Origin of the sequence: Streptomyces hydrogenans (assembly GCF_014656075.1) — a bacterium.
Lineage (GTDB): Bacteria > Actinomycetota > Actinomycetes > Streptomycetales > Streptomycetaceae > Streptomyces > Streptomyces hydrogenans.
On record NZ_BNBS01000055.1, the window covers coordinates 1 to 50486 of the forward strand.

The window sequence follows — 50486 nt, forward strand, 5'->3', positions numbered from 1 at the left end:
GCTTGCTCACTCATCTGTTGGCGGCGCTTGAAGTCATTCCGATAGCAGTTCTTAGTGGTGTCCGGGGGGAGCGTCGCCACCGCTTCCGACAGCGCTCCGCCGCGCACCACGCACGGTCCCTGCCAGTACAGCCAGACCCCGGAGGAGCCGTCGGCGCGCCGTGTTCCGCTGCCGCCCGATCCACGGCGCACCCCTGTCCGTGGCACGGTCGACTTGGCTGTTCCGACCAGTCAGGGCCCGCTTCCACTGCGCTTGGAACGGGCCAAGGCGCCGTGCACGGTCCAGAGTTTCCTGCACCTGACACGGCACGGCTTCTACGACCGTACGGTGTGTCACCGCCTGACGGCGTACCCGACGCTGAAGGTCTTGCAGTGCGGCGACCCGACCGGCACCGGTGAGGGCGGGCCCGGGTACAAGTACAAGGACGAACTGCCGGTGGACCTGCCGCCCGCAGCCACCGATCCCACGGGCACGCGCCGGCTCTACGGACGCGGCCTGCTGGCGATGGCCAACGCCGGCCCGAACACGAACGGCTCACAGTTCTTCGTCGTCTACGGCGACTCCGCGCTGCGACCGAACTACACGGTGTTCGGCACGGTCGGCCCCGCCGGTCTGGCGACGCTCGACAAGGTCGCCGCCGGAGGCATCGAACCGACCGCGGAGAACCCGGCGCCGGTCGACGGCACACCCGTACTGCGGACCGAGCTGCTCCACGTCCGGCCGTCCTGCCGGCACTGACGCACCGCATTGTCGCCACGTCCACGACGAACATGCCTGGCGGCGTGCGGGGTCGGCTTGCGGCGACACCCGAATGCCCAGTGAGTCCCCGGCTCCTCCATGGAGTCGGATCGATCGCGTCGCCTTCAGGTCGCATCCGGGGTGACAGCGGGCTCTGGTCCTTGATCCGGTTCAGTTGCGTATGCCGCTCGGTTCCGTGTCCGCCTCCGTGGTCCGCAAAGGGCCACACCTGCGTGTTCTTCGTCCCGGTATCGGTTGTAGGTCGCGAACACCGTGGACGGGGGACAGGTCCGGTCTCCCCGCATCGGAGCCAGAGCGGCCGGCAGGCGGTGCCGAGGCCGCGGCGAGCCGCCTCGGTGTCCGGGCGGGCGTCGTCCACCTGAGGCGGCTTGCCGATGAGCTGCTGGCCGCCTCCGCGACGGGCCGGGCCGGCGGGCGTTGCCGGCTGCTGAGTTCTGTCGCCGCCCGTGACGTCGTCACTGTGCCCGTCCCGCCAGTGAAGTCCGGGAGTTTCGGTGCGGACGTGACCTCTTCCCACGTGGGGCGAGCGAGAGGCGCCCGACGGGTGGAAGACCAGGTCCGGCGCCTTCTTCGTGTCTCTGGAAGAACCCGAGCTTCTCGGGACTGTAACTCTGGAGGATGTCCTTCGTCTGCTGGCGGTACAAGCTCGGAAGCCTCCTGACCAGTACGAACGCCGATTTCTGCAGGGCGGTACCGGCGCGTGGACCGGATCTTGGAGCGGCGGTGGTGGGCGCCCCATGGTGTTGTTCACCCGTCCATGGTCCTGGCCTGTAAGCCAGTTGGCGCATGTGGCGTCCCTGGCCCGTGGGAACTCCCGGGTGCTTCCCACCGCGAGGCGCGTCTCGACCGCGATACGGGTGAGTGCTCATCCGCATCCGCCCTTCCGCCGACGGCAGGCCGATGCGGCCCGGGCCTCGAAGACGGTTCCTGCCGGCGATCCGTGCGTAGGAGGTTGCCGTCGCCTGCGGAGGAGAACCGCCGGCTACTGGTGCGCGACCTGCGCGGACGCGGCCTGGGATGCGGCACGATGGCCCTGTGAACGCACAAGAGGGAAGCGCGACAGAGGAATCCGTCGGGGAGCTCGCCCGGCGACTCCTCGCGGCAGATACGGACGGCTGGACGCCGGAGGGCGTGAGGGCCGTGGCGGCCGAGTGGGGATGGGCCTGGGGCGGCACGCCGGACGCCCCTGCACTGATCACCGGGCGGGCCTCGGGCGATGCTCGTCTGCGCCCGGTCGGCGACTACGAGAAGCGTCACGTCGACGGCGAGTCGTACGTGGAGCTCGCGGTCCCCGTGGCGGTTCCCGCGCCGGACGCCGCGGCGCAGGCGGCGGCCTTCCGCGCCGCGAAGGAGGAAGTGACCGCCGCACTGGGCAAGCCGTCCGTCATGGGCTCGCACGGTGACATGGGCCCCTTCTACGACAGCCAGCCGCTCTGGGGCGCTCCCTTCCTGCGCTGGCGCGGCAGGCCGGACACGCTGGAGCTGCGTGCCGGGAAGTCGGGGCCTGAGCTGGTCCTGCAGCCCACCGACCCTGCGGAGAACTGGTTCTGGCGTCAAGGCCACGGCGAGGAGCACGCGATCAGCGGCTTCTTCGGGAGCAACCGGGATCAGGCCAACGTCGGCCTCGGCTTCCCGGGTGGGTGGACCGCCCGTAGTTGGGAGACCGTCACCCGGTCGCTGGGGGAGTTCCTGGAAGCGCTGCCCGCCGAGACCACCGCCCTGGGGATCCGGCTCGGGATGCCGTTCTACGGGCGCGACGGACGAAGCGCTCCCCTCCTCTTCGACGTGGTGTGCGGCGACCGGCTCTCGATCGCCTGCTTCGCCCCGGACGCCGTCGATCCGGCCGCACTCGGCTGGGGCACGGTCGCCGAATTCCCGCACACGGCATCGGTCTTCGGCGACGATCCGGTGTGGCGTGTGGACGCGGGCGGGCCCGGCGAGCCGAAGGGCCACGCACTGGCCGAGATGCTCGTGGCCACGGCCAGGGCGGCGGGCGCGAGCGAGCCCACCGACCTGATCATCGGCGGCGAGGCGGGCTACGTGGACGGCTACCACGTGACCTACTACGGGCTGGGCCTGCCGACCGGCTGACGGCCTCCCCGGGGCGTGCCGCCACGACAGTCCGCCTCTGTTCCTGGCGCTCGCCGGCGAGCAGGACACGAGGAGGCTTCGGCCCGACCCGAGTCGCGGCGTCCGGGACGCCGATCGTCGGGCAGGGCGAACGGGGTTCCCCCGGGTGCCCTCCCGACTCGGATTCCCCCATGGGCTCGACCGTAGCCCAGGGACCCGCCGACCGCCCCTGTGGCCGGCCTCCGCTTCCACCGCGGTCCAAGCCCTTCGGAGCGGTGACGGACACGTCACCGGTCTCCCCGGACTTCCGCGGGACGGGAGCGTGCGACCCCCGCGGGGCCTTCCGCGCCTGGGGTGGGGGCAGACAGGGCCCCGGAGCACACAAGTGTGCACCGGGGGCGGTCTGCAGGGTCGGGCGTGCGCCGAAAGGCGCCGGTGCACGGCGGTGCACACCGCATCATGAGCGTGCCTTCACGCACCTCCCGTGAGCTCCGTGCGCCCTACCGCCGCCCGCGGGCGGCGGAAAGGATGGGTGCACCGCACGTGAACCAGGTGATCCGCATCCCTGTCCTCGGTCAGGTGGACATGCGGCGGAAGGAGCTCATGATGTTGCTTCTCATCTCCCCGGACGGTGTCGAGGAAGCCCTCGACTGTGCGAAGGCCGCGGAACACCTCGACATCGTGGACGTCAAGAAGCCCGACGAGGGCTCGCTGGGTGCCAACTTCCCCTGGGTCATCAGGGAGATCCGCGACGCGGTGCCGGCGGACAAACCGGTGTCCGCCACCGTGGGGGACGTACCGTACAAGCCCGGCACGGTGGCGCAGGCCGCGCTCGGTGCGGTCGTATCCGGCGCCACGTACATCAAGGTCGGCCTGTACGGCTGCACGACTCCCGAGCAGGGCGTCGAGGTCATGCGAGCGGTCGTCCGCGCGGTGAAGGACCACCGCCCCGAGGCGCTCGTCGTCGCCTCGGGCTACGCCGACGCCCACCGCATCGGCTGCGTCAACCCGCTCGCCCTGCCCGACATCGCCGCCCGCGCAGGTGCCGACGCGGCCATGCTGGACACCGCGATCAAGGACGGCACGCGGCTCTTCGACCACGTTCCGCCCGACTCCTGCGCCGAGTTCGTCCGGCGCGCCCACGCGTACGGTCTGCTCGCCGCCCTCGCGGGCAGCGTCAAGCAGGACGATCTCGGTCCACTGACCCGCATCGGTACGGACATCGTGGGCGTACGGGGCGCAGTCTGCGCGGGCGGCGACCGCAATGCCGGGAGGATCCAGCCGCATCTGGTCGCCGCCTTCCGCGCGGAGATGGACCGGCAGGCCCGGGAGCACGCCGTCGGCACCCCGGCCGTGAACTGACCACCGGGATGCCGACACCGGAAGCCGCTCCTGTCCCCGGGCTGCGTGCCGCACGCCTCGCCGTCGTCGACCCGGCCACCGGGGAGCCATTCGACGAGGCCCCCGACCAGAGGCCGGAGGAGCTGGACGAGGTGGTCGCCCGGGCCCGGCGGGCCTGGCACGGCTGGCGCTCCGACCCCGCCGCCCGTACCACTGCCCTGCGCGTCGCTGCCGACGCCGTGGAAACGGCCGGCGACGTCCTCGCCCGGCTGCTCACGCGCGAACAGGGCAAGCCCCTGACCGAGTCGTACGCCGAGATCGCCCGTACGGGAGCCCGGCTGCGCTACTTCGCCGACCTGGCCCCCAGGACCCACCGCATCGACGACGGCCGACCCGTGCACAGCGAGATCCGCTGGCGGCCCGTCGGGCCCGTCGCCGCGATCGTGCCGTGGAACTTCCCGATCCAGCTCGCGGCGGCGAAGTTCGCGCCCGCGCTCGCGGCCGGCAACACCGTGGTCCTCAAACCGTCCCCTCACACCCCGCTCGCCACCCGGCTGCTCGGCTCCGTCCTCGCCACCGTCCTGCCCGACGACGTCCTGACCGTCGTCACCGGCCGCGAACCCCTCGGCGCCCGTCTCGCCGGCCACCGGGGCATCCGCCACGTCACCTTCACCGGATCGGTGCCCACCGGTCGGGCCGTCGCCGAGGCCGCGGCGGCCTCGCTCGCCCGTGTCACCCTGGAACTGGGCGGCAATGACGCGGCCGTCCTCCTGGACGACGTCGACGTCGACCGGATCGCGGACCGGCTGTTCTGGGCGGCGTTCCGCAACTGCGGACAGGTCTGCATGGCGGTCAAGCGCGTTTACGCCCCCGCCCGGATCCACGCCGAGGTCGTCGAAGCCCTCGCCCAACGCGCGAAGACCGTCGCGGTCGGATCCGGACTCGACCCGGACACCCGGATCGGTCCGGTCAACAACGCTCCCCAGCTGGCCCGGGTCGAGCAGGTCACGCGGCAGGCCCTGGCGGCCGGCGCCCGGGCCGCGGCCGGCGGCCGTCGACTGGACGGAGCGGGCTACTTCTTCGCTCCCACGGTCCTCACCGACGTCCCGCCCGACAGCCCGGTGGTGACCGAGGAACAGTTCGGACCTGTCCTGCCGGTACTGCCGTACCGGAACCTCGACGAGGCGATCACCGCGGCCAACGGCACCGGCTTCGGCCTTGGCGGCTCCGTCTGGGGCACTGATCTCGACCGGGCCGAGGCGGTGGCCGACCGGTTGGAATGCGGCACGGCCTGGATCAACCACCACGCGGAGCTCTCCCTCGCCCAGCCCTTCGCGGGAGTCAAGGACAGTGGCGTCGGTGTCGCGGGCGGACCGTGGGGCCTCTACGGCAACCTTCGGCCGTTCGTGGTCCATCGCCCGTGGGAGGAGGAAACGTGACGAGGAGGTTCCAGGCGGCCGTACTGCGCTCGTACGAGGACCCGTTCACGGTCGAGGAAGTGGCCCTGTGCACGGAGCCCGGCCCCGGCGAGATCCTCGTCGAGATCGCGGGAGCCGGGATGTGCCGTACCGATCTCGCGGTACGCCGATCGGCGGGCCGCAGCCCGCTGCCGTCGGTCCTCGGCCACGAGGGCGCCGGGGTCGTGGTGGCGACGGGCGGCGGCCCCGGCAACGGGCTGGGCGTCGGCGACCACGCCGTACTGAGCTTCGACTCCTGCGGACACTGCGGGAACTGCCGGGCCGCCTCCCCCGCTTACTGCGATTCCTTCGCCTCCCTCAATCTCTTCGGCGGGCGCGAGGAGGAACCCCCTCGGCTCACCGACGCGGCCGGGAAAGCGCTGGCTCCCCGGTGGTTCGGCCAGTCCTCCTTCGCCGCGTACGGGCTCGTCCCGGCCCGCAACGCCGTCCGGGTCGACCCGGCCCTGCCACTCGAACTGCTCGGGCCGCTCGGCTGCGGCTTCCTCACCGGTGCCGGAGCCGTACTGAACACCTTCGCCGCAGGGCCCGGCGACACCCTCGTGGTCCTCGGCGCGGGAGCAGTGGGCCTGGCCGCCGTGATGGCGGCCACCGCCGCCGGCGCGCGGACGGTGGCCGTCGACCGGCATACCGAACGCCTCGACCTGGCCGAACGGTTCGGCGCGACCCCGCTGTCCGCCGGATCGTACGGACTGTCCGAGCGGATCCGCCGACTGACCGAGGGCGGAGCCCAGTACGCCCTGGACACCACGGCCTCGGCCCCGCTCATCAACGACGCGCTCCGAGCACTGCGCCCCACCGGCACCCTCGGCCTCGTGGCACGCCTCCACGCCCCGCTGCCGCTCGAACCGGGCACGCTCGACCGGGGCCGAAGCATCCGCCACATCTGCGAAGGCGACGCGGTACCCGGACTGCTGATACCCCGGCTGATCGGCCTGTGGCAGGCCGGCCGCTTCCCCTTCGACCAGCTGATCCGCACCTACCCGCTGGCCGACATCAACGAGGCCGAACGCGACTGCGACGGCGGCCGGGTGGTCAAACCCGTCCTGCTGCCGGAAAGACCGGAAAGAGGAGAGCGATGAGCGAGACCTCCACCACCGAGGAGTCCTCCCGTCCCGCCGCCGGAGGGGACGCGGCCGCCACAGCGGCTCGGCAGGCCGACGCGGAAGGCGTGGACGGCGGTGTGGGACTGACCGCGCTCCTGGTCGCCGCGGCCCGGGCGATCGAGACCCACCGCCGTGACAGCCTCGCCCAGGACGTCCACGCCGAACACTTCGTACGCGCCGCCGCGGCATGTGCGGACTGGCCGGTACGCATCGGGCAGGTTCCGGAGGGGGACGAGAACCCACTGTGGGGAAGGTTCGCCCGCTACTTCGGGCTGCGGACCCGGGTCCTCGACGACTTCGTCCTCGGGTCGGTACACGACGGCGCTCGACAAGTCGTCCTGTTGGGAGCCGGGTTGGACACGCGTGCCTTCCGCCTCGACCTGCCGTCCGACTGCGTGGTCTTCGAGATCGACAGGGCGGGTGTGCTGGCCTTCAAGCAGCAGGTGCTCACGGACCTGTCGGCCGCCCCGAGGGCGAAGCGCGTCCCCGTACCGGTCGACCTGCGCGCGGACTGGGCCACCGCGCTGACCTCCACCGGCTTCGACCCGGTCGTACCGAGCGTCTGGCTGGCCGAGGGGCTGCTCTTCTACCTGCCGGGGCCCGTCGAGACGCACCTCATCGACACGGTGGACCGGCTGACCACCGGGGGCAGCGCCCTGGCCTTCGAGGCCAAGCTGGAGAAGGACCTGCTGGCGTACCGCGACAGCGCGATCTACACGGCGACGCGGGAGCAGATCGGTATCGACCTGCTCGACCTCTTCGACCTGGGACCCCGCCCCGACTCGGCGGGTCACCTGACGGCCAGGGGATGGTCCACGTCGACGCACAGGCCCTTTGAGTTCACCCGCCGGCACGGACGCGGTCCCCTCCCGGAGGCGAACGACGCCTTGGAAGGGAACCGGTGGGTCTTCGCCCACAAGACCGGGCCGTGACGCCCGGCGATCCGACGCCGTCCCGGTCGCCCGACGCCGCCCCGGGACGCGCGCGTGACCGGGCAGTGTCAGACGGCCGGAGCGCCCACCAGCCGGTCACCGGGAATTCCGGCCAGGTCCGGTGCGTAGTAGTCCTCGATGCCGGTGGCCCACGAGGCCACGGTGACGCGGTCCTCGGCGTCGGGGCCGAAGGCGTCGAAGAGCGCGTGGATGTTCGCCTCCTCGAAGCCGATCGCCGTCATCAGCGACAGGAAGAGCGGGCGCTCGATCAGGCCGTCTCCGTCCGGGTCGCCGAGTGCGGAGAGCGCCTCGGCGAACTCGCTGACCGTGGGGCCGAAACGCGCGGGGTCGAGCACGAAGGGGCGGAACTCGTCGATGGTGACCACGCCGTCGCCGTCGGCGTCCAGCTCGGTGGCCAGAGTCGTCCACCAGCGGCGGAACGCCTTCCGGATGGCCTCCTTGGCACCGGCGTCCGATGCGACCGCCGCCTCCAGAACGCGTCCCGTCATGAGGTCGAAGTCGTCGGAGTCGATGACTCCGTTGCCGTTGGCGTCGAAGAGGGAGAAGACCAACTCGACCCGCTTGGCGGCCTCAGCGCGCATGTTCGTCACCTGTCTCGTGATGTGGCCCGTCGGTCCGGACCCGGCTCAGTGAGTGCTCCTGCACAACCGTGCTGGGAAAGAGCCGTGACGGTGAGGCGGTCGCCGCTACCGGAAGGAGTGAGTTCTCCGACCATCAGTCCGATCTGCTCGGACCGGGCACCGCCGACAACCGAGTGGACCCAGCGGTCGGGGCATGCGCGGGGCTCGGGACGCGCCTCTGGCGCCCGAGGGCCCGTCAGCCGCCCAGGAGCTCGTCGTTCCACGACTCCGCCGCCGGCACCCCACTCCTGGCCGAAGTCCCCCAGCGACACCCCACCATCACCAAAGCCTGGGCCGACAACGGCCACAAGACCACGCTGTGGAACAAGCCGCCCACCTCGGCATCGACCTCGAAATCGTCCAGCGCGCCCCGACCTCCGCGGCTTCCACGTCCAGCCTCGCCGCTGGGCCATCGAACGCACCCTCGGCCGGCTCATGCACCACCGCCGCCTGGCCCGCGACTACGAAACCCACCCACACCGATCAGCAGCCGTGGTTCAACTCGCCGCCGTCAACCTCGTGACCCGCCACCTCACCCACGAGACCACCACCAACTGGCGCGGCGGCTAAGAAAACGAACGGACAACAGAGGACCAGACGTCCACTTGGTGCCGCCGCCCCCGAACCGGCGAACGCCCGCAAGAGTCGACTCGGCGGCGTGGCGCGCCCGGGTCGCGGCAGGCTGCCCCGTACCACCGCCGTCAGGCGTCGATGGGCGCTCCCGGCCGGGGGGAGCCACGGGCGGTTCGGGGTCAGCCGCTGCCCGAGCCGACCGAGGCCGAACCACCAGAATTCCAGCCGGAGTTGGGCTGAGGTCGATCACGCGTGCTGCGCTCGGTGCGCAGCACCACCATGACCTCCGCCGGGCCGAGCAGGGCCTTCAACGCGGCGGTGAGCCGCTGAGGGTCGCCGCCGAACGGGAGCGTGAGGCGCTCCCGGGTGCCCTGTAGGGCGAGTTCCAGCGTGAGGGTGGAGACGGCCGGCTTGTGGTCCCCCTCGTACGGCTCCACCACTTTGTGCGTCAGCCGCACCTGGCGCAGGGCCTGGACGGGCAGCCAGGCGTCCGGCCCGGTGGCCCGGACCAGCCGCAGGGACGCGGGCACCCCGGCCGGCGTGAACTCCACCCGCAGGATGTCCCGGGCCCGGGACAGGGCCAGCACCGGCCAGCCGATCAGGTACTCCAGCCCGACGATGACCCCCACCACCACGAACACGGTCGACGCCCGTGCCCCGGCCAGCGCCATCCAGAAGGCGACGACCAGGGTCGGCCCGCCCAAGGCGAGGGGAACGAGCAGCGCCGGCCCCGCCAAGGTCAGCGCGTTCCACACCGGCCCGGTCGGGCCGGCACGCAGGACCAGATCCGTCGAGTCGGGGCCTTGTCTCAGCACGGGATCGGTGGCCATGCCTCCAGCGTAGGACCGGTCCGCAAGAAGGCACCGACCATATCCGGCCGATGGGGCACGGCTTCTGACGGCCCCGTAGCCGGCCGCCGCCGGGCGCTGGGGGCTCCCAGGGGTCGAACCACGGGGCGAGCCGGGATTTTGGTCCGTGACTGGTCCTGAAGAGGCGGTCAGGAGCGGGATACCGGCCGGATGAACCAGGAGTTTCAGTACGAACGCAACCCCTCCCTCGGTAAGGGGATCGAGAGGCGTCTGACGGATAAAAGCCCAGGTCAGGCGCCTCTTCGGTCTGGCTTGGGCCCCTTGAAGGCAACGCAGGTGAGCCAGGACAGGGTGTCGTCGTCGAGGAGGTCGGGGTGCGTGGCGACCTCTTCGAGCGTGTGGCCGTCCCATGGCGCAGCCGGCCGGGGCGGAGCTCCTCGCCGACCCGATGAGCCCGAGGGCCCGGGTGGTCTCCTGGCAACCCCAGGGAACTGCGGGTCACGGGCGGACGGTGAACCGCCCGTCGGGACGCTTGCAGCCAGCCGCGATCGGCCAGTTTCCTCAGCTTCCCGCGCAGCGGTTCCAGCTTGCCCCGCACCCCGGTGTCCAGCCCGTCCGTCCTGCCCACCGGCAGCGCGGACGGAAGAGAGAATGCGCTGGTACTCCGGCGGGAGCGCGGTCTCGGCCGTTTCCGGGGCGCGGTGCGGGATCAGCAGCACCCCCCTTCCCGCCCACCTGCGCGACAGCCGGCGCCGTCGCGGCCCGTTCGGCGGCGACCTGCTCGCCCATCCGGGCCAGGACCCGTTCCGCCGCCGCCAGGTCCTCGCGTTCGGCCCGTACCTTGGCCAACTGCTTGACCAGCTGTTCTTCCAGATCGTCCAACTTCGCGCGGCGTACCGCGATCCGCTCCTGTACCTCGGGATCCATCATGCGCCGGATCGTAGGGAGGAGAACGAGGCGGCGGACCGGAACAGGCGAACCGCCCTGCCCGACGATCTACATGCCGGACACTGCCCCACCACCAGCCCGAGCAGCCTCACCCGCCCTCACACCAGAGGCCCTGACCAGCCAGAATCAAGATGGCGGAGCTTCAGAGCCACCGCCCTGTCCATCGACGGCAAGCAGTGCTTCCACAAGATCCCCATCCTCAACGGCCACGCCTGCCTCGTCGGCATCTTCCCCGCAGTCCGGCAGGCCGTCGGCATCGCCTTGCTCCTGGACCGGAACTGACGGGCATACATACCGGCTGCCAGTCGCCCCAGCCCCGCTCCGTCCCTCCCCGCGAGCCCAGAGCCGATGGCGTCTGGCAGCTCACGCCCGCTTCAGGCCTTGAAGGACCCCACGAGCCGGGCAGGACCGAGACCCGGCTCCCGGGGTGGGAAGGACGCCTGTCGGCATCACTGATCCGCTGCCTCGGAGGCCGACCGCATCCTCGGACACAGCGCCTCCTTTCGGGGCGCTGCGCTGAGTCCCCGCCGTACCTGGCACATGGGTCCGGTTTCGGCTGCTTCCGTCCGCTCGGCTGATTCTGCGACTCCTGATTCCCTTATGCACTAGCTCAGGTGGCGGCCCGTCATGTCAGAGCTGACGGTGGACCATGTCGCTGCGTATGAAAGCAGACAACGGTCAGCTGACGCAGCGGATGGAAGGAAGTCATTGATGCGTTCTGCCCGCATTCTCTTCGCCGCCACCGCCACCGCCGCCGCCCTGGCCCTCACCACGCCCGGCGCCTACGCGCTCGCGGCCGGCGACTGGGACAAGGACGACTCCGCCCACAGCCAGAAGCGTGACCACGACAAGCCGCACGGCGGCATGCACACCGGCTCCGGTGCCCTGTCCCTGATCGGCGGCGACGACTGGTCCAAGGACAAGAGCGACAAGAGCGACAAGAGCGATAAGAAGGAGCACGGCAAGCCGCACGGCGGGATGCACACCGGCGGCGGTGCGCTCACCGCGGTGAGTGGTGACGACTGGTCGAAGGAGCACGAGAAGGGCGGCAAGTACGAGAAGGAGCACGAGAAGGGCGGCAAGTACGAGAAGGAGCACGACAAGCCGTACGGCGGGATGCGCACGGGTTCGGGCGCTCTGTCCGCGGTCAACGCTGACGACTGGGGCAAGCCCGAGCAGCAGAAGCAGGAGAGCGACAAGTACCAGAAGCAGGAGAGCGACAAGTACCAGAAGCCCAAGGGCGGCATGCACACCGGTGGCGGCGGCCTCGCAGGGCCCGGGGTGAGCCTGACGGGCGCGCTGGTGCTGGCGGGCGGGGCGGCTGCGTTCGTCCTTTACCGCCGCAAGAACACCGCCGGCGCGACCGCGTGATAGCCCACCCGGCTCAGGGGCTGCCGCCCTGAGGCAGCCCCTGAGCCGCGGCCGTAGTCTCTGCTCGCCACGCGACCCCGGACCTGCCATGCCCGTTGAGAAGACGTCTGTGACGGAACCCCCACCCGACCCCGCGAACGAAGAAGTACGCCGTCCGGCACGATGGGTCGCGCCCACTGTGTTCTGGACGACGGCGCTCGCCGCGATCCTGGTCCTTGCCGGACCGGGAATGTTCACGCAGGACGAGACCGATGCCCCCCGCCCCGCATCCTCCAGGGCCGTGTCGGACCCGGCGGCCGGCGCCTCGGCATCCCCCCGCACACCCCACCGGGCCTCGCCGAAAGCTGAACCCAGGTCCGATCTCGCGATGCCCAGAGCGATTCCCACCCGCCTGAGGATCGCCAAGATCGGTGTCGACGCCCCGTTCACCGGCCTGAAGATCGGGCCTTCCGGAGCTTTGGAGCCGCCGCCGGCCGACGACACCAATCTCGTCGGATGGCACGCCGCCGGTATTGCTCCCGGCCAGCGGGGAACCGCGCTCATCGCCGGACATCTGGACACGGTCACCGCACCGGCCGTCTTCGCCCGGCTCGGCGAACTCGAGGCCGGGGACTCCTTCGAGGTCGCGCGTGCCGACGGCACCGTCGCGGTCTTCCTCATCGACTCCGTGGAAAGCTTCCGCAAGGACGACTTCCCGAACCAGCGCGTCTACGACGACACCCCCGACGCCCTCGTCCGGCTCATCACCTGCGCAGGCCCCTATGACCGCGCGGCCAAGGACTACACCGAGAACCTCGTCGTCTTCGCCCACCTGCAACCCAGGTGACACCCCCATCGCGACCACCGACTCCGCATGCCCCGCCGCCGCGTTCGCGCTGACGCCCGCACGCAAAGAGGCCGATCGATCCACAAGAGCGTGCCGGGATCCAGCCGGTCGGGGCTCCACCGGATCACTCTCTTCGAGACGTCGGCCGGGAGCGACGTCTCACGCCATGCGCGCCCGGCGCTACAGGGCGGCGTCCGCTCGCGGCTCCTGTCCGCCCGGGATCGCGCCCGCTTCCGGCTGCTGTCGGGCGTCGGCCTTGGGGACGCGTACCAGCGCGACCGTGATCAGTGAGGCCGCCGCCCCCAGGGCCGCCGCCACGACCAGCACCGTGTTCAGGCCGGACGTGAACGCCTCGCGCACCAGGTGCGTCATCTCGGCGCGTTCGTCCTCCGGCCAGCCGGCGACGAACGGCCGGGCTTGTCCGCCGCTCAGAACGGCGGCCGCCTCGTGCGGGTCGGGGATGCGGCCGTCGGTCTTCAGCACGCCCTCGATCCGCGACTGGAAGATGACGCCGAACACGGCGATCCCCAAGGCGAAGCCCAACTGGCGGAAGGTGTTGACCGCACCGCCCACCATGCCCCCGCGCTCCGGCGGCACCGTGGCCAGGGCAGCCGCCGGCAGACTGGGTGTCACGAGCCCGACGCCCAGGCCGGCGACGACGAGCCCCGCCACGAGGCTGCTGCCCGAGGATCCGGCGTCGAGGTTGGCCTGCATGCCGGAGCCTAGCGCGATGAGTGCCAGCCCTCCCGCGATGGCCGCCCGTGGCGGCCAGGGGCCGAAGCGGCCCGCGAGCACGGACGCGAGGAACGCGGCGGCACACATGGGCAGGATGTAGAGGCCTGCTTCGACGGGCTCGTACCCCAGGACGGACTGCATCCACAAGGACTCGTACAACAGGTAGGCGAACGCGGCTCCTTGCAGGAACAGGGCGCTGATCATGATGCCGGTGAACGACGGTCTGCGGAACAGGGACAGGTCGAGCACGGGGTGCTCGTGCCGCGTCTCGGCCGCGATGAACAGGGCGAGGGCGACGGCCGCGGTGGTGAACAGGCCGAGGGTGAGGGGTGTCGTCCAGCCCTCGGAATGGGCACGGATCAGCCCGAACGTGAGGGTGCCGCTCGCCACCGTGAAGGCGACGGTGCCGAGGACGTCCGCACGCCGGCGGCCCCGGCCCCTGGCCTCTCGTACGGAGCGCAGGGTCATCACGACCGCGGCCAGACAGACGGGCAGGTTGACGAGGAAGATCCACCGCCAGTCCAGGTACTGGGTGAGGAGTCCGCCGACCACCGGGCCGGCCGCTGCGGCGACCGAGTTCGTGGCGCCCCACACGGCGAAGGCCACAGCCCGATCCCGGCCCTTGTAGTGCATGCCGAGCAGGGCGATCGTCGTACCGAACATCCCGGCGGCGCCCGCTCCTTGTACCGCGCGGGCGCCGATCAGCACACCCGCGTTCGGGGCGACCGCGCACGCCACCGATGCCGCGGTGAAGACGATCAGCCCGACCAGGTACACCTTCCTGCGGCCGATCCGGTCGGCGTGGGAACCGACACCGAGCAGCAGCGACGCCAAGGCCAGTGCGTACGCGTCGACGACCCATTCCAGGTCGGAGAGCGTGGCGCCGAGATCCATGGCCATGGCGGGCAGCGCCACGGTCACGATCGTGACGTCCAGCAGGAGCATCAACGTGCCCAGACAGATCGCGGCCAAGGGCCACCACTTGCGCATCCGAACCCCTTCGCTGCCCGCCGCACCGAAGACGTGCCCCCGGCGGCCCCCTCATGATTCACGGAGGAGCAGCGATTCCCGTGAGGACCCGCCCGCCACGCCCGAGCGTGGGCCACAGGGAGGTATGCCTAGGTCCGCCTGGGGGATCACCGGTGGCAGGCCGGAATACGCGCTCTTAGCTTCGGCACATGACCAAACGACAGATCGCTCTGCTGGCCTGCACCGTGGCCCTCGCGGGCTCGGGACTGGGTGCGGCCGCACCCGGTGCCGTGAGCCGGCCGGTGCACCTGGTGAAGCCCGGCGAATCGATCCAGAAGGCCGTGGACGCCGCGAAGCCGGGGGACACCATCGTCCTGACGCCCGGCACCTACCGCGAGAGCGTCCGCATCACCACCTCGCGCCTGACCCTGCTCGGCTCGGGCTCCGCCTCCACCGTCCTCGTGCCCGGTGACGGCACCGCCACCGACGTGTGCGCCAAGGCGGGTCACGGCATCTGCGTGACCGGGACGGACAGCGACCCCGTCGAGGGCGTCACCGTGCGCTCGCTCGCGCTCAGGGGCTTCACAGCCAACGGCCTGTGGGCCTCCCGCACCGACCGGCTGACGGTCCGCGAGGTGCTCGCCGAGAAGAACGGGAAGTGGGGCATCGCCCAGGAAAGATCCACGCGTGGTGTCTTCAGCCACAACACCGCCAGGAACAACGCCGACGCCGGGCTGTTCCTGGCCAACACCACCGACACGGAGGCAGGCGCCACGGACGCCGAGGGGACGCTGGTCACCCGCAACAGCCTGACCGGCAACCGGATCGGCCTCACCGTGCGGCGCCTGCGGAACGTGAACGTCGACCACAACGAGGCGACCGGCAACTGCGCTGCGGTGTTCGTGGTGGGCGACGAGTCCACGCCGCGTGCCGGAGCCATGACACTGCGCCGGAACAACATCCACACCAACAACAAGTACTGCCCGAAGACCCCCCGTCTGCCCTTCCTGCAAGGCTCGGGCATCGTCCTCACCGGCGCCGAGGAGACGGTGGTGGAGAAGAACAGGGTCGTCGGCAACGTGGGCGCCTCGCCGCTCTCGGGCGGCATCGTGCTGTTCAAGAGCTTCGTGGGCGTTCCGAACGCGCAGAACGCGATCCGCGACAACGTGGTGGTGCGCAACAGCCCCGCCGATCTGGCCGACCGGGACACCGGTCGGGGAAACACCTTCACCCGCAACACCTGCACCCTCTCGGAGCCCGCCGGAATGTGCTGACCCACCGGGTTCTCCACATCTCCCACGGCACGCACCAAGGACAAGGCGAAACACATGACAACGGTTGATCCGGCTCCCGCCCCGCCGATGCGGCTGAGGGAACTCGTCTTCGGGGCGGCATGCGCCGCCGCCGTACGCGCGGCCGCCCGCCTGGGCGTGGCCGACGCACTGGGCGACACGCCCATGACCGTGGAAGACCTCGCGGCAGCGGTGAAGACCCAGCCGCGGACCCTGCGCAGGCTGCTGCGCGCGCTGTCCTGTCAAGGGGTCTTCACCGAGCAGCCCGACGGCACCTTCGCCCACACGGAGATGTCCCGGCTGTTGCGCGAGGACGATCCGCACAGCCTGCGGTACATCGCACTGTGGTGCACTGAACCGTGGACGTGGGACGTCTGGCCGAAGCTCGACGAGGCGGTGCGCTCCGGACGGAACGTCTTCGAGGACGTGTACGAGAGGGAGTTCTTCACGTACCTCAACGAAGACGCGCCCGAGTCCGCCCACGTCTTCAACCGGGCCATGACGACGTCGAGCAAGCAGTCGGCACAGGACGTCGCGGACCTCCTCGACCTGGGCGACGTGTCCTCCGTCGCGGATATCGGCGGCGGACAGGGACACGTCCTGGCGAGTCTGCTGGAGAAGCATCCCTCCCTGAACGGCGCACTGCTCGACCTGCCGGGAGTGGTCGAGAACGCCGACCCGCGCCTGCGGGACGGCGGGGCGCTCAGCTCCCGGGTCCGTGTGGTGGCCGGCGACTGCCGCGAGGACATCCCGGTCCAGGCGGACGTGTACATCATCAAGAACATCCTGGAGTGGGACGACGACAGCACCCGCAGGGCGCTCGCCAACGTGCGCAAGGCGGCGCGCCCCGGCGCACGGGTCGTCGTGATCGAGAACCTCGTTGACGACACGCCCTCGATGAAGTTCACCACCGCCATGGACCTGCTGCTGCTCCTCAACGTCGGGGGTGCGAAGCACACCCGGCAGAGCATGGTCGACCGGCTGACGGACGCGGGGCTCGTCATCGGCGACGTCCGCCCCGTCAACGCGTACCTCCACGCCTTCGAGTGCACCGTGCCCGCCTGACGGGAGGAAGGAGGAGAACCCGAGGCCGCCCGCTCCGCGTCGTTCGCGGGGCGGGCGGCCTCGGGTTTCCCTGCCGTGCGTATCTCGGGGGGATCAGGAACCTGCGTCGCGCTCCCAGCTGTAGAAGCACTGCGCCATGGCGTCCTTGGGGCTGCGCCACGTCAGCGGGTCGTACGCGCTGACGTACGCCGACAGCTTCTCGCTGGCGTCGCGGAACTCGGGGTGTCCGGTCAGCTTCGCGATGGCCGGCCCCGGGTCCTGTTCCGACTCGATGAGGTGCAGGTACACGTCGCCGAACTGGAACAGGCGACGCCGCGTGACGCCGACCAGGTGGGGAAGCTCCCCACGGTCGGAGGCGGCGAACACGTCGGCGATCGCCGGGGCCGAGCCGGGCGCCATGCGAGCGACGATCAGGGCGTGGTGCATCGAGCGTCCTTTCAGGGTGCAGGTGTGCGAGTGTCCGCGGCAGGCGGTCAGCCGGGCAGGACCGGGGCGCTCCGGCGGTCGCGGGCGACCTGCTCGATGCGGTCCCGGATGAGGGCCATCTGCGTGCGGGAGTTGCGGTTGATGTTGTCGGTCATCCAGGCGTCGTCGACCGGAGCGTCGGGCTTCATCGCGAAGTCCTGCACCCAGCGCATGCGGATGCCGGCCGGGGTCTCCTCGTACTCCCACCGGATGTTCATGTGGTCGAACGGACCGGTCTCCACGCGGCGGGCGCGAACGGTCCGCCCGGGGCGGTCCACGGTGCGCTCCGACACCCAGCTCCAGACCTTCCCGGACTCGTCCGGATGCATGGTCAGGCGGAAGGTGGTGGAGTCGCCCTCGCGGGAGAGCACTTCGAGGGAGGCGTACTCGCTGAAGAGGCCGGGCCACTTCTCGATGTCGTTGGTGATGTCCCAGACGAGGTCGAGCGGGGCGTCGATCGTGATGCTGTTGTCGGTGTGACCGGCCACGTCAGACTCCAGTCCTGAGGGTGTGGTTCACCAGGTCGACGAACTCGCCCGGCGTCTTGCAGCGCTCCGCGTCGGTGGGCAGCGCCACGCCGTACCGGTTCTCCAGCTCGCCGACGATGCCGAGCAGGCCGAGCGAGTCGAGACCGAGGGTGGTGAACGGCGCGTCCGGCGCCTTCTCCAGCTCCCGGGCGTCGACGGTGACGCCGGCTGCCTGCTTCATCAGCGTGGAGAGTTCGTCGAAGGTCAGTGCGGTGGTGATCATGTGTGCTCTCCTTCCCGCCCGGTCCTACCGGGCGGACTCGTCGCCGCGGCGCACGACCAGCGCCGCGTTGGATCCCATGAGTCCCCGGCTGAGGACGAGGGCCGTGCGCAGCTCGGCGGGCCGAGCGCGGGACATCACCAGGTCGAGGTCGTGGCAGATGTCGAACACGTTGGGAGTGGGCGGCACCACGCCGTGCTCCATCGCGAACACCGCGGCAGCGGTGTCCAGGACGGGCGCTCCGCAGTAGGCGCGGCCGATGCCCGCCTTCGGCGCGGTGACGGCGACGCGGGTGGCGTGCGCTCCGAGGGCGTCGGCGATCGCCAGCGCCTCGGCACGGTCCGCCTCCGGTACGCCCAGGGCGTCGGCGAAAACGACGTCGACTTCCTCGGGGGCGCACCCGGCCTCGTCGAGGGCGACACGGATGGCGCGGGCGAGTCCCTCCCGGGACTCCTCCCAGCGGGAGGCGCCGGTGAACGTGGCGCCGTGGCCGGCCACCACGGCCCGGACGGCCGCTCCCCGGTCGCGGGCGCGGGACTCCTCCTCCACGACGAGCATCGCGCCGCCCTCCGCCGGGACGAAGCCGCAGGCGGCCGAGGTGAAGGGCCGGTAGGCGCGGTCCGGGTCCTCGACGGTGCTGAGCTCGGGGTAGCCGAGCTGGCACACCATCGAGTACGGGGCGAGGGGTGCCTCCGCGGCGCCGACGAGCACCGCCCCCGTACCGCGTCGTACGCCCCGAGCGGCGTGGGCGATGGCGTCCAGGCCGCCCGCCTCGTCGCTCGCGACCACGCCGCACGGCCCCTTGAGGCCGCTCCGGATGGAGATCTGGCCGGTGCTCGCGGCGTAGAACCAGGCGATCGACTGGTACGGGCCGACGAACTTGGATCCCTGGCCCCAGAGCTTCTGGAGCTCCCGCTGGCCGAACTCGCCGCCGCCTGAGCCGGCGGCGGTGACGACGCCGATGGAGAAGGGTTCCTCCGGGCCGTCGTGGACGAGGCCGGCGTCGTCGAGCGCGAGCTGGGCCGCGGCCATCGCGTAGTGGCTGAAGCGGTCGGTCTGGACGAGGAAGGGCTCCTCGATCAGGTCGGAGGGATCGAAGCCGCGGACCTCGCCCGCGACCTTGAGGGGCAGGTCCTCGCATCCCTCACGGGTGATCCGGTCCAGTACGCCCAGCCCTTCCCGGACGGACTTCCAGTACGCGTCGGCGCGCAATCCGTTGGGGGCGATCACGCCGATCCCGGTGACGACCGCGCGCCGTGGGCGCTCAGTGCTCATCGTGTCCTCCCGCCCGGTCCCGTCAGGAGCACCGCGGACTGGAAGCCGCCGAATCCGCTGCCGACGGAGAGCACGTTCCTGAGCTTCCGGGGGCGGGCGTTGCGCGGCACGTAGTCCAGGTCGCACTCGGGGTCGGGGGTCTCGTAGTTCGCCGTCGGAGGCACCACTTGGTGCTTCAGCGCGAGCACGCAGGCAGCCACCTCTATCGCCCCGATCGCTCCGAGCGAGTGCCCCACCATGGATTTGATGGAGCTCATGGGCGTGTCGTACGCGTGCGAGCCCAGGGATCGCTTCACAGCGGCGGTCTCGTGCCGGTCGTTCTGCCGGGTGCCAGAGCCGTGTGCGTTGACGTAGTCGATCAGCGTGGGATCGAGCCGGGCCTGGTCGAGCGTGGAGTCGATCGCCCGGGACATCTCCAGCCCCTCGCTGGTCAGACCGGTCATGTGGTACGCGTTGCCGAAGGTGGCGTAGCCGCCGATCTCGCAGTAGATGTGCGCACCGCGTGCCCTGGCGTGCTCGTACTCCTCCAGGACGAGGACGGCCGCGCCTTCGCCCATGACGAAACCGTTGCGGTTGTTGTCGAAGGGCCGGGAGGCGTGCTCCGGGTCGTCGTTGTCGGGCGACGTGGCCTTGATGGCGTCGAAGCAGGCCATGGTGATGGGGGAGATGGGGGAGTCCGACGCACCTGAGATGCAGACGTCGGCCCGGCCCTCCGCGATGGTGTGGAAGGCATAGCCCACGGCGTCGAGGCCGGAGGTGCAGCCGGTGGAGACCGTCTGCACCGGGCCGCGGGCGCCGAACTGCTCGGCCACGACGGAGGAGAGCGTGCTCGGTGAGAACGCCATGTGCAGCTTGGGGTCGGCCGCGCGGTGGTCCACGTCCCACCGCCGCCCGCCCTCGCTGACCAGGACGTAGTCGTGTTCGAGCCGGGTGGTGCCGCCGACGGCGCTGCCCAGGGAGACGGCGACGCGCCAGGGGTCTTCGGCGTCGGTGTCGAGTCCGGAGTCTCGGACGGCTTCCCCGGCGGCGACCACGGCGAACTGGATGTACCGGTCGGCGTGGCGGCTCAGATCCGGATCCAGTCCGTGGTCCGCCGGGTCGAAGTCGCACTCGGCGGCTATGCGGGAGCGCAGCCCGACCGGGTCGAACAGCGTGATACCGCGGGTCGCGGTACGGCCGGCGGCGAGCAGGTCCCAGAACGCACGTGACCCGATGCCGCCTGGAGCGACCACACCGATGCCGGTGACGGCCACTCGCCGGTTCACTCGATGGCCCCGCTTCGCTCGGAGACCCGTCCCGGGTCGTGCACGGTCAGGTGCGGGCCCGCGGCGGCGAGCTCGGCCTCGTCGGTGATTTCCGTGTCGACGTGACCGAGGCTCGGTCGGGGGGCGAGCGGGCCCAGGTGGAAGACCATGCGGGCCTCCACATCGCCCACGTTGCGGAAGCGGTGCCGTACGTCGATCGGGATCAGGAGGCCCTGATCGGGCTGGAGCGCGTACGTGTCGCCATCCAGGTCCACCTCCAGTGCGCCCGAGACCACGTACACGAACTCCTCGGAGTACGGGTGGTAATGCTCGCCGATGCGCTCGCCGGGCTGGACGATGGCCAGGCCCATGAAGCCGCTGGTGGAACCCACGGTGGCCGGCGTGAGCATGGCCCGCAGGTCACCTCCCCGCCTGCGGTTGGGTTCCGTCTCGCTGAGGTTCACGATGCGTGGACGCTGGTTGAGCATGGTTGCTACCTCCAGATGTGACAGTGACGTGCTGGGGAGCGGCCGCGGTGCGAGCCGCGGTCGTCCGTCAGGAGTGCGCCGAACGGTCCGTGACGGGCAGCATGTCCGCGTGCGACAGAAGCCGGTTGATGTTGCGCTCCGTCTCCAGGGAGCCCTCGACGCCGACCGCGGCGCCGTCGAGGAGGCGTTCCAACTCCGCGGCCTTCCCCGGGCCCTTGAGCCCGAGGGAGGCGACGGGGTCGAGGTCGAGGTCGCCCGTGACGTCGACGAGGCGCACCACGATGTCGTCGCGCTGGAACACAGTGCTGCTGTGCACCGGGTTGTCCGGATCGTCCGCGGCGGCCCGGTCCTGACGGGAGAGCAGCCGGGCGAGCGCCATCCCCTGGCCTTCCTTGGCCGGGTAGTACAGCGCGTGCCGTCGCAGGTCGGCCGGAACAGGCCGGTCGGACACCACATGCTGGACGGCGGGCAGCGCGGCCCGGGTGAAGAACACCCGTGCCGACTCGGGGTCGGTCAGGTCCCGGTCCTGCTCGAGGTACGGGTTGATGGCTTCCTCGACCGCTCGCACCTGAGGCTGCCGGGCGACGTGCCGCAGCGCCACGAGCAGGTCGCCCTCCACCTCCACGGCACGCACGACGCGGTTCCCGTGCATGAAGAGGGAGGTGCGGCGCAGCCGTGTGCCCTCGTCGACCTGGGCCTGGGGCGACTCGTACCCGGCGAGGAGCTCCGCCACCTTCGACTCGGAACCCGGCTTGACGGTGAAGGTGAGGGCGTGGCGTGCCACACCGTCGCCCACACGGGGCTCCACCGGCACGTCGGCCGATGCCGCGGTCCGCGAGGCCGGCTGACCGGGGCTCGTCTCCCGGAGGATGCTGTAGCGCATCGACCGGGTGTCCCGGACGCAGCTGTGCATCGGCTTGACGGTTTCGACGTGCTCCTCGCTGTTCACCCACGCGAGGAACGGCGGCGCGCTCTCCCACTCGCTGGTGATGAGCCACTGCGAGGGGTTCTCGATGGACTGGCAGAGCTGGTCACTGATGTGGCCGGGCACTGAGGCGACCTGCTTGCGCATGAGCTCGTACGCGTCAAGGAACTGCTGCTGCGCTCCTTCGTACAGGTCGAGCAGGAGGATCACCCGCAGCCTGGAGCCGTCGAACACAGACTGCGAGATGCGTCCCGAGGGGGCCATCCGGCACACCTCTTCTCTTCTCGGTGGGGGTGGGGAGACGGCCTACCCAGCCGATACGCCGAGGCCGACATGTGTCGATCCTTGACAGGAGCGCCGACAGCGCGCGAGCCGCGTGAAGCGGACGAGTGAACCGCGTGTCATCCGGGTGCCCAAGGCACGCGAACCCGTCCCCGAAGGGCATGAATCTGCATCCCATCCCCAACTCGCGTCGCAGGCGACGCCGGAGACGAGCAATGACCCGATTCGACTCGGCCGGGGAAGCAACCGGCCACCGCACGCCCGTACTCATCGTCGGCGGCTCACTGGTGGGCCTGTCCACCTCGCTGTTCCTGGGGCGTCTCGGAGTGCCGCACACGCTGGTCGAGCGCCATGCCGCCACCTCGATCCACCCGCGCGGCCGCGGCAACAACGTGCGCACGATGGAGGTGTTCCGCAGCGCCGGAATGACGCGGCCCATCCAGGAGGCCGCGTCGGTCCTGGCAGCCAACAACGGGATCCTGCAGACGCCGAGCCTGGTGGGCGATGTCGGCGAGTGGCTGTTCAAGGACATCGACCCCGGTGGCGGGGTCGCCCGCATCAGCCCCGCGGGGTGGTGTCTGTGCAGCCAGAACGATCTCGAACCGGTGCTCCTGAAGCACGCTGGGGAGCTCGGCGGAGATCTGCGGTTCGCGACCGAGCTGATGTCCTTCGAGCAGGACGCCGAAGGGGTGACCGCGCAGGTCAAGAGTCGCGGCACCGGTGAACACACCACCATCCGCGCGGACTACCTGGTCGCGGCGGACGGCCCGCGCAGCCCGGTCCGCGAGCAACTCGGCATCGGGCAGAGCGGCCCGGGCGACCTCTTCCACAACGTGAGCATCACCTTCGTCTCCCGCGGCCTCGCGGACGTCGTCGGCGACCGGAAGTTCATCGTCTGCTACCTGACGAACCCGGAGGCCGACGGGGCCCTACTGCCCGTCGACAACCGGGAGCACTGGGTGTTCCACGCTCCCTGGCACCCCGAACACGGCGAGACACTGGAGGAGTTCACCGACGAGCGGTGCAGGGAGCACATCCGGCGGGCCGTGGGGGTGCCGGACCTCGATGTGGAGATCACCGGCAGAGCTCCTTGGCACGCGGCGCAGAGGGTCGCCGAACGGTACGCGGAGGGCCGGGTGTTCCTCGTCGGCGACTCCGCCCACGAGATGCCGCCCACCGGGGCGTTCGGCTCCAACACCGGCATCCAGGACGCGCACAACCTCGCCTGGAAGCTCGCGGCCGTACTGGGCGGCTGGGCCGGCCCCGGCCTGCTCGCCTCCTACGGCGCGGAGCGCCGGCCGGTCGCGGAGACGACGAGTGCCCGGGCTGCGGCGCGGTCGGTCGAGCACAGCCACCCCGGGTACGCCCCCGGCCCCGGATCCGGCGGCCCCCGGGGGAAGAAGGGCGGCATCCTCAGCGACGTGCTCGGCTACCGCTACCCGCAGGGCGCCGTCCTGGGCACCGATCGGACCATGCCGGTCGTGCCCGACGGGCTGCGCCTGACGGGTGAACCCGGAAGCCGGGCACCCCACATGTGGCTGAGCCGCGCCGGTACCCGGATCTCCACGCTCGATCTGTACGAGCGGTCCCTGGTCCTTCTGAGTTCCGAAGACGGCGCCTGCGACTGGCACACCGCGGCGACACACGTCGCGCAGCAGCTGTCGGTGCCGCTCGACTCGTACCGGATCGGTGCGGGTCCCGCCGCGGATCTCGCCCCCGCGAGCGAAACGGACTGGGCGGAGGTTCACGGCACCACTCCGGACGGCGCGGTGCTGGTCCGCCCCGACGGCTTCGTCGCGTGGCGGTCCGAAGGAGCGTCGGCGGATCCCGGAGCGGTGTTGCGGCAAGCCCTCACGGCGATCCTGGGCCGGGACTGACCGCTTCCTCGTGGCCCGCACGGCAGGACCGGAAGCCTTCGCCATGAACCGGACCAGGCAGCACCGACGACGCTCGTGATCCTTGCGGCTAGACCGTTCGCGCGCAGGACGTCGTCCGATCCCGCGCACCGGACAAGCCGCGGTGACCTGCGCAAATGATCACCAGCAGGGCAGATCAAGACCCCGACCGGGGGACAGCGCGCGCGAATCTCCCGTTGCGGTGCTCACCGGTCGGGGTTCTGCTCGTGCACGGAGCACAGCACAGGCGCCGCGCTGCCCAGCCGGCCGGGAAAGCTCCGCCGAAGGAGAGAAGAAGCATGCGTCTCGCACGTACGGGTCCCCAGCTCGCCCTGGTCCTGAGCGCCCTCGTCCTGTCCGCATCCCCCGCCGTCGCGGCGCCCGACGGTGACGTCCGGGTCAATCCGGGGAAGGCGGCTCCCGGGACCACCGTCACCGTGAGCACGACCGCCTGCGGCAAGGAGACCTACGGCAAGGGCGAGTCGGAAGCGGGCGGGAAGTTCCACCTCCTGCCCGGCGACCGGGAAGGCGTGCTGGTGGGTACGTTCAAGCTCCCGCTGGAAGCCGCCTCCGGCACGGACACGGTGACCCTCAAGTGCCCGCCTCGCATCAAGCAGACCGTCACCTATCAGATCTCCGGCCGGCCGGTCGGTGCGGTCGAAGCGGGCTTCGGCTGGGCCGCGGGCGCCGGCGAAGGGGCGGACGGGGGCGGCAGCGGCGTCCCCTACACCCTCGGGGCGTTGCTCCTGGGCGGCGCAGCCGCCGGCATCCTGATCAGAACGCGCCGCCGCGCCACCGCCGCCCGGAACGGCGCCTGAGCCCACAGCCTCGGCTCCGGTTCCGGTTCCGGTTCCTGCGTGCACCGGCGGCCGCCGGTGCACTGCGCCCCCGTAGTCGCCGGACACCACCGTGCCCGGCTAAGAGGTCCTAACAGAAGATGTTGATCATGTGACTGTCGGCTTGGTCGCTCGTCGGTCCGTTCGTGGCGAAGAGGAACTCCCGGCCGTGGATTGTCTCGGACGAATTGTGGTCTCTGATCGAGCCGTTGCCGCCGGTCCCGGCGCCGAAGTTGGTGGTAGGTCGGCCGCGGGTGCCTGATCGGCAGGCTCCGTGCGGGATCCTGTTCGTGCTCCACACCGGGATCCAGTGGGAGTACCTGCCCCAGGAGCTCGGCTTCGGCTCCGGCATGACGTGCTGGCGTCGTCTTGCCGCGTGGAACGAGGCCGGCTGCGGGACCGGCTTCACGTCGTCCTGCTGAAGAAACTGCGGTCGGCCAGTCAGCTCGACCGGTCTCGGGCGGTGATCGATTCCGGCCACGTCCGGGCCGCTCGACGCGGCCCCAAAGCGGGCCCAACCCGGTCGACCGAGCACGGCCGGGCAGCAAGCACCACGTCCTCGTCGACGGACAGGGCATCCCACTCGCCGTGTCCCTGACCGGCGGAAACCGCAACGACGTCACCCAGCCCCTGCCCTTACCGGCGAAGGTTCCGTCCGTCGCCGGCCTGGTCGGGCGGCTACGCCGTCGCCCCCGAACGCCCCGTCCTCCCGTCCGGCGAAGCCCCCGCCCCGCTTCTCGGAGCGGCCGGACTACGTCACCCTGCTCTCCGCTTCCCCCGCCGTCCTCCGCACCGCCGACGACGGCACCTGCGCCCGCAGCCGGTCCGGCGGATAGAACTGCCGGGCCCAGTGGCGGAACGGGCCGATCGGGCCGTCGCCGCGGGCCAGCCGGGGCGGGGACACGTACCGCTTCGTCGACCAGACCGGGAAGTCCTGGGACACGAAAGCGCAGTTGCCGCGGAACATCACACCCGCCAGCATCCGGTGTGCCGAGCCGCTCACCCAGCGGGCCAGCGGGGCCGGGAGGGAGGCCGGCTCGGCCACCTCGAAGCGGCTCGTCTGGCGCAGCTGGAAAGCCGCGGGCGCGATCATCGTGGTCGTGTACACGGCACAGGTGCGCACCCCGAACCGGGGGAGCGCCGTGCACACGTGCACCCGGCTGATCCCGTTGCCCTCCAGCGTCACCTCCAGCGGACTCGCGCCCAGCAGCGGCACCCGCTCCTCGGAGCGCACCGAGATCCGGAAGGACCGCCCCTCGAAGACCGCCGGTTCGGCCACCTCCGACGCGCCCCAGCCGTGCAGCGGCGTGAAGTGCCCGATGTCCACCGTGTTCTCGACCACGTCCTGGCTGTGCCCCGCCATCTCCCACGCCGCCAGCCGCGGCGCCCGAGTCCCGAGCGTGTGCCAGGGCGTGAGCTCCCAGTCCGGCGCCCGCCCGTCGTGGTGCCGCCACACGAAGACGGCGCCGTCGACCTCGCGCACCGGCAGCAGGGTCAGGTCCGAGGACGGCGGCGGGGGCGTGCCGTACCCCGTCCGCGTGCAGGCGCCGTCCGGGCCGAAGGCGAAGCGGTGGAAGGGGCACAGCAGCTCGTCGCCCTCCAGCGCGCCGAGCCCGAGGTGCGCCCCCAGGTGCGGGCAGTACGGGCGGACCGCCCGCACCTCGCCGTCGCGGAGCCGGTAGAGCACCACGTCCTCGCCCTGGAGCGGTCGGGTCAGCAGCGCCCCCCGCACCACCTCCGAGGAGAACGCCACCGAGAACCAGCCGTCGGGGTACGGCAGGACCGGCTCGTGCGCGTCGGCCGGGCTCGGGCCCTCCGTGAGCGCCCGGGTGTGGCCGCGCCTCACAGCTCGACCAGCACCTTGCCGAAGGACGCCGCGCGGTCGGTGTACAGGCTGCGGTAGGCGGCGGGGATGGAGTCGAAGCCGCGGTGCACGGTCTGCTGGTAGCGGATCTCGCCGGCGCGCACCAGCGGCCCCAGCTCGGCGTGCAGCGCCGCCCAGTTGTCCTCGGTGAACCACTCCAGCGCGAAGATCCCGCGGATCGTCGTGCGCGGGAACATGATGTACGGCAGCAGCCGGGGCCCGGTCCACTCGCCGCCGACCTGGCTCGACCACTGCCAGCACACCGCGACCCGGCTGTCCACGGTGAGCATCGTGAAGACGGTGTCGGTCATGACCCCGCCGAGGTTGTCGAAGTACCGGTCCACGCCGCCGGGAGCCGCCTTCGCCAGGTCCTCGCGGAGCTGCGCCGGGTCCCCGCCGTGCCGGAAGACGACGACGGCGTCGAAGCCGAGCGCCGTCAGCCGCGCCGCCTTCTCCGGCGAACCGGTCGTGCCCACCACCCGCGCGCCCGCCCGCTTCGCCAGCTGCCCGACCAGCGTGCCGATCGCGCCGGACGCGCCGCTGATCAGGACCGTGTCGCCTGGCCGGACGGCCAGGAAGGTGGTGAGGGTGCCCCACGCGGTCATCCCGGCGCCGCCGAGGATGCCGAGCGCGGTGCTCAGCGGCAGTGCCTCGTCGTAGTGGGCCGGGTCCAGCTTCCGGTACGCGGGGAAGACCATCGGGAACGTGCCGGTCTGCCACAGCGCCTCGGCGCCGTTGCTGACCAGGTGGGTGCGCCAGCCGCCGAAGCCCTGCACGAGGTCCCCGACGCCGAACATCGCCCGCGGTCCGGCCGCCAGCACCTCCATGATCGAGTCGGCGCCCATGTGGTCGCCCACCGGGGTGTCCAGGGCGATCCCCTGGAGGTACGGGTCGACGGAGACGTACCGCGTGCGCAGCAGCATCTCGTCCTCGGCCAGGTCGGTGTCGAGCTCCTCCACCACCTTCACGTACATCCGGTCCACGTCCGGCACGCCGTCGTTGTGCTCGCTGACGATCCACTTCTCGGTCTTCACGGGGTCGCTCCTGCGGGTTCGATGAGTTGGACGGGGAGAGGGGCGCTGTCGTCGACGGAGGCGGTGAACGCCCGCCCGTCGTCGCGGCAGACGAAGTGCATGACGTGCCGTCCCGAGGCCGCGGCCCGGATCAGGCCGCCGGTGGTGGCCCAGACGCCGGACAGATAGAAGTCCGCGAGCCCCGGCAGCCCCGGGCCGTGCCGCTTGACCTCCTTCTCCACGGTCTCGCCGCTGTCCACGAACGGCTGCCAGCCGAGCACCGTGCCGTCGTGGTTGCCGGTGTAGCGGACCTGGGTGAGCGGGGTGGACACGTCCCGCACCACGATCGCGTCCCGCAGGCCGGGGTGCCGCTCGTCGAGGAAGTCCACGATCGTGTCCCGCACCTGCCGCTTGGCCCGCTGGTACTCGCGTCCGCGCCCGACCGGCAGCGTGTGCAGCTCCTCGCCCCGGCGGTTCCGGGTGGACCGCTCCGGACCGGTGCTCAGCTCCCGCCACGGCGCGATGTCGCAGAAGTACGTGGCGTACACCACGGAGGTGCCCGGCGGCGACAGCTCCGGGTAGTGGCGGCTGCGGAACTGCACGTTGACGCTGGGGTGCCGGATGCCGGTGAGCCGCTGCGCGACCGCGTCCTCCAGGAGGTACGTGGTGCAGGGCTCGCCGTCCGGGAAAGGCCGGCGCAGCCCTAGGAAGACCGTCAGGTAGCCGGGGAAGACCATGCCGGGTTCCGTGATGGTCCGGGTGTACAACTCCCGGTACGTGTCGGTGAGATAGCGGCCCTTCAGCAGGTCGAGGAGCGTGGTGCGCCCGTCGCAGGCGGAGACCACGATGTCCGCCCGCAGCTCCGTGCCGTCGCTCAGCCGGACCCCGGCCGCCCGGTCGTTCTCCACCAGGATCTCCACGACCCTGGCGTTGTACGTGACCTCGCCGCCGAGCCCCCGGTAGCGCTCCTCGACCGAGCGGGCCAGGCCCAGCGAGCCGCCCTCGGGGACACCGGCCGAGGCGTCGGCGTGCGCCGCGAGCTGGAAGTAGAACGGCAGCACGGGGAAGTTGGGATGCTTCTCGTACAGGATGAAGTTGAACGCCTCGCGCAGCAGCGGGTCCCGGAAGCGCTCCGAGTAGTCCCGCATCAGCGTGCCGATGGAGCGCCGGATCACGTTGAAGTAGGGGACGAAGGACGCCAGCATCCGCCAGCGCTCCAGGCGGCCCATGAGCCCGACCGGGGTGAGGAAGGGGTAGCGGGCCAGCGCCTTGCGGAAGGTCCGCAGTCCGGCGCAGAAGTCGCGGATCACCCGGGCGTCGCCGGGGGAGAGGGCGAGCAGGTGCGCTTCGAGGCGGTCCGGGTCGGAGTAGAAGTGGACCGCCCGCCCGTCCCGGCCGCGCACCGTGTTGAACACGTCGAAGTTGCGCATCCGCTTGCCCTGGAGCGCGCCGAGCTCCAGCCAGATCTGGTGCATCTCGTTGCCCGGCCCGCTGCCGAGCAGCCAGCTCACGCAGCAGTCGAGGGTGAAGTCGCCCCGGTCCCAGGCCGTGCAGGAGCCGCCCGGGATCTCGTGCATCTCCAGCACCCGGCTGCGATAGCCGTTCATCTGGGCGTAGCAGCCGGTGGAGAGCCCGCCGAGCCCTCCGCCGACGATCAGCATGGTCCTTCTGGTCATTCGGCCACCGTCGCTTTCCGGGCGTCGCCCCGCTGTTCGAGTCGTGGCAGCAGGCCCAGCTTCCCGGGATGCCACGGCCCGGCGCCCTCGCTCGGCCAGGCCCGGAACTCCCGGCCCAGCTCGTCGCACAGGAACTGGACCGCGTACCGGCCGCTGGTCGCGGCCCGGATCAGGCCGCCCATCCCGGTCCACTGGCCGGCCATCGAGAAGCCGCTCAGCCCCGGCAGCCGCATCCGGTCCCGGTCCACCAGCGCGGTCGACACGTCGTCGGCCTCGGAGAACGCCTTCCAGGCCAGGATGCTGCCGTAGGTGTTGCCGGTGTACCGCTCCGTCGTCGCCGGTGTCGCCACGTCCACCAGCTCGATCCGCTCCTCGATGCCCGGATGACGCTCGGCCAGGAAGCCCCGCAGGAAGTCGACGACCTCCTGCTTGCGCTCCCGGTACGCCCGCCGGTCCGCCTTCCGCAGCTCCTGCCAGGACCGGTGGTCGGTGAAGTACGTGCAGTGCAGCACCGACTTCCCGGCCGGCGCGAAGCCGTCGGCGTAGTCGGACCGCCGCTGCACCACCAGACTGTGCTGGAGGCTCCCCGGCAGCGCCGCGCCCCGCTCCGGCCCGAGGAGGTACGTGGTGCTGTGCGGCTCACCGGCGGGCAGCGGGCCGTCGATCCCGACGAACGCGGAGACCACCGCCGGGTACAGGTTGTCCGGCCGGTCCAGCAGCTCCTTGTACAGCCGCTCGGTGCGCGGGCTGCTCCACCGCCCCTCCAGCAGCCGGTCCAGCACCGTCGGCCCGTCGCAGGCGGCGATCACGTGGTCGGCGAAGTGCTCCTGACCGTCCCGCAGGCGCACGCCGACCGCCCGCCCGCCCTCGACGAGGATCCGCTCCACCCGGGCGCGGTAGCCGATGTGCCCGCCGAGCCCCGTGTACCGCTCCTCCACCGACCGGGCCAGACCCAGCGAACCGCCCTCCGGGAAGCCCGCGTTGCCGTTGGAGGCGCAGGACATCGTGAAGAGGAAGGGGAGCAGCGGGAAGCCGGTCAGCTCCTGGAGGAACACGTTCGGGAACGCCCGGCGCAGCAGCGGGTCCTCGAAGCGGTCCGCGAACCGGCGCATGGGCGTGGCGGCGGTGCGCCAGTACAGCCGGAACGCCGGCAGGATCGCGAGCAGCGTCCGCACCTTCTCCGCTGGGGACTTCAGCGGCGGCGGCTTCAGCTCCCAGTGCGGGTCGAGCTCCGCGAAGCGCCTGAGGTCCCGGCAGAACGCCCGGATCAGGCGCGCGTCGCCGGGCGAGAGCTCCAGCAGGTGCTTCTGGAGCCGGTCCGGGTCGTTGTAGAAGGTGACGGACCGGCCGTCCTCGGTCACCACCCGGTTGAACTGGTCGAACAGGGTGATCCGCTTCCCGTCCAGCGCCCCGAGCTCGCGCCACACCTCGTTCGCCCCGGTCCCGGGTGCCGTGCCGATCAGCCAGTCGATGCAGTAGTCGAAGAGGTAGCCCTGCCGTGCCCAGGCGGTGCAGCAGCCCCCCGGCAGCACGTGCTTCTCGAAGATCCGGCTCTCCAGTCCGCTCATCTGCGCGTAGCAGCCGGCGGCCAGACCCGACATGCCCGCGCCGATGATGATCACCCGGGGCCGCCCGCCGGGAGGCCGGGCCTCCCAGTGGGGCCCGCCGTCACGCACGCCCATCCGCGGCACCTCCCGCCAGCAGCGTCCGGACCAGCTCCGCGTTCCCGTCGAGGAACGAGCCGTCGAGCATCTCGGCGTGCCGTCCGTGCCCCTCGCGCACGGTGCACCCGGCGGCGGTGACGCCGTGCCAGCCGCCGGGCTCGTCCGCCGCGAAGCGGAGCAGCTTGTCCTGGTCGGAGATCACCGCGATCGGCGCGCCGAGCACACCGAGCGACGGGTGGGCACCGCAGTGCGCCAGGTACTCGCGGGCCTGCTCCACGGTCTCCCGGGCGACGATCTCGGAACCGGTGTGCCGCCGCAGGTGTTCCGCGAGCTCCGCCTCGAACTCGGCCAGGTGCTCCTCGCCGAGGGCGACGGCCTCGGCGATCCGGTACGAGTCCATGATCAGCACGAGGTCCACCACGCGGCCCCGCCGCTCCAGCTCCCCGGCGATCTCGAACGCGAGGTTGCCGCCGAGGGAGTAGCCGAACAGCGTGTACGGCCCGCCCGGGTGCAGCTCCTCGGCCAGATCCGCGTACCGGGCCGCCTTGTCCGGACCCGACAGGTAGTTGAACGCCGCGAAGCGGTGCCCGGGCAGCCGCGCCGCGAGCTGCCGGTACACCAGCCCGTGCCCGCCCGCGGGCGGCAGGCAGAACACCGTCGCCGCCGGGTCCGCGCCCGGGTTGAACCACAGGTACGGCTCGGCGCCGGGCAGCCGCCCGGTGACGACGTCCTCCAGGGTGCGGGCCATGCCGTGCAGGGTGCTGGTCTGGAACAGCCGCCCGACCGGCACGGACGCGTTGAACTCGGTCCGCAGGTGGTGGATCAGTTCGATCAGCTTGATCGAACTGCCGCCCGCCTCGAAGAAGTCGTCCCGCAGCCCCGGCCGCTCCAGCCCGAGCAGCGACCGCCAGTGCGCCGCCATCCGCGTCTCGTACAGCGTCACCGGCGGCTCGTACCGCTCCGGTCCCGCCTCCGCGCGCGGCTCCGGCAGCGCGCCCGGATCGACCTTGCCGTTCGCGGTCAGCGGCAGCGCGGACAGCTCCGTGAAGTGCGCCGGGATCAGATACGTCGGCAACTGCTCCGCGAGGTGGCGGCGCAGCTCCCGGGCGTCGGCCACCGCGCCCGGCGCGGGCACGCAGTAGGCGCACAGCACGTTCTCGCCCGTCTCGTCCCGCCGTACCGTCACGCACACCTGCGCCAGCTCGGGCCGGGCGGCCAGCCGCGCCTCGACCTCCCCGGTCTCCACCCGGTGGCCGCGCACCTTCACCTGCCCGTCGGCCCGCCCGAGGAGGTGCAGCACCCCCTCCGCGTCCCAGTGCCCGAGGTCCCCCGTCCTGTACAGCCGTACGGGTTCGCCGCCCGGTTCGAGGGCCACGGACCGTTCGGCCGTCCGCTCCGGATCGTTCAGCCGGTGGTCGGCGACGCCGGCGCCGCCGATCCACAGCTCACCGGCCACCCCCGGCGGCACCGGTTCGCCGTGCCGGTCGAGGACGTACAGCTCGCTGTTGGGCAGCGGCCGGCCGATCGGCACCATCCGGCCCGGCTCCAGCCCCTCGGCCCGCCCCTCGTAGTAGGCGCTGTCGATGGTGGCCTCGGTCAGCCCGTACGAGTTGACCACCCGGGTGCCCGGCCCGCACAGCGCGACGAGCCTCCGGTGCTCGCCCACCCGCCAGGCGTCCGAGCCGATGATCACCAGGCGCATGAACTCCAGGCCCAGCCCCTCCCGCTCGCAGTGCGCCAGCAGCCCGCGCGCCACCGACGGCACGAACTCGCCGCAGTCCACGCCCTCCGCGCGCATGGTCCGGTAGAGCCGCGCGGTGTCGAAGAGGAGGTCCCGGTCGACGAGGACCAGCGTCCCGCCCGAGCACAGCGCCCGGACCAGGTCCCCGGTGAACACGTCGAAGGAGACGCCCGCCATCTGCAGGTGCACCCGGACGTCGGTGTCCAGCCGGTACTCCTGCTGCCAGGCGACGAACACCGAGGCCAGGTTGCGGTGGCTGACCCGCACCGCCTTGGGGCGGCCGGTGGAACCCGAGGTGTGGATCACGTAGGCCGTCCGGTCGAGGCCCACGGCCGGCTCCGGCCGCTCCTCGGTCCCCGGCCGGTCCAGCTCGTCGAGGGTGACCGGCCGTCCCGGCAGCCGGGCCGCCTCGCCCGGCCGCCCGTCGGTCAGGACCAGCGTGGCCCCGGCGTTCTCCATCAGCTCGGCCAGCCGTTCCGCCGGGTGGTCCGGGTCCAGCGGCAGGTACGCGCCCCCGGCCCGCAACACCGCGAGCAGCGCGATCACCAGCTCCGGCGACTTTGCGAGGCGCACCGCCACAACCGTCCCGGCGCCGACGCCGTGTTCGCGCAGCGAGGCCGCCACGCGCCGCGAGCGCTGGTCCAGCTCCCGGTAGCCGAGCCGCCGCCCGCCCGGTACGGAGACCGCGACCGCCTCAGGGAACTGCGCGGCGATCTTCCCGATCAGCTCGTGCACCGGCACGTCGTGGTCGATCCGCCGGCCGACGCCGCCGAACCCGGTGACGATCCGCTCCCGTTCGCCGGCCTCCAGCATCGGCAGCCGTGCCGCCGGACGGCCGCCCTCCGCGCGGGTCAGGCCGTCGAGGAGGGTCCGGTAGTGCGTGGCCATCCGGCGCACCGTCGCCGCGTCGAACAGATCGGTGTTGTACTTCAGCACGCAGTGGAAGCGACCGTCGGAACGGTCCTCGTACGCGGACAGCGTGACGTCGAACTGCCCTTCTTCCTCTGGGAGTTCGATGTACTCCAGCGCGTAGCCGAATCGCTCCACGGCCACCTTGTGGGTGAGCAGGATGAACATCGCCTGGAAGACCGCCGAGCGGCTCGGGTCGCGCTGGAGGCCCAACTGCTCGACGAGCAGCACGAACGGGTACTCCTGGTTGTCGAGGCCCCCGAGGACCGTGTCCCGCACCCGGCCCAGCAGTTCGGCCACCGACGGCTCCCCGGCCAGGCTCACGTGCAGCGGCAGCGGATTGACGAAGTAGCCGTAGACGGAGGCGAACTCCTCCTCGGTGCGCCCGGTGACGGGGCTGCCGACCACGATCTCGTCCTGCCCGGACCAGCGGTGCAGCAGCAGGTAGTACGCGGTGAGCAGCACCGTGTACACGGTGACGTTGTGCTCCCGGGCCAGCGCGTGCACCCGGGCGCTGAGCTCGTCGTCGAGCTGGAAGAACTCCGAGGCGCCGTTGTCGGTCTGCACCGGCGGGCGCGGCCGGTCGGTGGGCAGTTCGAGCGCCGGGACCTCCCGCGGCAGGTGCTCCCGCCAGTACTCCAGCATCCGCCGCGCCTCGGGCCCGGCCAGGAAGCGGTTCTGCCGGTTGAGGAAGTCCAGGTAGCGGGCCGGGACCGGGGCCAGCTCCGCCGGCCGGCCGGTGCGCAGCCCGTGGTAGACCTCGAACAGCTCCTCGATGAAGGTGAAGGTGGAGATCGCGTCCGAGACGATGTGGTGGACGGCCTTCATCAGCACCCAGCGGTCCGGGGCCCGCCGGAACAGCCGCAGCCGCACCAGGGGGTCCCGCTCCAGGTCGTACGGCCTGCGGTACTCCGCCACCAGCCGGGAGCGGACCTCGTCCCAGGGCAGCCCGGACACATCGAGAAGACCGGTGTCGGCGACGGCCTCGGGCCGCACCCGCTGGACCGGACGCCCGTCCTCGGCGGTGATGTTGACGCGCAGGCTCGGATGCCGGGCGATCAGCGTCCGGAAGGCCTCGAACAGCAGCTCCGGGTCGAGCTCCGCACGCACCTCCACCGCGCCGCCGATGTTGTACGCGAAGCCGTCCGGGTTGAGCTGCCGGAGGAACCACAGGGCCTGCTGGTTGTGGGTGAGCGGGTGGCACGCCTCGTCGGTGAACGGCTCCACCGCCGTCTCCGCCACCGGACCCCCGGCCGCCGCGAGCTCGGTCAGCCCCGCGCGCAGCCGCTCGGTCAGCTCGCTCACCGGCCCGTTGCTGAGCAGTGCCACCACCGGCAGCGAGACGCCCAGCTCGGCGTGGACCCGGGCCCGCAGCTCCATCGCGAGCAGCGAGTCCAGACCGAGCGAGCCGAGCCGGGCGTCCGCGTCGACCAGCTCCGGCCGCACCCGCAGCACACCCGCCGCGAGGGCCGCGAACCGCTCGGTCACCAGCGCCGTACGCGCCGGCTCGTCGGCGGCGCGGAACGCGTCGAGCAGACTGCCGCCCTGCCCCGCCGGGACCTCCCGGGCCGCCGCGGCGGCGAGCGCCGACACCAGCGGCGGCGGGGTGGGGTACCAGGACAGGAACACCGGCCAGTCCACCACCGTGGCCACCAGCAACTGGGCCCGGTCCTGCCCGATCACCCGCTCCAGGACCGCCATGCCCGCCTCCGGCGCCAGCGAGCTCATCCCGCGCGCGTCCCGGTAGTGGGCGACCAGCCCGAGCTCCTCGATCATGCCGGTGGCCCACGGCCCCCAGTCCAGGCTGAGCGCCGGCAGACCGAGTGCCCGGCGGTGATGGGCGAGCGCGTCCAGGAACGCGTTCCCTGCCGCGTAGTTGACCTGACCGGCCGTGGTCAGCAGCGAGGCGACCGACGCGAACAGCACGAAGTGCTCGACCGGCTCCTCGCGCAGCAGCCGGTGCAGCAGGTACCCGCCGTGCACCTTCGGCCCGTAGCCCGCGTCGAAGGCTTCGCGGTCCAACGACGGCAGCAGGACGTCCCGCACCTGCCCCGCGAGATGGAACACGCCCCGCACCGGCGGCAGACCGGCGGCCCGACGCCCGGCCAGCCAGCCCTCCATGGCCGCCGTGTCGGTCACGTCGACCGCGGCGACCAGCACCTCCGCGCCGAGCGCTTCGAGCTCGCGCAGGAACGCGACCCGCCGTCCCTCGGGGCCGCCCGGATCGAGCCTCCGCCACGCGCCGCGCTCCGGCACGCCGGTGCGGCCGAGCAGGACCAGGCGCCGGGCCCCGCGCCGTACCAGGGTGCGGCAGAGCAGCCGCCCCAGCGCCCCGAACGCGCCCGTGACCAGATAGGCGCCGTCCGTGCGCAGCCGCAGCGGCAGGGGACGGGTCAGCCCCACGGGCGGACGCAGCCGGCTGCGGTGCCGCCGCCCGGACCGCAGCGCGATCTCGCACTCCCCGTCGTCCGCGGTGAGCGCGCGCAGCAGCGCCTCGGCCTCGCCGGGACCCCCGGCCGGGTCGAGATCGATCAGCTTGCCGCTGTGACCGGTGAGCTCCTGCTGCCACAGCACCCGGCCGATGCCCCAGGCGGGCGCGCCGAACGGCTCCACCGGCTCGCCCGGCACCACCGCCTGGGCGCCCCGGGTGACGATGTGCAGGCGCCCCTCCGGGCACGCCTCGGGCAGCACCTGGGCGAGCGGGACGAGCGAGTAGCCGCCGAGCGTGCCGATCCCGTCGAGGTCCGCCGCGTCGACCGTGTCCAGCGGCGGCAGATCGAGGTTCCACAGATGCACCACGGCTCCGAACCCCGAACCGAGTTCGTCGAACAGCCTGCGCAGATCGGCCGCCGAACCGGGCCGTACGGTCACGTGCCGGGCCCCGCTCCGGTAACGGCTCCCCGGGCGGACCAGTCGGCACCGTCCGCCGCGCGCCACGACCGCCTCGGCCAGCCGCGCGCCGAGCCCGCCCTCGTCGGCGAAGACCACGAGGTCGGGCGCGGGGGAGCCGCCGGGGCCGTCCCCGGTCCCCTCGGCGGTCCCGCCGTCCTCCGGCGCCTCGGCGGGCGCCTCCTCCCAGACCACCTCGGCCAGCCAGCCGTCGATGGTGCCGAGCTTCACCGAGGAGGCCACCCGGTCCACCGCCGCCGCGCGGAAGCCGCTGATCCGGCCGAGCGGCGTCCCGTCCTCGGCGTACAGGGCGAGGTCGCCGACCAGTTCCCCGGCGCTCTCCGCGGTCACCGTCGCGTGCGCCCACAGGGCCCGGTCGCCGACCGCGTCCAGCCGCAGCTCCGCGATGCCGACGGGCAGCCGGATCCCGGCGGACCCGCCGTCGTCCGGCGTCATCGCGGTGAGCACGGTCTGGAAGCAGGCGTCCAGGAGCACGGGGTGCACATGGCAGTCCGCGGCCCCGTCGCCCATGCCCGGGGTGGGACGGATCAGCGACAGTGCCTCGCCGGGCGCCGTCCACACCTCGTCGATCGCCCGGAACGCCGGGCCGTAGTGGTAGCCGAGCGCCGCCAGCTCGCCGTAGCACGCCTCCCGGTCGAGCCGGCGCCCCGCTCGCGCCCGTACCGCGTCCGCGTCCAGCGGTTCCGCGTGCCGGCGCGGCTGCCCGGTGCGGACGACCCCGCTCGCGTGGACCGTACGGTCCGGAGTCCCGGTCCCGGAACCGGCGAGGGAGGCGATGGCGAACCCGGACTCCTCCGGCGCGAAGGCCAGCTGGACGGTCGTCGCCTCGCCGTCGGGCAGGAACAGGGCCCGGGAGAACTCGACGTCGGCCAGGGTGGCCGTGTCGCCGCCGGTCAGCGCCCGGACCGCCTGCGCGGCCATCTCCAGGTACCCGGCGGCCGGGAAGACCGTGCTGTCCTCGATCCGGTGGTCGGCCAGGTACGCCAGTCGCTCGGTGTCCAGGCGGCTTTCCCAGGTCGGCTGCAGCGCGGAGGTCCGCCGGCCGAGCAGCGGGTGGTCCAGCCGGCCGAGCCGGATCTGCTCCACCGGCGCGGGCTCCACCCAGTACCGCTCCCGCTGCCACGGATAGCCCGGCAGCGGCACCGGCCGCCCCACGGGCTGGAGCACCGACCAGTCCACGTCGACACCCAGCGTGTACAGCTCCGCCAGGGAGCGGGCGAACCGCTCGGGCTCGTCCTCCCGGCGCCGGATCGACGGCAGCGTCACGCCCTCGACGGCCCGGCCCTCCAGGCACTCCCGGATCGAGTGGCCGAGCACCGGGTGCGGACCGATCTCCAGGAACAGCGTGTACCCGTCGTCGACGAGCCGGTCGACCGCGGCACGGAACCGGACGGGCCGCCGGACGTTCTCCCACCAGTACGCGGCGTCCAGCTCCGGCCCCAGCGCACGCCCCTCGCGGGCGGTGAGGTACAGCGGCAGACCGGCGGCACGCGGCGCGATCCCGGCCAGCGCCTCGTGCAGCTCGGCCTCGATCGGGTCCATCCGCACGCTGTGATACGGCACTTCGACGTCGAGGAACCGGGCGAAGACCTGCTCCCGCTCCAGCCGCCCGGCGAGCTCCCCGAGGGTGTCCCGGTCCCCGGACAGCGTCACCGACGCCGGGCTGTTCACGGCGGCGACCGACACCCGGTCCCGGTACGGGCGGACCAGCCGCTCGGCCTCGTCCTCGGACAGGTTCGCCGCCAGCATCGCGCCGGTGCCCGCGAGCCGGTGCTGGAGGGCGCTGCGCGCCAGCGCGATCCGGACGGCGTCCTCCAGCCCGTACACCCCGGCCAGGTGGAAGGCCGCGATCTCGCCGGTGCTGTGCCCGACGACGGCGTCCGGCCGCACCCCGTGGTGCTCCCACAGCGCCGCGAGCCCCACCTGGACGGCGAAGTTGGCGGGCTGGGCGAGCCAGGTCTCGGCCATCCGGGACTCCGCCTCGGGCCGGGTCAGCTCGTCGAGCAGCGACCAGCCCGCCTGGCGCCGGACCTCTCCGTCGCAGCGCTCGACCGCCTCCCGGAACACGGGCTCGGAGTCGAGGAGCTCGCGCCCCATGCCCCACCACTGCGGCCCCATGCCGGTGAACACCCACACCAGCCGCCGCGCCCCGGCCTCCCGGAGGCGGCTCCGCACGGCCCGGGGGTGCTGTTCCCCGCGCTCGCAGGCGGCCAGCACCTCGTCGAGGGAGCCGGGCGGGTCGAGGGGGGAGTGGACGACGGCGAGGCGCTCCTCGAAGTGCTGGCGGCGGTGGGCCAGGGTGTGCCCGACGTCCGCGAGGGACACTCCGGCGGCGAGTTCGCGGCGGACGCCCGCGGCCAGTTCGGCCGGACCCGACGCGTGCCGGGCGCTCAGCGGGAGGACGGAGCGGGCGGGCGTCCGGGCCGTCGCGTGCGGCTCCTGCGGCGGGCGGGGCGGCGCCTCCTCCAGCAGGACGTGGGCGTTGGTGCCGCCGAAGCCGAAGGAGTTGACGCCCGCCCGCGCGGGTCCCTCGTGCTCCGGCCAGTCGACCGGTGCGGTCGGGATCTCGAAGGGCAGCGCGGCGAAGTCGATGGCGGGGTTGGGCTGTTCGAGGTTCAGGTGCGGTGGGATGCGGCGGTGCCGGAGGGCCAGCGCCGTCTTGATCAGGCCCGCGACGCCGGCGGCGGCCTCCGTGTGCCCGATGTTGGTCTTGACCGAGCCGACGTAGCACCGCGCGCCGGGCGCCCGGCCCTGCGCCAGCACCCGGCCCAGCGCCCGCGCTTCGATCGGGTCGCCGACGGGGGTGGAGGTGCCGTGCGCCTCGACGTACTGGAGGCTGCCCGGTGACACTCCCGCCTCGGCGCAGACCCGCTCGATGAGCGTGGCCTGGGCGTCGGCGCTGGGCACGGTGATGCCGTTGGTCCGTCCGTCCTGGTTCACCCCGCTGCCGATCACCACGGCGTGCACCGGGTCGCCGTCGCGCAGCGCGTCCGAGAGGCGCTTGAGCGCCACGACGCCGACGCCCTCGGCCCGTACGTAACCGTCGGCGGAGGCGTCGAAGGCGCGGGAGCGTCCGTCCGGGGAGAGGAAGCCGCCCTTGGTCTCGGCGATGGTGTACTGCGGCGCGAGGTGCAGCAGGGTGCCTCCGGCCAGGGCGAGTTCGCTCTCGCCGCGCCGCAGGCTCTGGCAGGCCAAGTGGACCGCGACCAGGGAGGAGCTGCACGCCGTGTCGATCGAGACGCTGGGGCCGCGGAAGTCGAGGCAGTGCGAGATGCGGTTCGAGACCATCGTCATCATCGTGCCGGTCGCGGTGTGCGCGGCCAGCGTCTCGAAGCCGAGGTCGGCGAACTGCAGGATCTTGTAGTCCAGGGTGAAGGCGCCGATGAAGACGCCGACGTCCCGCCCGGCCAGTTCGGCGGGCCGCTGCCCGCCGTCCTCCAGCGCCTCCCAGGACACCTCCAGGAGCTTGCGCTGCTGCGGGTCCATGTGCTCGGCCTCGCGCGGACTGATCCCGAAGAAGTGGGGGTCGAACTCGTCGAAGCCGTCGATGTAGCCGCCCCGCCCGCCGGTCAGCCGGCCCGGCTTGGCCCGGTCGCGGCTGCCGAGGGTCGCGGTGTCGTACCGGTCCGCCGGGGTGGGGACGAGACAGTCCCGGCCTTCGATCAGATTGCGCCAGAAGGACCGGTGGTCACCCGCGTGTCCGGGGAGCCGGCAGCCGATGCCGATGATGGCGACCTTGTCGCGGTGGGCGGAGCTGGGTGAGTCCGTCATGGTCCAATCCGGTAGGGACGACGCCTCGGTACGGGCCGGGCGGGGCGTGTGGGGGCACGACGCCGGTACGGCGCGGGGAGGTGCGCGGTACCGAGCGGGTGCGCGCGGTACGGGGGACTACGCGGTGCGGGGCGGACGGCGCACGGGGTGGAGCAGGCTGGCGACGATCGAGCCGGTCTCCGGGAACGTGGCGGGGTCCTTGACGCCGACGATCGCCGGGCGGCGGTCCGGTCGCCAGGTGAAGCTGCCGAAGAGGCGGTCCCAGACCGAGAGGTCCACGCCGAAGTGACCGGCCTCGGCCAGGTCGGCGCTGTGGTGCAGCCGGTGTTGCTCGGGAGTGGCCAGGACGTGGTGGAGCGGACCGAGCCGGACGTCCACGTTCGCGTGCACGAAATAACCCTGAACAAGGGTGAAGAGCGCCACCGCGAAAAGGCAGTCGGTGGAGAATCCGAGAAATCCCAGTGTCAATTGGACGGCGCCTTGCTTGAAGGCGACATCCAGTAGGTGGTTGACGCCGTTGTTGGCGACGTTCACTTTTCCCGGGACGTGATGGATTCCGTGCACCTTCCACAGCCACCGATTGGAATGCGCCCAGCGGTGGGCGAGGTAGCCGGCCAGTGAGGAGGCCAGCAGGGCGAGGGGCACCTCGGCCCCGAGAGGGAGCCCCGGCCCCGTGACGGGGGTCGCGGCCAGAACGGCCGTGACGACCGACTTGCCGAACACGGCGCCGGCCATGGTGAACCCGAAATACGCTGTGTACCAGCACAGTTCCGGGCCGCTCGGGTGCCAGTCGGTCCGGTGCGGGATCAGCCGCTCCAGTGCCGCGAGATAGACGATGGTGCCGATCAGGAAGAACTGGACGGCCCGGCCGCGGTCCCAGCCGAAGTGCAGGACCGAGGTGAAGAGCCAGACTGCGGACAGGAGCAGAATCGGGTACGCGGCATAGCGGAGGCACTCGCGGGCGGACGCGCCGATGGTCCACGAATTCGCCGGCAGCGATCCCTCGTCGGGTCGATCTTCCATGCGGAGAATCTCCATCACATCCGAATGGGGAGTTCGCAGAGTAGCAGCGGACGCGAGGGGCCGTGAATGAGTGGACGACGTTTTTTGGACAGCGCGGAAAGGGGGCGCGCGAGGGGTATTCATAAGAAGAAGTTCTTTTCGTTCTCCGGTGTTCGTGGGGCGGGCTGGAGGGCGCGGGGCGCCGGTGCTCGGAAGCAACGATTCCGCACTCGTGCGGACGACGCCGGCCATGTCGGTCGCCACCCGCCCGGAGAGCGGTTGCCGCGGGTCCCGGGCCCGGCGGATATGCCCGAAACCATCGCCCCGTGCCGCCGCGCCATCCGCTGCCATGCTTCCGGGCAGGTCGTGGACCACCTGTGACGTGGGGGTGAGCGACGCGGCCAACAGCGGTTCCCGCTGTGGCTGTTCATCCCGGGCCTCTGGACGGTCCTGCTGCTGGTCTGGATCGCGGTGGGCGCCCTTCTCGGGAACCCTCCCCTCCGCCATGCCTTTGCCCTCGCGGTGACGCTCCCCGGTGTCGTCCGGTGCGTCCTCTCGATCTTCTGGGAGGGCGCCGCCACTCCTCCGTGCCCCAAGGGTGTGCCCTCGTGGTGGCCGAGCTTCATCCCCGTCCCGGGACGAGGGGACGCCAGAACCTCGCTCTCCTCGCCGAGATCGGCGACGACCGCACCCGCTTCGACACCGCCCGCGACCTGAAGGCCTATGCCAAAAGCGCCCCGGTCACCCGCGAATCCGGACGCAGCCGCCGCGTCAGCCACCGCCGGATCAAGAACAGCCGGCTCGCGGCAGCCGGCCGGCACCGGGCGTTCGTCGCCCTGACCGCCTCACCCGGAGCCCACGCCCGCTACAACCGCCGACGCGAGACCGGCGACCGCTACTGCGCAGCCCTCCGCCACCTGTTCAACCGCATGATCGGCCAGCTCCACCACTGCCTGACCATCCGGCAGGAATTCGGTGAAGCCATCGCCTTCACCCCGCCGACGAAACCTCGGCTTGCCACCGCTGCTTGACCCGATGACCGCATGGGGTGGCCGGGCCGGGGCCGGGGTCGTCCGCTGACGGCAGGGGAGAACCGGGCGTGCGGGACGGGACCGCGAGAACTCCGTCCCAGGCGGAGAGGACGGCGGCGGAGGGCGCGGCGCGGCGTGTTTCCCTCCCGCGGCCGTGACCGGCGGTCCAGGGGACGGCGTCTCACCGCTTGCCGTGCACGAGCCCGTCAGGTTCTGCCGCCGGCGTCCCGTCCGCCCCGCCTGCGTGCCGCCCCTTCCCTTCCGGCGCCGGTGCCCGTACGAGGCCGGGGTCACGGCGTGAGGTCCCGCCGTTGAACGCCAGGTTCAGGAAGAACGCCAGCAGTGTCGCGCTCGTCACCGGGGAGCCGAGGACGATGCCGATGCCGTCGGGGAGGCGCGAGTACAGATCGGGGGCGACCTCGGGTGCCATGCCGACGCCGATCGACACGGCGACGATCAGCAGGTTGTGCGTACCGTCGAAGTCGACCTTGCGGAGGGTGCCGACACCGACCGCGGCGACCGTCGCGAACATCACGAGTCCCGCCGCGCCGACCACCGGCTGGGGCAACCCGGCGACCAGCGCACCGAGTCGGGGAACCAGGCCGAGGAGCACGAGGATGCCGCCCGCGACCGTGGCGACGTGCCGGCTGCGGACCTTCGTCATCGTCACCAGGCCCACGTTCTGCGCGAACACAGTGTCGAGGAAAGCGTTCATGACGCCTCCCAGCACGCCGGAGAGCCCGTCCGCGGCCAGTCCGCGCGCCATGTCGGCGGTGGTCAGGCGCTTCCCGGTCAGCTCCGCGACCGCGATCAGATCGGCCGTCGACTCGGCGAACAGGACGAGCATCACGACGCACATGGACAGCACGGCGACCGCGGGGAACTCCGGGGCGCCGAAGTGGAACGGTGCGGCGACCCCGACCCAGTCCGCCGTCCGCGCCGCCGAGAAGTCGACCAGGCCGAGCGGGACGGCGGCCGCCGTCCCCGCCAGCAGGCCCAGCAGCACGCCGGTCTGGGCGAGGAACCCCCGTCCGAACCGCGCCACCAGGAGGATCACGAGGACCACGAACGCGGCGAGCGCGAGCCGCGAGGGCGCCGCGTGGTCGGCGGCCTCCGGGTCGTTCCCGACGACCAGGTTCACGCCCACGCCGATCAGCGCGAGTCCCACCACCGTGATCACCACGCCGCTCACCAGCGGCGGGAAGAAGCGGACCGCCTTCGCGAACGGGTAGGCGATCAGCAGCCCGAACACCCCGGCCGCGAGCATCGAGCCGTACACCGCCTGGAGGCCGTACTCCCCGGCTATCAGGATCATCGGCGTCACCGCCGTGAACGCGGCCCCCGCCATCACCGGCATCCGCACGCCGAGGAAGCGGCCGACACCGGCGCCCTGGATCATCGTGACGACGCCCGCGACGAGCAGGTCGGCGTTGATCAGGACGGCGATCGTCGCGGTGTCGAGGCCGGCCGCGGCACCGAACACCAGCGGCACGGTCACACAGCCGGTGTACATCACGAGCACGTGCTGGAGCCCCAGCACCGCGAGCCGTCCGAAGCCGGCCCGCCGTCCGTCCTTCGCGGGCGTCGTCACGTCGGTCGTCCTCCTATCGGGCGAAGTTGGCAGCGATCCGCTGCTGGATGTAGTCGGCCGCGGTGATCGGCGGGTAGCGGCCCTCCGGGCCCTCGATCACCACGTCGCGGTCGGCCTGGGCGAAGAAGGCGATGCTGTGGCGGGCCGACCGGTCGTCGTCGGGGCCCGGTGACCTGACGCGGTGGAAGTTGGAGGGGAGCCGGTCGTCGCTCCACCGCATCAGCATGTCGCCGATGTTGCAGGTGATCACGGAGTCGGCCGGTTCGACCGGGGTCCACTCCTGGGCCTCGGCCTCCTTGCCGGGGCACACCTGCAGGCCGCCCTGCCCGGCCCGCTGGAACAGCAAGGTCAGGCAGTCGAAGTCGGTGTGGGCGCCGGCCCGCCACACGTTCGCGGGGATCACGGCGTCGGCGGGGACGGCGAAGTAGTGCAGCATCCGCAGGGTGGACTGGTAGTTCGGGCTCGCCGGGTCGTGGGCGCGGGTGAAGAACCCGTCGGGGAGCCCCAGTCCGTCGGCGAAGCAGGACAGCACCCGCATCGCCAGGTCCCGGCAGCGTGCCTCGAAGTCCAGGACGCGCCGCCGGAAGCCGGGCAGCGTGTCGTCGGGCCACAGGCCGTCCATGTGCGGGCGGGTGACCTGGTACGACTCCTTCTGGTCGGGCGTTTTGACCGAGGGGCGGACCTGGGTCATCGATTCCCAGCCGGAGTTGAGGCCCTTCTTCAGGGCGTGCCGGGCCTTGGCGTGCTCGGGGAGGGCGAAGAAGGCCTCGGCGTCGGCGAAGGCGCGGCCCACGGCGTCGGGTTCGATGCCGTGGTTGACCAGCTGGAAGAAGCCGATGTCGGTGGCGGCGGCCCACAGTTCCTCGGTGATCTCCCCCTTGCGGCGGTCGAAGTCGGTGAGGTCGATGCGGCGGATCTCCCGGGCGGACGTCTCCGTCCCGGCCCCGCCCATGCGGGTTTCCTTGGCCAGCTCTTCGAGTGTGTGGGTGGTGTGGGTCATGGCGGCTGTCGCTCCTCGGACAGGGAGGGGTCTACGGGATGCAGTCACCGCCCCTGCGATCCCCAGCGCGGGTGCTCAGAGACCCGCGTGCACGGTCGCGGCGGACCTCTTCGTGGGTCCGGCGCCGTGGGCTGGCGCGGGTCCCGGTCGCCGGGGCCCGCGCGCGATGGGTTCAGCCTGCACGGTGGGTGTTACCGGTGGGGGTCGTGCTGTTACGCGGTGGTAAAGCTCGCGGGGGCCCCGGTCGGGGTCGTGGGCCCGGACGGTCGCCCGTCGCCGGGGCCGGAGCGGGTGAGGCCCGCCGCCAGCTGGTGCGAGGGGAGGCGGACGTGTTCTCCGTCGCGTACCAGCACCTCGCCGCCGACCAGTACGGCCGCCACCGTCCTGCTGCCGGCGCACGTCAGCAGCGTGGCACCCGGGTCGCGGACGGGCAGGCAGGCGTAGTCGCGGTCGAAGCGGTGCAGGACGAGGTCCGCCCTCATGCCCGGCCGCACGCCGCCGTCGGGGTTCTCCTCGATGCCGAGGACCCGGTTCGCGCCGCCCGCCGCCATGGCGAACATCTCGGGGAACCCGAGCAGGTCCGCCTTGCGGTGTGCGGCGCGCTGCAGATAGGCGCCGATGCGCAGGGCCTCCAGGATGTCCTGGGTGTCGTTGCTGGCGGCCCCGTCGACGCCGAGGCCGACGCCGAGGCCGGCGTCGAGCATCTCGGGGACCGGTGCGATGCCGCTGCCGAGCCGCATGTTGCTCAGCGGGTTGTACGAGACGCCGACGCCGTGCCGGGCGAGGGTGGCGCGTCCGGCGGCGTCGAGTTCCACGCAGTGCACGGCGAGGAGGCGGTCCCACAGGAACCCGGCGCGTTCCAGATACTCGACGGCGCCGGCTCCCGTGCGGTCGCGGCACAGCACGTCGTCCGTGGTGGTCTCCAGGAGGTGCAGCGAGACGGGCAGGGCGCGCTCCTCGGCGTACGCGCGTACGGCGCCCATGCCCTCCGGGGTCAGGCACCGGGGATTGGGCACGGCGACGCCGATGTCCACCCGGCTGCCGCGGGTCTGCGCGATCAGCTCGTCGGTGTGGGCGAGGGCTTCCTCCAGCGGCTGCATCAGCCGCGGGTCGTAGCCCCATCTGCGGCTGGGGTCGGCGCGGTCGGCGACGCCCCGGCACAGCACGGCCCGTACGCCGCTGTCCTCGAGGGCCCGGAGCACCGCGTCGTGGACCGCGGGCGACGGGTGGGGCCACATGTGCTCGACGAGCGTGGTGGTGCCGCTGCGCAGTGCTTCGGCCGCGGCCGCGGCGGCGGTCGCGTAGGCCCGCTCGGGGGTGAGGAGCGCCGCCTCCTCGCCGACGGCGCCCAGCCAGGCGAGGAGCCCGAGGCCCTCGCCGATGCCGCGGAGTCCCGCCTGGAAGAGGTGGGTGTGGGTGTTGACGAGGCCGGGCGTCAGGTGGCCGCCGTGTCCGTCCAAGACCTCGCCGGCGTGCGGGAGTTCGCCATGCTCCGAGATCGCCGTGATCCGTCCGCCGGCGAGGTGGACGTCCCTGCCGGGCAGCCAGCGGTCACCGGTGTGGACGGTGACGTCGGTGATGGTCGCGGGGTTCACCGGGCGGTCTCCTTCGGGTGGCGGGCCGCGCCCGTGTGGTGGAACAGGAGGTTGAGCAGGAACGCCACGATCCCGGTGACGGCGATGCCGCTGTCCAGGACGGTGCGCAGGTGGGAGGGGAGCGGCGCGTAGAAGTCCGGTGCACCGACGGGGATCATGCCGAGCGCGAAGGCGAGGGCTACGGTCAGCAGGTTCCGCGGCTCGGTCAGGTCGGCGCGCGCGAGGATGCGCAGCCCGACCGCGCCCACGGTCCCGAACATGACGAGCGAGACCCCGCCGAGTACCGGCCCCGGGACGGCGGCGACGGCGGCCCCGAGTACGGGCACGAACGCGAGCACCACCATCGACGCGCCCGACAGGGCGACCACATGGCGGCTTTTCACACGTGTCACGCTCACCAGGCCCACCGACTGGCCGAACGTCACGATGGGGAAGGAGGCGAGCGCCCCCGACAGCACCGTGGCGGCCCCGTCCGCGCGCAGTGCCCGTACGACGGTGGGCGCGTCGTCGCCGCGGCCGACGATCTGGCCGACCGCGAGGGTGTCGCCGACGGACTCCACCATGTTCACGAGTTGCACGACGAGCATCGCGGCGATCGCGGGCACCACGAAGGTGGGGGCGCCGAAGACGGTCGGGTCGGGGGCGGTGACGAGGCGGGCGTCCGTGACTCCCGATCCGTCGAACAGTCCCAGCGGCAGCGCGGCCGCGGTGCCCGCGGCCATGGCGAGGAGCACGGAGAACCGGGCGAGCGCGGGCGGCGCGAGGACCACGAGCAGCACCGTCCCGGCGGCGAGCGCGAGCCCGCGGCCGCCGCTGCCGGCGGTCTCGTGCCCGGCGACGAGACCGGCCGCCGAGGGCACCAGCGAGAACCCGATGACGGCGATGACCGTCCCGGTGACCAGCGGCGGGAACAGGTGCAGGCAGCGGCCGAACCAGGGGGCGACGGCCAGCGTCACCAGGCCGGAGACGACGGTCGCCCCGAACACGGCTGCGAGCCCGTGCTGCTGCCCGATGAGGATGGCGGGGGTGATCGCGGTGAACGTGGAGCCCATCACGATCGGCAGCCGCGCCCCGAACCACTTCAGGCCCAGCGACTGCAGCACGGTGGCGACTCCGCTGACCAGCAGGTTCGCGCTGATGAGCAGGCGTATCCGGTCCTCGGGAAGGTGGAGTGCGGTTCCCACGAGCAGCGGCATCGTGGCCATGCCGGCGTACGCGACGAGCAGGTGCTGCAGGCTCAGCGGCACGAGCCGTCGCCACGGGGGTCGTACGTCGACGGGGTGGGGCGCTTGGGGTGCGGGCGCGACGGCGTGCTCGACCACAGCCATCGTTCCTCCTCGTAGCTCGGCGGAAGACGGCTGGTTAGCGCCCGGGCAGGCTCCGTGTCCGGGCGCGCACCGGCCGTTGCAGCCATGACCGGTGTGGGAGTGACGGTAGGGAGGGGGTGTTTCGGCGGCATTGCGCTCAGGAAACCGCGGCGTACCCGAAGGGCGGGGCGCGGGCGGGAGGGTGGGGCGGGGCCGGGGACGTCGGGGGTGCGGTCCGTCCGCGTGCCGGTGATTGCGCGGTTCCGGGGCGGCGGCCTTTCGGCTCCGCAGGCCGGGCGAGGTGCGCTGCCCCGGGGTGTCGGCGGGGTCCTCCCGGGCGTCTCGTGGGCGGCCGTCACCGGCTGCTGGAGCGGCTGGGCGCCGGCGGCAGGTGTTCCCACGGAATCCCGGTGCGATCGACGTAGAGGATCGCGTTCCCGATCTCTCTCGGATCATGCACCAGCGCCGCCGCCCTGGGCCCAGAGCGGGCCGCCCGCCAGGCGGCGAACACGGGCTCGATCAACGCCCGGCGGGCATCGGAGACGTCAACCGGGATGGAGGCGTGGACCTCGGTCCTGCAAGACCCGGACCGAGCCCCGAGTCGTGCCCATGTTCACCATGCGTCGTGACGGAGCCACGGATCAGGTGCAGCACAGCTTCGTGAGCGTGTCGTCGAAGTCAGGCCTTGTGCGGCCACGCGATGATCGCTGCCGGCGGGCCTGGTCCGGTGCCCGGCCGGCCCCAGGATGTGGGGCCGGCCGCGGGGTGCCGGGGATACCCGCGCACCTGTCACCTGGTCGGAGTTCGCGCCGTAGGGGTTGGCCGGTGCGAGCCTCCTGCCGGGGATCACCCGGACGCCATGACGATGGCAGGACGGCGTTCCCCAGGCGATAGGCCGGGCATCATCACGCACGTGTTGAGCGTGGTTCACTCGGTCCGTAACGAACAAGGAAGCATTCGGCGCGTGACTCATGCGTGACGCGCATGATTCGGGGAGTGGGCCGTGGATGCGATCGACCGCCACATACTGGACATCCTCCGCAAGGACGGGCGAGCGCCCGTGTCGGAGATCGCACGTGTCGTGGGACTCTCAGCGGCTCCGTGCGCGCGCCGCATAGAGCGCATGGAGAGGGAGGGTGTGATCCGCGGCTACACCGCGGTCATCGAGGACAGCCGGGCGGGCATGCTTCAGGCGTTCATCGAGATCCGCCTGCTCGGCGCGACCGACAGCGACGAGATCCAGGGCATCTCCGAGAGCATCCCGGAGATCGAGGAGAGCCACAGCATCGCCGGCACCTCCGACGCCCTGCTCAGGCTCCGGGTCCGGGACGTGAGCCATCTTCAGCAGGTGATCAACGCCGTACGCCGGACCGGCAAGGTGGAGGGCACCAAGACCTTCATCATCATGAACACCTGGACCCGCGTGACCGAACAAGGCGGCACCCCGTAACTCCGGAACGGCATCACGCCCGAGGCTCGGAGGCCATCCGCCTGCCGGCGGCGGGTTTGTTCAGTCGAACAGGGTTCCGGGCCTGCCTCGGGCCCGGGAGACGGCAGGTCGTCCGGGCGGGTCTTTCAGAGAGAAGCACCACCACAGTGATCCGCTGACCGACGGGTCCACGGCAGACCTCGGAACTGTCACTGCGGGCCGTCACCCCTTCCGAGTCCCTCGCCACGTGAGGTCATGGGGTGGCGGGCAAGAGTTCTGACGATCCGTGGTGCAGGCCGGTCGTCGCCCGGTACACGGCTGAACCCGGCGGCTCCTGGCGTCGCCCGAGAGTGTCACTCACGTGCCGGTGTGACGGTGTGCGCGAGTTGGAAGCGTGAGTGGAGGCCGAGTTTCCGGTAGACGCGGGTGAGGGTCGCTTCGACCGTCTTGACGCTGACGGTGAGGGCGGTCGCGATGTCGCGGTTGCTCGCTCCGGCGGCGGCGAGTTCGGCGCAACGCCGTTCGGCGGAGGTGAGGCGGGGGCGGGCGTCGTCGTCCGTGGGGGCGTCTTCCAGTCGGCCGAGGGTGTGCGCGGCGGTCTGGGCCCAGGGGTGTGCCTGGTGGGTGGTGAAGAGGTCGGTGGCGCTTCGCGCGGCGGTGCGGGCGCTGGCGCGGCGGCGGCCGCGCCGTTCGGTGTGGCTGAGCGCCAGCAGGGTCCTGCCTCGTTCGAGGGGGAGGTGGCGGAGGCGGCCGGCCGCGTCGTCGAGGCGCCGGGCCGCGGTGCCGAAGTCGCCGCGGGCGGCGTCCAGAAGTGCCTGGGTGCGTTCGAGCGCGGGGAGGACCGCGTCCCTGCCGAGGCCGGTCGCGGTGCGGCGGGTGTCGTCCAGCAGGCTCTGCGCTCGGTCGAGGTGACC

General features: G+C 72.0%; 36 protein-coding genes and 3 pseudogenes. 17 read left to right on the top strand and 22 right to left on the bottom strand.

From position 1 onward, the window contains the following. Window positions 1–57: 57 nt before the first annotated feature. The 6 genes from IE321_RS22690 (at window position 58) to IE321_RS22715 (ending at window position 7683) form a co-directional block, all read left to right on the top strand. The gene (locus IE321_RS22690) at window positions 58–738 is read left to right on the top strand and encodes a peptidylprolyl isomerase (RefSeq protein WP_226652520.1); all 681 of its coding nucleotides are present in this window, start codon (window positions 58–60) and stop codon (window positions 736–738) included. Between the two features lie 1056 nt (window positions 739–1794). After that, on the top strand, window positions 1795–2850 hold the full coding sequence (locus IE321_RS22695) for a hypothetical protein (protein ID WP_226652375.1): 1056 nt from the start codon (window positions 1795–1797) through the stop codon (window positions 2848–2850). Between the two features lie 585 nt (window positions 2851–3435). Then, window positions 3436–4191, top strand: coding sequence for a (5-formylfuran-3-yl)methyl phosphate synthase (locus tag IE321_RS22700; RefSeq protein ID WP_190224343.1), 756 nt, complete (start codon window positions 3436–3438; stop codon window positions 4189–4191). Window positions 4192–4199: 8 nt separating this feature from the next. After that, entirely contained in the window at window positions 4200–5609 is a 1410-nt protein-coding gene (locus tag IE321_RS22705) for an aldehyde dehydrogenase family protein (RefSeq protein ID WP_190224315.1), read from the top strand. Further along, entirely contained in the window at window positions 5606–6727 is a 1122-nt protein-coding gene (locus IE321_RS22710; RefSeq protein ID WP_190224316.1) for an NAD(P)-dependent alcohol dehydrogenase, read from the top strand. Before IE321_RS22705 ends, IE321_RS22710 begins: the two co-directional genes overlap by 4 nt. Next, entirely contained in the window at window positions 6724–7683 is a 960-nt protein-coding gene (locus IE321_RS22715) for a class I SAM-dependent methyltransferase (RefSeq protein WP_190224317.1), read from the top strand. The genes IE321_RS22710 and IE321_RS22715 overlap by 4 nt, the downstream gene beginning before the upstream one ends. Window positions 7684–7751: 68 nt before the next feature. On the opposite strand, the gene IE321_RS22720 is transcribed toward IE321_RS22715, so the two are convergent. Continuing rightward, window positions 7752–8285 carry an EF-hand domain-containing protein gene (locus tag IE321_RS22720; protein ID WP_190224318.1) on the bottom strand — a complete coding sequence of 178 codons (534 nt, stop codon included), beginning with the start codon at window positions 8283–8285 and terminating at the stop codon, window positions 7752–7754. A 474-nt stretch (window positions 8286–8759) separates the two neighbouring features. Between IE321_RS22720 and IE321_RS43220 the strand changes: the two genes are divergently transcribed. Continuing rightward, window positions 8760–8894: a hypothetical protein gene (locus IE321_RS43220; protein ID WP_372470273.1), complete on the top strand. Its 135-nt coding sequence runs from the start codon at window positions 8760–8762 to the stop codon at window positions 8892–8894. Window positions 8895–9076: 182 nt separating this feature from the next. Here the strand turns inward: IE321_RS43220 and IE321_RS22730 are convergent, their stop codons facing one another. Next, a complete protein-coding gene (locus IE321_RS22730) occupies window positions 9077–9727 on the bottom strand; it encodes a hypothetical protein (protein WP_190224320.1) in 651 nt (216 codons plus the stop codon). Between the two features lie 630 nt (window positions 9728–10357). On the opposite strand from IE321_RS22730, the gene IE321_RS22735 reads away from it, so the two are divergent. The 3 genes from IE321_RS22735 (at window position 10358) to IE321_RS22745 (ending at window position 12851) form a co-directional block, all read left to right on the top strand. Further along, entirely contained in the window at window positions 10358–10936 is a 579-nt protein-coding gene (locus IE321_RS22735; protein WP_190224321.1) for a hypothetical protein, read from the top strand. Between the two features lie 429 nt (window positions 10937–11365). Further along, the gene (locus IE321_RS22740; protein WP_190224322.1) at window positions 11366–12025 is read left to right on the top strand and encodes a hypothetical protein; all 660 of its coding nucleotides are present in this window, start codon (window positions 11366–11368) and stop codon (window positions 12023–12025) included. An 88-nt stretch (window positions 12026–12113) separates the two neighbouring features. Beyond that, window positions 12114–12851, top strand: coding sequence for a class F sortase (locus tag IE321_RS22745; RefSeq protein ID WP_491590499.1), 738 nt, complete (start codon window positions 12114–12116; stop codon window positions 12849–12851). A gap of 180 nt (window positions 12852–13031) precedes the next feature. Here IE321_RS22745 and IE321_RS22750 read toward each other — a convergent pair whose 3' ends face one another. Continuing rightward, entirely contained in the window at window positions 13032–14576 is a 1545-nt protein-coding gene (locus IE321_RS22750; protein ID WP_190224323.1) for an MFS transporter, read from the bottom strand. A 188-nt stretch (window positions 14577–14764) separates the two neighbouring features. Here IE321_RS22750 and IE321_RS22755 point away from each other — a divergent pair, with 188 nt between their 5' ends. Further along, on the top strand, window positions 14765–15829 hold the full coding sequence (locus tag IE321_RS22755) for a right-handed parallel beta-helix repeat-containing protein (RefSeq protein WP_190224324.1): 1065 nt from the start codon (window positions 14765–14767) through the stop codon (window positions 15827–15829). A gap of 54 nt (window positions 15830–15883) precedes the next feature. Beyond that, on the top strand, window positions 15884–16912 hold the full coding sequence (locus tag IE321_RS22760; protein ID WP_190224325.1) for a methyltransferase: 1029 nt from the start codon (window positions 15884–15886) through the stop codon (window positions 16910–16912). Between the two features lie 93 nt (window positions 16913–17005). Here IE321_RS22760 and IE321_RS22765 read toward each other — a convergent pair whose 3' ends face one another. The 7 genes from IE321_RS22765 to IE321_RS22795 form a co-directional block, all read right to left on the bottom strand. Further along, the gene (locus tag IE321_RS22765) at window positions 17006–17338 is read right to left on the bottom strand and encodes a TcmI family type II polyketide cyclase (RefSeq protein WP_190224326.1); all 333 of its coding nucleotides are present in this window, start codon (window positions 17336–17338) and stop codon (window positions 17006–17008) included. A gap of 47 nt (window positions 17339–17385) precedes the next feature. Continuing rightward, window positions 17386–17865: an SRPBCC family protein gene (locus IE321_RS22770; RefSeq protein ID WP_043231803.1), complete on the bottom strand. Its 480-nt coding sequence runs from the start codon at window positions 17863–17865 to the stop codon at window positions 17386–17388. A gap of 1 nt (window position 17866) precedes the next feature. Further along, the gene (locus IE321_RS22775; RefSeq protein ID WP_190224327.1) at window positions 17867–18127 is read right to left on the bottom strand and encodes a phosphopantetheine-binding protein; all 261 of its coding nucleotides are present in this window, start codon (window positions 18125–18127) and stop codon (window positions 17867–17869) included. A 24-nt stretch (window positions 18128–18151) separates the two neighbouring features. After that, complete coding sequence (locus IE321_RS22780) at window positions 18152–19399, bottom strand: ketosynthase chain-length factor (RefSeq protein ID WP_043231807.1); 1248 nt, start codon at window positions 19397–19399, stop codon at window positions 18152–18154. Next, window positions 19396–20664, bottom strand: a complete 1269-nt coding sequence (locus IE321_RS22785; RefSeq protein WP_190224328.1) for a beta-ketoacyl-[acyl-carrier-protein] synthase family protein — start codon at window positions 20662–20664, stop codon at window positions 19396–19398. The genes IE321_RS22780 and IE321_RS22785 overlap by 4 nt, the downstream gene beginning before the upstream one ends. Beyond that, entirely contained in the window at window positions 20661–21131 is a 471-nt protein-coding gene (locus IE321_RS22790) for a cupin domain-containing protein (protein WP_015037978.1), read from the bottom strand. Before IE321_RS22790 ends, IE321_RS22785 begins: the two co-directional genes overlap by 4 nt. A gap of 67 nt (window positions 21132–21198) precedes the next feature. Continuing rightward, a complete protein-coding gene (locus IE321_RS22795; protein WP_190224329.1) occupies window positions 21199–22320 on the bottom strand; it encodes a SchA/CurD-like domain-containing protein in 1122 nt (373 codons plus the stop codon). A gap of 233 nt (window positions 22321–22553) precedes the next feature. Here IE321_RS22795 and IE321_RS22800 point away from each other — a divergent pair, with 233 nt between their 5' ends. The 3 genes and pseudogenes from IE321_RS22800 to IE321_RS42175 all read left to right on the top strand — a co-directional run. Beyond that, a complete protein-coding gene (locus IE321_RS22800) occupies window positions 22554–24215 on the top strand; it encodes an FAD-dependent oxidoreductase (RefSeq protein WP_190224330.1) in 1662 nt (553 codons plus the stop codon). A 317-nt stretch (window positions 24216–24532) separates the two neighbouring features. After that, the gene (locus IE321_RS22805) at window positions 24533–25051 is read left to right on the top strand and encodes a sortase (protein WP_190224331.1); all 519 of its coding nucleotides are present in this window, start codon (window positions 24533–24535) and stop codon (window positions 25049–25051) included. A 164-nt stretch (window positions 25052–25215) separates the two neighbouring features. Next, window positions 25216–25765, top strand: a pseudogene (locus IE321_RS42175) (IS5 family transposase); the annotation flags it as partial. A gap of 55 nt (window positions 25766–25820) precedes the next feature. On the opposite strand, the gene IE321_RS22815 reads toward IE321_RS42175, so the two are convergent. The 6 genes from IE321_RS22815 to IE321_RS22840 form a co-directional block, all read right to left on the bottom strand. Next, window positions 25821–26915, bottom strand: coding sequence for a Rieske 2Fe-2S domain-containing protein (locus IE321_RS22815; protein ID WP_190224333.1), 1095 nt, complete (start codon window positions 26913–26915; stop codon window positions 25821–25823). Beyond that, the gene (locus IE321_RS22820) at window positions 26912–27967 is read right to left on the bottom strand and encodes an MDR family NADP-dependent oxidoreductase (RefSeq protein WP_043224439.1); all 1056 of its coding nucleotides are present in this window, start codon (window positions 27965–27967) and stop codon (window positions 26912–26914) included. Before IE321_RS22820 ends, IE321_RS22815 begins: the two co-directional genes overlap by 4 nt. Continuing rightward, window positions 27964–29607, bottom strand: coding sequence for a phytoene desaturase family protein (locus IE321_RS22825; protein ID WP_190224345.1), 1644 nt, complete (start codon window positions 29605–29607; stop codon window positions 27964–27966). Before IE321_RS22825 ends, IE321_RS22820 begins: the two co-directional genes overlap by 4 nt. A gap of 11 nt (window positions 29608–29618) precedes the next feature. Continuing rightward, on the bottom strand, window positions 29619–31304 hold the full coding sequence (locus tag IE321_RS22830) for a phytoene desaturase family protein (protein WP_190224334.1): 1686 nt from the start codon (window positions 31302–31304) through the stop codon (window positions 29619–29621). Further along, window positions 31291–40617 (bottom strand): non-ribosomal peptide synthetase/type I polyketide synthase, encoded by a 9327-nt coding sequence (locus tag IE321_RS22835; protein WP_190224335.1) that lies wholly within the window; start codon window positions 40615–40617, stop codon window positions 31291–31293. Before IE321_RS22835 ends, IE321_RS22830 begins: the two co-directional genes overlap by 14 nt. Before the next feature lie 117 nt (window positions 40618–40734). Next, window positions 40735–41640 carry a sterol desaturase family protein gene (locus IE321_RS22840; RefSeq protein ID WP_190224336.1) on the bottom strand — a complete coding sequence of 302 codons (906 nt, stop codon included), beginning with the start codon at window positions 41638–41640 and terminating at the stop codon, window positions 40735–40737. Window positions 41641–42281: 641 nt separating this feature from the next. Here IE321_RS22840 and IE321_RS22845 point away from each other — a divergent pair. Beyond that, window positions 42282–42650 (top strand): annotated as a pseudogene (locus IE321_RS22845) (transposase); the annotation flags it as partial. Between the two features lie 181 nt (window positions 42651–42831). Here IE321_RS22845 and IE321_RS22850 read toward each other — a convergent pair. The 5 genes and pseudogenes from IE321_RS22850 to IE321_RS22870 form a co-directional block, all read right to left on the bottom strand. Further along, window positions 42832–44241, bottom strand: coding sequence for a nucleobase:cation symporter-2 family protein (locus IE321_RS22850; RefSeq protein ID WP_226652373.1), 1410 nt, complete (start codon window positions 44239–44241; stop codon window positions 42832–42834). A gap of 13 nt (window positions 44242–44254) precedes the next feature. Next, a complete protein-coding gene (locus IE321_RS22855) occupies window positions 44255–45241 on the bottom strand; it encodes an isopenicillin N synthase family dioxygenase (RefSeq protein WP_190224338.1) in 987 nt (328 codons plus the stop codon). A gap of 212 nt (window positions 45242–45453) precedes the next feature. Next, window positions 45454–46836, bottom strand: coding sequence for an amidohydrolase family protein (locus IE321_RS22860; protein WP_190224339.1), 1383 nt, complete (start codon window positions 46834–46836; stop codon window positions 45454–45456). Continuing rightward, window positions 46833–48164: a uracil-xanthine permease family protein gene (locus tag IE321_RS22865; protein ID WP_190224340.1), complete on the bottom strand. Its 1332-nt coding sequence runs from the start codon at window positions 48162–48164 to the stop codon at window positions 46833–46835. The genes IE321_RS22860 and IE321_RS22865 overlap by 4 nt, the downstream gene beginning before the upstream one ends. A gap of 364 nt (window positions 48165–48528) precedes the next feature. Next, window positions 48529–48699, bottom strand: a pseudogene (locus IE321_RS22870) (transposase); the annotation flags it as partial. Window positions 48700–49146: 447 nt separating this feature from the next. Here IE321_RS22870 and IE321_RS22875 point away from each other — a divergent pair. After that, window positions 49147–49593, top strand: a complete 447-nt coding sequence (locus IE321_RS22875; protein WP_190224341.1) for an Lrp/AsnC family transcriptional regulator — start codon at window positions 49147–49149, stop codon at window positions 49591–49593. A 332-nt stretch (window positions 49594–49925) separates the two neighbouring features. On the opposite strand, the gene IE321_RS22880 is transcribed toward IE321_RS22875, so the two are convergent. Next, the coding region (locus IE321_RS22880; protein ID WP_190224342.1) for a helix-turn-helix transcriptional regulator at window positions 49926–50486 on the bottom strand (561 nt) is incomplete at its 5' end.

Bases quoted from the DNA above. Each gene is read 5' to 3' on its own strand.
- IE321_RS22700 (WP_190224343.1), top strand. From the start codon at position 3,436: ATGTTGCTTCTCATCTCCCCGGACGGTGTCGAGGAAGCCCTCGACTGT.
- IE321_RS22705 (WP_190224315.1), top strand. From the start codon at position 4,200: ATGCCGACACCGGAAGCCGCTCCTGTCCCCGGGCTGCGTGCCGCACGC.
- IE321_RS22715 (WP_190224317.1), top strand. From the start codon at position 6,724: ATGAGCGAGACCTCCACCACCGAGGAGTCCTCCCGTCCCGCCGCCGGA.
- IE321_RS22720 (WP_190224318.1), bottom strand. From the start codon at position 8,285: ATGCGCGCTGAGGCCGCCAAGCGGGTCGAGTTGGTCTTCTCCCTCTTC.
- IE321_RS43220 (WP_372470273.1), top strand. From the start codon at position 8,760: ATGCACCACCGCCGCCTGGCCCGCGACTACGAAACCCACCCACACCGA.
- IE321_RS22730 (WP_190224320.1), bottom strand. From the start codon at position 9,727: ATGGCCACCGATCCCGTGCTGAGACAAGGCCCCGACTCGACGGATCTG.
- IE321_RS22735 (WP_190224321.1), top strand. From the start codon at position 10,358: ATGCGCTGGTACTCCGGCGGGAGCGCGGTCTCGGCCGTTTCCGGGGCG.
- IE321_RS22740 (WP_190224322.1), top strand. From the start codon at position 11,366: ATGCGTTCTGCCCGCATTCTCTTCGCCGCCACCGCCACCGCCGCCGCC.
- IE321_RS22745 (WP_491590499.1), top strand. From the start codon at position 12,114: ATGCCCGTTGAGAAGACGTCTGTGACGGAACCCCCACCCGACCCCGCG.
- IE321_RS22750 (WP_190224323.1), bottom strand. From the start codon at position 14,576: ATGCGCAAGTGGTGGCCCTTGGCCGCGATCTGTCTGGGCACGTTGATG.
- IE321_RS22755 (WP_190224324.1), top strand. From the start codon at position 14,765: ATGACCAAACGACAGATCGCTCTGCTGGCCTGCACCGTGGCCCTCGCG.
- IE321_RS22760 (WP_190224325.1), top strand. From the start codon at position 15,884: ATGACAACGGTTGATCCGGCTCCCGCCCCGCCGATGCGGCTGAGGGAA.
- IE321_RS22765 (WP_190224326.1), bottom strand. From the start codon at position 17,338: ATGCACCACGCCCTGATCGTCGCTCGCATGGCGCCCGGCTCGGCCCCG.
- IE321_RS22775 (WP_190224327.1), bottom strand. From the start codon at position 18,127: ATGATCACCACCGCACTGACCTTCGACGAACTCTCCACGCTGATGAAG.
- IE321_RS22780 (WP_043231807.1), bottom strand. From the start codon at position 19,399: ATGAGCACTGAGCGCCCACGGCGCGCGGTCGTCACCGGGATCGGCGTG.
- IE321_RS22790 (WP_015037978.1), bottom strand. From the start codon at position 21,131: ATGCTCAACCAGCGTCCACGCATCGTGAACCTCAGCGAGACGGAACCC.
- IE321_RS22795 (WP_190224329.1), bottom strand. From the start codon at position 22,320: ATGGCCCCCTCGGGACGCATCTCGCAGTCTGTGTTCGACGGCTCCAGG.
- IE321_RS22800 (WP_190224330.1), top strand. From the start codon at position 22,554: ATGACCCGATTCGACTCGGCCGGGGAAGCAACCGGCCACCGCACGCCC.
- IE321_RS22805 (WP_190224331.1), top strand. From the start codon at position 24,533: ATGCGTCTCGCACGTACGGGTCCCCAGCTCGCCCTGGTCCTGAGCGCC.
- IE321_RS22825 (WP_190224345.1), bottom strand. From the start codon at position 29,607: ATGCTGATCGTCGGCGGAGGGCTCGGCGGGCTCTCCACCGGCTGCTAC.
- IE321_RS22830 (WP_190224334.1), bottom strand. From the start codon at position 31,304: ATGGGCGTGCGTGACGGCGGGCCCCACTGGGAGGCCCGGCCTCCCGGC.
- IE321_RS22835 (WP_190224335.1), bottom strand. From the start codon at position 40,617: ATGACGGACTCACCCAGCTCCGCCCACCGCGACAAGGTCGCCATCATC.
- IE321_RS22840 (WP_190224336.1), bottom strand. From the start codon at position 41,640: ATGGAAGATCGACCCGACGAGGGATCGCTGCCGGCGAATTCGTGGACC.
- IE321_RS22855 (WP_190224338.1), bottom strand. From the start codon at position 45,241: ATGACCCACACCACCCACACACTCGAAGAGCTGGCCAAGGAAACCCGC.
- IE321_RS22865 (WP_190224340.1), bottom strand. From the start codon at position 48,164: ATGGCTGTGGTCGAGCACGCCGTCGCGCCCGCACCCCAAGCGCCCCAC.